57 protein-coding genes, 1 other RNA gene and 1 pseudogene (1 of these 59 running past the window's edge) are annotated in these 57671 nt (G+C 36.0%); 32 read left to right on the top strand and 27 right to left on the bottom strand.

The genetic code is table 11. From position 1 onward, the window contains the following. The 4 genes from srlD to srlR form a co-directional block, all read left to right on the top strand. Positions 1-91, top strand: partial view of a sorbitol-6-phosphate dehydrogenase gene (gene srlD / locus HNR69_RS02570; RefSeq protein WP_011608832.1) — the 3' end only. The gene continues 698 nt to the left of window position 1, outside the view; the window shows 91 of its 789 coding nt (coding positions 699-789); its start codon lies beyond the left edge, outside the window; it ends in the stop codon at positions 89-91. A 54-nt stretch (positions 92-145) separates the two neighbouring features. Then, positions 146-514: a transcriptional regulator GutM gene (gene gutM / locus HNR69_RS02565; protein ID WP_011608831.1), complete on the top strand. Its 369-nt coding sequence runs from the start codon at positions 146-148 to the stop codon at positions 512-514. A gap of 74 nt (positions 515-588) precedes the next feature. Continuing rightward, positions 589-1236: a hexitol phosphatase HxpB gene (hxpB, locus tag HNR69_RS02560; RefSeq protein WP_075293741.1), complete on the top strand. Its 648-nt coding sequence runs from the start codon at positions 589-591 to the stop codon at positions 1234-1236. Positions 1237-1278: 42 nt separating this feature from the next. Beyond that, positions 1279-2088, top strand: coding sequence for a glucitol operon DNA-binding transcriptional repressor SrlR (gene srlR / locus HNR69_RS02555; protein ID WP_075293740.1), 810 nt, complete (start codon positions 1279-1281; stop codon positions 2086-2088). A gap of 210 nt (positions 2089-2298) precedes the next feature. On the opposite strand, the gene purE is transcribed toward srlR, so the two are convergent. Further along, positions 2299-2796, bottom strand: a complete 498-nt coding sequence (gene purE, locus HNR69_RS02550; RefSeq protein WP_075293739.1) for a 5-(carboxyamino)imidazole ribonucleotide mutase — start codon at positions 2794-2796, stop codon at positions 2299-2301. Positions 2797-2996: 200 nt separating this feature from the next. Between purE and tyrA the strand changes: the two genes are divergently transcribed. Then, on the top strand, positions 2997-4121 hold the full coding sequence (gene tyrA / locus HNR69_RS02545) for a bifunctional chorismate mutase/prephenate dehydrogenase (protein ID WP_075293738.1): 1125 nt from the start codon (positions 2997-2999) through the stop codon (positions 4119-4121). 282 nt (positions 4122-4403) lie between these two features. Here tyrA and HNR69_RS02540 read toward each other — a convergent pair whose 3' ends face one another. Continuing rightward, positions 4404-4793 (bottom strand): helix-turn-helix domain-containing protein, encoded by a 390-nt coding sequence (locus HNR69_RS02540; RefSeq protein ID WP_075293737.1) that lies wholly within the window; start codon positions 4791-4793, stop codon positions 4404-4406. Positions 4794-4954: 161 nt separating this feature from the next. Here HNR69_RS02540 and HNR69_RS02535 point away from each other — a divergent pair, with 161 nt between their 5' ends. Further along, on the top strand, positions 4955-5446 hold the full coding sequence (locus tag HNR69_RS02535; protein WP_075293736.1) for a hypothetical protein: 492 nt from the start codon (positions 4955-4957) through the stop codon (positions 5444-5446). 83 nt (positions 5447-5529) lie between these two features. Here HNR69_RS02535 and fumC read toward each other — a convergent pair whose 3' ends face one another. Continuing rightward, positions 5530-6924, bottom strand: coding sequence for a class II fumarate hydratase (fumC, locus tag HNR69_RS02530; RefSeq protein WP_075293735.1), 1395 nt, complete (start codon positions 6922-6924; stop codon positions 5530-5532). 206 nt (positions 6925-7130) lie between these two features. On the opposite strand from fumC, the gene HNR69_RS02525 reads away from it, so the two are divergent. Beyond that, positions 7131-8072 carry a sigma 54-interacting transcriptional regulator gene (locus tag HNR69_RS02525; protein ID WP_075293734.1) on the top strand — a complete coding sequence of 314 codons (942 nt, stop codon included), beginning with the start codon at positions 7131-7133 and terminating at the stop codon, positions 8070-8072. A gap of 16 nt (positions 8073-8088) precedes the next feature. Here the strand turns inward: HNR69_RS02525 and hflX are convergent, their stop codons facing one another. From hflX to HNR69_RS02500, 5 genes are all read right to left on the bottom strand, one after another. Beyond that, on the bottom strand, positions 8089-9465 hold the full coding sequence (gene hflX, locus HNR69_RS02520) for a ribosome rescue GTPase HflX (protein WP_075293733.1): 1377 nt from the start codon (positions 9463-9465) through the stop codon (positions 8089-8091). Between the two features lie 2 nt (positions 9466-9467). Next, positions 9468-9758: an RNA chaperone Hfq gene (hfq, locus tag HNR69_RS02515; RefSeq protein ID WP_075293732.1), complete on the bottom strand. Its 291-nt coding sequence runs from the start codon at positions 9756-9758 to the stop codon at positions 9468-9470. A 206-nt stretch (positions 9759-9964) separates the two neighbouring features. Further along, positions 9965-11335: a glutathione-disulfide reductase gene (gene gorA, locus HNR69_RS02510; RefSeq protein WP_075293731.1), complete on the bottom strand. Its 1371-nt coding sequence runs from the start codon at positions 11333-11335 to the stop codon at positions 9965-9967. Between the two features lie 89 nt (positions 11336-11424). Continuing rightward, entirely contained in the window at positions 11425-12270 is an 846-nt protein-coding gene (locus HNR69_RS02505) for a 23S rRNA (adenine(2030)-N(6))-methyltransferase RlmJ (RefSeq protein ID WP_075293730.1), read from the bottom strand. Between the two features lie 59 nt (positions 12271-12329). After that, on the bottom strand, positions 12330-14870 hold the full coding sequence (locus tag HNR69_RS02500; RefSeq protein WP_075293729.1) for a penicillin-binding protein 1A: 2541 nt from the start codon (positions 14868-14870) through the stop codon (positions 12330-12332). Positions 14871-14994: 124 nt separating this feature from the next. Here HNR69_RS02500 and HNR69_RS02495 point away from each other — a divergent pair, with 124 nt between their 5' ends. The 7 genes from HNR69_RS02495 (at position 14995) to HNR69_RS02465 (ending at position 20660) form a co-directional block, all read left to right on the top strand. Then, a complete protein-coding gene (locus HNR69_RS02495) occupies positions 14995-15780 on the top strand; it encodes a hypothetical protein (protein ID WP_012340257.1) in 786 nt (261 codons plus the stop codon). A 3-nt stretch (positions 15781-15783) separates the two neighbouring features. Next, a complete protein-coding gene (locus tag HNR69_RS02490; protein ID WP_012340256.1) occupies positions 15784-16323 on the top strand; it encodes a PilN domain-containing protein in 540 nt (179 codons plus the stop codon). Positions 16324-16326: 3 nt separating this feature from the next. Next, positions 16327-16824, top strand: coding sequence for a hypothetical protein (locus HNR69_RS02485; protein WP_011609266.1), 498 nt, complete (start codon positions 16327-16329; stop codon positions 16822-16824). A 15-nt stretch (positions 16825-16839) separates the two neighbouring features. Next, positions 16840-17973, top strand: coding sequence for a type IV pilus secretin PilQ (gene pilQ, locus HNR69_RS02480; protein ID WP_012340255.1), 1134 nt, complete (start codon positions 16840-16842; stop codon positions 17971-17973). A gap of 181 nt (positions 17974-18154) precedes the next feature. Then, entirely contained in the window at positions 18155-18682 is a 528-nt protein-coding gene (gene aroK / locus HNR69_RS02475; RefSeq protein WP_012340254.1) for a shikimate kinase AroK, read from the top strand. Positions 18683-18701: 19 nt separating this feature from the next. Beyond that, complete coding sequence (gene aroB, locus HNR69_RS02470; protein WP_075293728.1) at positions 18702-19790, top strand: 3-dehydroquinate synthase; 1089 nt, start codon at positions 18702-18704, stop codon at positions 19788-19790. Positions 19791-19796: 6 nt separating this feature from the next. Next, on the top strand, positions 19797-20660 hold the full coding sequence (locus HNR69_RS02465; protein ID WP_075293727.1) for a Dam family site-specific DNA-(adenine-N6)-methyltransferase: 864 nt from the start codon (positions 19797-19799) through the stop codon (positions 20658-20660). Positions 20661-20707: 47 nt separating this feature from the next. Here HNR69_RS02465 and galU read toward each other — a convergent pair whose 3' ends face one another. From galU to uspA, 5 genes are all read right to left on the bottom strand, one after another. Then, positions 20708-21595 carry a UTP--glucose-1-phosphate uridylyltransferase GalU gene (gene galU / locus HNR69_RS02460; protein WP_075293726.1) on the bottom strand — a complete coding sequence of 296 codons (888 nt, stop codon included), beginning with the start codon at positions 21593-21595 and terminating at the stop codon, positions 20708-20710. 73 nt (positions 21596-21668) lie between these two features. Beyond that, a complete protein-coding gene (locus HNR69_RS02455; RefSeq protein ID WP_012340250.1) occupies positions 21669-23033 on the bottom strand; it encodes a phosphohexomutase domain-containing protein in 1365 nt (454 codons plus the stop codon). A gap of 33 nt (positions 23034-23066) precedes the next feature. After that, entirely contained in the window at positions 23067-23249 is a 183-nt protein-coding gene (gene csrA / locus HNR69_RS02450; protein ID WP_012340249.1) for a carbon storage regulator CsrA, read from the bottom strand. Between the two features lie 186 nt (positions 23250-23435). Next, the gene (gene alaS, locus HNR69_RS02445) at positions 23436-26060 is read right to left on the bottom strand and encodes an alanine--tRNA ligase (protein ID WP_075293725.1); all 2625 of its coding nucleotides are present in this window, start codon (positions 26058-26060) and stop codon (positions 23436-23438) included. Between the two features lie 191 nt (positions 26061-26251). After that, entirely contained in the window at positions 26252-26677 is a 426-nt protein-coding gene (gene uspA, locus HNR69_RS02440; protein ID WP_011609276.1) for a universal stress protein UspA, read from the bottom strand. A gap of 168 nt (positions 26678-26845) precedes the next feature. Here uspA and HNR69_RS02435 point away from each other — a divergent pair. Next, positions 26846-26962 (top strand): annotated as a pseudogene (locus tag HNR69_RS02435) (nucleoside triphosphate pyrophosphohydrolase); the annotation flags it as partial. 62 nt (positions 26963-27024) lie between these two features. Here the strand turns inward: HNR69_RS02435 and HNR69_RS02430 are convergent. The 4 genes from HNR69_RS02430 to HNR69_RS09490 all read right to left on the bottom strand — a co-directional run bounded on the left by HNR69_RS02430 (position 27025) and on the right by HNR69_RS09490 (position 29641). Further along, positions 27025-28254, bottom strand: a complete 1230-nt coding sequence (locus HNR69_RS02430) for an MFS transporter (RefSeq protein ID WP_075293723.1) — start codon at positions 28252-28254, stop codon at positions 27025-27027. Next, the gene (locus HNR69_RS02425) at positions 28244-28645 is read right to left on the bottom strand and encodes a carboxymuconolactone decarboxylase family protein (protein ID WP_075293722.1); all 402 of its coding nucleotides are present in this window, start codon (positions 28643-28645) and stop codon (positions 28244-28246) included. Before HNR69_RS02425 ends, HNR69_RS02430 begins: the two co-directional genes overlap by 11 nt. A 274-nt stretch (positions 28646-28919) precedes the next feature. Next, positions 28920-29159: a hypothetical protein gene (locus HNR69_RS09495; protein WP_198351451.1), complete on the bottom strand. Its 240-nt coding sequence runs from the start codon at positions 29157-29159 to the stop codon at positions 28920-28922. A gap of 182 nt (positions 29160-29341) precedes the next feature. Beyond that, on the bottom strand, positions 29342-29641 hold the full coding sequence (locus tag HNR69_RS09490) for a hypothetical protein (RefSeq protein WP_198351452.1): 300 nt from the start codon (positions 29639-29641) through the stop codon (positions 29342-29344). Positions 29642-30154: 513 nt separating this feature from the next. On the opposite strand from HNR69_RS09490, the gene mazG reads away from it, so the two are divergent. The 3 genes from mazG (at position 30155) to HNR69_RS02405 (ending at position 33907) form a co-directional block, all read left to right on the top strand. Beyond that, the gene (gene mazG / locus HNR69_RS02415) at positions 30155-30964 is read left to right on the top strand and encodes a nucleoside triphosphate pyrophosphohydrolase (protein WP_075293721.1); all 810 of its coding nucleotides are present in this window, start codon (positions 30155-30157) and stop codon (positions 30962-30964) included. Between the two features lie 4 nt (positions 30965-30968). Next, the gene (priA, locus tag HNR69_RS02410; protein WP_075293720.1) at positions 30969-33161 is read left to right on the top strand and encodes a primosomal protein N'; all 2193 of its coding nucleotides are present in this window, start codon (positions 30969-30971) and stop codon (positions 33159-33161) included. A gap of 71 nt (positions 33162-33232) precedes the next feature. Further along, positions 33233-33907, top strand: coding sequence for an SPOR domain-containing protein (locus HNR69_RS02405; protein ID WP_136122235.1), 675 nt, complete (start codon positions 33233-33235; stop codon positions 33905-33907). Between the two features lie 25 nt (positions 33908-33932). On the opposite strand, the gene mreD is transcribed toward HNR69_RS02405, so the two are convergent. From mreD to uvrA, 4 genes are all read right to left on the bottom strand, one after another. Then, positions 33933-34421, bottom strand: coding sequence for a rod shape-determining protein MreD (mreD, locus tag HNR69_RS02400; protein WP_011609280.1), 489 nt, complete (start codon positions 34419-34421; stop codon positions 33933-33935). Then, positions 34421-35476: a rod shape-determining protein MreC gene (mreC, locus tag HNR69_RS02395; RefSeq protein ID WP_132995417.1), complete on the bottom strand. Its 1056-nt coding sequence runs from the start codon at positions 35474-35476 to the stop codon at positions 34421-34423. The genes mreD and mreC overlap by 1 nt, the downstream gene beginning before the upstream one ends. An 81-nt stretch (positions 35477-35557) precedes the next feature. Beyond that, the gene (locus tag HNR69_RS02390; RefSeq protein ID WP_011609282.1) at positions 35558-36613 is read right to left on the bottom strand and encodes a rod shape-determining protein; all 1056 of its coding nucleotides are present in this window, start codon (positions 36611-36613) and stop codon (positions 35558-35560) included. Between the two features lie 171 nt (positions 36614-36784). Beyond that, positions 36785-39616, bottom strand: a complete 2832-nt coding sequence (uvrA, locus tag HNR69_RS02385; RefSeq protein WP_075293717.1) for an excinuclease ABC subunit UvrA — start codon at positions 39614-39616, stop codon at positions 36785-36787. 178 nt (positions 39617-39794) lie between these two features. On the opposite strand from uvrA, the gene HNR69_RS02380 reads away from it, so the two are divergent. Beyond that, positions 39795-40259, top strand: a complete 465-nt coding sequence (locus HNR69_RS02380) for a single-stranded DNA-binding protein (protein WP_011609284.1) — start codon at positions 39795-39797, stop codon at positions 40257-40259. Between the two features lie 86 nt (positions 40260-40345). Here HNR69_RS02380 and metF read toward each other — a convergent pair whose 3' ends face one another. The 5 genes from metF to hinT all read right to left on the bottom strand — a co-directional run bounded on the left by metF (position 40346) and on the right by hinT (position 43752). Next, positions 40346-41230 carry a methylenetetrahydrofolate reductase gene (gene metF, locus HNR69_RS02375; RefSeq protein WP_075293716.1) on the bottom strand — a complete coding sequence of 295 codons (885 nt, stop codon included), beginning with the start codon at positions 41228-41230 and terminating at the stop codon, positions 40346-40348. Between the two features lie 215 nt (positions 41231-41445). Continuing rightward, positions 41446-41994: a ClbS/DfsB family four-helix bundle protein gene (locus HNR69_RS02370; protein WP_425591135.1), complete on the bottom strand. Its 549-nt coding sequence runs from the start codon at positions 41992-41994 to the stop codon at positions 41446-41448. After that, positions 41984-43039, bottom strand: coding sequence for a beta-N-acetylhexosaminidase (nagZ, locus tag HNR69_RS02365; RefSeq protein ID WP_075293715.1), 1056 nt, complete (start codon positions 43037-43039; stop codon positions 41984-41986). Before nagZ ends, HNR69_RS02370 begins: the two co-directional genes overlap by 11 nt. Before the next feature lie 6 nt (positions 43040-43045). Further along, complete coding sequence (locus HNR69_RS02360; RefSeq protein ID WP_075293714.1) at positions 43046-43402, bottom strand: YcfL family putative periplasmic lipoprotein; 357 nt, start codon at positions 43400-43402, stop codon at positions 43046-43048. Then, on the bottom strand, positions 43402-43752 hold the full coding sequence (gene hinT, locus HNR69_RS02355) for a purine nucleoside phosphoramidase (protein WP_075293713.1): 351 nt from the start codon (positions 43750-43752) through the stop codon (positions 43402-43404). The genes HNR69_RS02360 and hinT overlap by 1 nt, the downstream gene beginning before the upstream one ends. A 244-nt stretch (positions 43753-43996) precedes the next feature. Here hinT and focA point away from each other — a divergent pair, with 244 nt between their 5' ends. The 11 genes from focA to HNR69_RS02300 all read left to right on the top strand — a co-directional run bounded on the left by focA (position 43997) and on the right by HNR69_RS02300 (position 55667). After that, positions 43997-44848: a formate transporter FocA gene (gene focA / locus HNR69_RS02350; RefSeq protein WP_075293712.1), complete on the top strand. Its 852-nt coding sequence runs from the start codon at positions 43997-43999 to the stop codon at positions 44846-44848. Between the two features lie 94 nt (positions 44849-44942). Next, positions 44943-47267 (top strand): formate C-acetyltransferase, encoded by a 2325-nt coding sequence (gene pflB, locus HNR69_RS02345; RefSeq protein WP_011609291.1) that lies wholly within the window; start codon positions 44943-44945, stop codon positions 47265-47267. Positions 47268-47401: 134 nt separating this feature from the next. Then, entirely contained in the window at positions 47402-47860 is a 459-nt protein-coding gene (locus HNR69_RS02340; protein ID WP_075293711.1) for an HvfX family Cu-binding RiPP maturation protein, read from the top strand. Positions 47861-47882: 22 nt separating this feature from the next. Next, positions 47883-48119, top strand: a complete 237-nt coding sequence (locus tag HNR69_RS02335; RefSeq protein ID WP_075293710.1) for an HvfA family oxazolone/thioamide-modified RiPP metallophore — start codon at positions 47883-47885, stop codon at positions 48117-48119. A gap of 45 nt (positions 48120-48164) precedes the next feature. Then, positions 48165-49085, top strand: a complete 921-nt coding sequence (locus HNR69_RS02330) for an HvfB family MNIO-type RiPP peptide maturase (protein ID WP_075293709.1) — start codon at positions 48165-48167, stop codon at positions 49083-49085. Next, positions 49070-49774, top strand: a complete 705-nt coding sequence (locus tag HNR69_RS02325) for an HvfC family RiPP maturation protein (protein WP_075293708.1) — start codon at positions 49070-49072, stop codon at positions 49772-49774. Before HNR69_RS02330 ends, HNR69_RS02325 begins: the two co-directional genes overlap by 16 nt. Before the next feature lie 65 nt (positions 49775-49839). Beyond that, positions 49840-50580, top strand: coding sequence for a pyruvate formate lyase 1-activating protein (gene pflA, locus HNR69_RS02320; protein WP_012340222.1), 741 nt, complete (start codon positions 49840-49842; stop codon positions 50578-50580). Positions 50581-50708: 128 nt separating this feature from the next. After that, positions 50709-51662 carry a thioredoxin-disulfide reductase gene (gene trxB / locus HNR69_RS02315; protein WP_075293707.1) on the top strand — a complete coding sequence of 318 codons (954 nt, stop codon included), beginning with the start codon at positions 50709-50711 and terminating at the stop codon, positions 51660-51662. Between the two features lie 65 nt (positions 51663-51727). After that, on the top strand, positions 51728-53491 hold the full coding sequence (gene cydD, locus HNR69_RS02310) for a heme ABC transporter permease/ATP-binding protein CydD (protein ID WP_075293706.1): 1764 nt from the start codon (positions 51728-51730) through the stop codon (positions 53489-53491). Beyond that, positions 53491-55221, top strand: coding sequence for a heme ABC transporter ATP-binding protein/permease CydC (gene cydC / locus HNR69_RS02305; protein ID WP_075293705.1), 1731 nt, complete (start codon positions 53491-53493; stop codon positions 55219-55221). Before cydD ends, cydC begins: the two co-directional genes overlap by 1 nt. A 104-nt stretch (positions 55222-55325) precedes the next feature. Continuing rightward, positions 55326-55667, top strand: coding sequence for a carboxymuconolactone decarboxylase family protein (locus HNR69_RS02300; protein ID WP_011609306.1), 342 nt, complete (start codon positions 55326-55328; stop codon positions 55665-55667). A 65-nt stretch (positions 55668-55732) separates the two neighbouring features. On the opposite strand, the gene ffs is transcribed toward HNR69_RS02300, so the two are convergent. Further along, positions 55733-55831, bottom strand: an RNA gene (ffs, locus tag HNR69_RS02295) — signal recognition particle sRNA small type. Between the two features lie 127 nt (positions 55832-55958). Here ffs and HNR69_RS02290 point away from each other — a divergent pair. Then, entirely contained in the window at positions 55959-56831 is an 873-nt protein-coding gene (locus HNR69_RS02290) for a ferritin-like domain-containing protein (RefSeq protein ID WP_075293704.1), read from the top strand. Between the two features lie 90 nt (positions 56832-56921). Continuing rightward, positions 56922-57488, top strand: a complete 567-nt coding sequence (pgsA, locus tag HNR69_RS02285) for a CDP-diacylglycerol--glycerol-3-phosphate 3-phosphatidyltransferase (RefSeq protein ID WP_012340218.1) — start codon at positions 56922-56924, stop codon at positions 57486-57488. The last annotated feature ends 183 nt before the right edge of the window (positions 57489-57671 follow it).

The raw sequence follows: 57671 nt of genomic DNA, 5'->3' as shown, positions 1-57671 counted from the left end.
ACTGAATGTTTTAAAATTCTATGCTAGCGAAGAAGCGGCTTATTGCACTGGACAGTCAATTAATATTACTGGCGGTCAAGTGATGTTCTAAATGAGTAAACAGTCAGATTATTCAGACTCTATGGCTTTTTATTAAGAGGTAAAAATGGATCCAATTACATTGCTGATTACATTCTCAATTATAATGTGGCTTTTGCAATCTATTCTAGGCTGGCTACAAATTAGAGCCTTTAACCAAGCTTTTCTAGAAATAAGCAAGAAAGGAAAAATCACTGTTGGGCGTAACAGCGGTCGTTTTAATCCAAAATCGGTGATTGTCTTGGCATTTAATGAAGAGAAAAAAGTTGTGGATAGTCTTCACATGAAAGGTTTTTCTGTTTTTGCCAGACCACAAAAGTTAGTTGACGTCATTGGCTTACCTCTTGATCAAATTATTCCGGAAAAAATTTTTCCAACTGATAAACGCTCACAATTTGCGTTAAAAGTAGCAATATCTTCCGGATATAGTTGTTAAGATCAAAAAACAATGTAAATTTTATTTCATTTTGAATATTTTTTCATTGAAAAATGCGATAATGGAGAAAAAGGATGCAAATCAATAGTGTTATCTTTGATATGGATGGGGTAATGATTGATTCAGAACCTCAATGGGCAAAGGCTCAAATTGCGGTATTGGCTGAATTTGGTATCGCAATTACCGAGAAAGAGTGTGAAAAATTCACTAGGGGTAAACGGATCGATGAATTGAGTGAAACTTGGATTAAAAAATTTAACTTATCCGTATCCAACCAAAAATTAAGTGAAGCAATTTTGGAAAATGGTTGCAGTGCAATTGCACAAACAGGTATAGCATTGAAAGGGCTGTATGAATTATTAGCGTTTTTAAAATCTAATCATATTAAACTGGCAGTTGCTACATCATCGCCTCCAGTTGTAATTAAGACCATTTTTGATCGCTTAAAATTGTGGGATTACTTCCCAATTCAATGTAGTGCAATGGATGAAGAATATGGCAAACCACATCCTGCCGTCTATTTGAGAGCAGTAAAAAAATTAGGGATTGAAAAACAAGAATGTATTGTTATTGAAGATAGTATTACTGGTTTAATTGCAGCCAAAGCAGCCAATTTAACTACATTTTTGGTGAATTCCAATTATGAAAATGAAAAATTTTCAATTGCCGATGAAAGAATGGCTTCACTTTTAGATGTCATGACAAAACTAAAACTATATTAGCATAGATTGGTTCGCTCCAATTTTTGCTAAATTGGAGGAACAATGAAACCTTTTGAAAGAAGACAGCTAATTTTAGCGTTTTTAGCAAAATATGGGCGAACGGAAGTAGATGTTTTGGCTACTCATTTTAAATTGACGGGTGCAACAATTCGTAAGGATTTAACCGCACTTGAAGAAGATAGAAAAGTCTTACGTACTTATGGAAGTGTCGTCTTAATTGATGAAGAACTTCTTGAACGAGAAGAAAAAATCAATAAAGAGGACAAAGAAGATAAACCGATTGCACAAAAAACAGCAATCAATATTCAACAAAAGCTACGTATTGGGCAAAAAGCAGCAACGCTTATTAGTGAAGGAAATTCGGTCATTTTTGATGCAGGGAGTACTGTGCTACAAATGATCCCATACTTAAAGCAGTTTGATAATCTTTCTTTAATGACAAATAGTTTAACAATCTTTAATGCTATTTTAGTACTGAATAAACCTTATAATTTATTAATTTCCGGCGGGACATTTCGTGAAAAATCAGCTTCTTTTCACGGTTATTTTGCTGAATCTGCTTTTATCGGTTCAACCTTTGATATACTTTTTATCGGTACTGATGGCTTTGATTTAGACGTTGGGCTAACTACTTTTAATGAGGTCTATAAAGTGAGTTCTCTGATGTGTGATGCAGCGAAAAAAATTGTGGTTTTAGCCGATTCCAGCAAATTTGGAAGAAAAAGCCCGAATATTGTGTGTGGTTTAGATAAAATCCATACAATTATTACGGATGAAGGTTTGTCTTTAGAAATGAGAGAAAAAATTAGAGAAAAAGGTATTGAACTATTAGTAGTGTCAAAAGACAACTAATTAAAATGGCTTGGGAAACCAAATGACTTATGCTAGGGATAGCAGGATGGATACCAGAAAGTCTTAAACAACAGTTTGAGAGGATATACATTTGCTTTGAATAAAAATTATAAAGCCTAATTTTTCTGACCAAGTCATAAAGCCGATAGGATGTTTTAACTATCGGCTTTTTATTCATTGCTCAACATTACCTAATGAAAAATTAAAGCCTTATTCTCTCGGATCGGAATTATTCAAAACACTGTCAGTTTGAGCTTGGCGAAATTGGTGCAATTTTTGTGCTAAGTGCGGATCGAAAGCAGCGAGAATTTGTGAGGCCAACAGAGCGGCATTTGCAGCTCCGGCAGATCCGATAGCCAAGGTTCCCACAGGAATGCCTTTGGGCATTTGCACAATAGAATATAAACTATCTACACCATTTAACATTGAGCTTTTTACTGGTACACCTAATACAGGCACGATAGTTTTTGCTGCAATCATACCGGGTAAATGTGCGGCACCACCAGCACCAGCAATAATCACTTTATAACCTTTTGCTTCTGCATTTTCTGCAAACTCAAAGAGTTTATCGGGAGTGCGATGTGCCGATACAACTTCAACATGGTAAGGTAAATCCAAGCTATCTAAAATGATAGCGGTTTCTTGCATAGTCGACCAGTCACTTTTTGATCCCATGACAATGGCTATTTGAGGTTTATTATCTTGCATAAGAATTCCTTTACTAAAAATAATGCTAAGAATAGCATAATATAAATTACACAAGCAAACGATTGCGGATTAATCAGAACGCAAAGTGCGGTATTTTTTTATAAAATTTAGTTGCGTATTTGATATTTATTTTGTAAGTTATTTTTTACAACCATTGTAATAATAAATGTACAAACTATATTAGTAAGATGAAAATAGCTATGGACGTTTTAAAAAATTTAAGAACAGAAATTGATTGCTTAGATCGTGAATTACTACACCTTTTTTCTCAACGCTTAGAATTAATCAGAAAAGTAGGCAAAGTGAAACATCAATATGGATTACCGATTTATGTACCTGAACGTGAAAATGAAATGGTACAGGCTCGTCGCAATGAAGCGGAAAAGTTAGGTGTTTCACCGGATTTAATTGAAGATGTTTTGCGTCGTTTGATGCGGGAATCTTATACTAGAGAAAATCAATACGGTTTTAAAACAGCAAATCCTGAAATAAAAAAAATCGTCATTGTTGGAGGAAAGGGAAAATTAGGGGCATTATTTGCTCGTTATTTGTCTTCTTCTGGTTATCAAATTGCTGTCTTAGAGAAACAGGATTGGCAAAGTGCGGATAAAATTTTACAAAATGCAAATGTAGTTATTGTTTGTGTCCCAATTGCACAAACTTTAAATGTGATTGACCGTCTGAAGCCTTATCTAACCGAAAATATGCTATTAACAGATTTAACCTCAGTCAAACGTCAACCGTTGGAAAAAATGTTACAAGTGCATCAAGGTGCAGTATTAGGATTACATCCAATGTTCGGTTCTGATATTACCAGTATGGCAAAGCAAGTTGTGGTACGTTGTGACGGTCGCTACCCCGAAAAATACCAATGGCTTTTGGAGCAAATTCAAATTTGGGGGGCAAAAATTTATCAAGTTGATGCAACCGAGCATGATAAAAGTATGACGTATGTACAAGCCTTACGTCATTTTTCAACCTTTGCAAATGGTTTGCATTTATCAAAACAACCTATTGAGTTGGCACAATTGCTTGCCCTATCTTCACCCATTTATCGTCTTGAATTAGCCATGATCGGACGTTTATTTGCTCAAGATGCAGAACTTTATGCAGATATTATTATGGACAAATCGGAGAATTTGGAAGTGATTAAGAGTCTAAAACAAAGCTATGAAGAAAGTCTAAATTTCTTTGAACATAATAACAAGCAGGGGTTTATAGACTGTTTTAATCAAGTGCGGGAATGGTTTGGTGAGTATTCAGAGCAATTTTTGAAAGAAAGTCGGCAATTATTACAACAGGCGAATGATTACAGAAGCATTTGATATCATTTCAAATTTTTCTCAAATTTTCATAAGATGATTGATAAAATAAGACACTTTTAAAGGGAAAGACAAACAGATAAAAGGTTAAATAATTAATGAAATGCTGGAAAATTTAAGCTATTTTATCAGCCAATGAATTTTTTCGGACAACCGCCGGCTCACTAAAAGAACACATAACGGAATATTATGATCCAGCAAAGTAATTAAAACATATATCATTTCGCCAACAGGTAATTTTTAAAGTGGTGTTCTTGCCAATCAACGACACATCAGAGAAATGCCTTATTTTGAAGTTTCCAACAGGGCAATAATCTTTTTAAGTGATTGAATTTCTTTTTCTTTTTGAATAAGCAACTCATTTTTATGTGCAAGCGTCAGTTTTAATTTTTCGATTTCAATTAACGATGATTCACTCATATTGCCATAATTTGTATAAATATAATCACTGTTCTCATTCATACAAAAAATTACACCTTTATCAATATCTATCAGATCCGCTAAGTTCATATTAAAAATACGAGCAATCTGAACCAATTTATCATAGTGCAACTTTGTTTCGCCCCGTTCAATTTTTGCATAACCACTTAGAGACATATTCATTTTATGAGCCATTTCTTCTTGAGACCATTGGCGGACTTCCCGCATCAGGCGAATTTTATTATGCATTGTCATGAAAACCTCACAAATTGGGTAATTTTAATCACAACTTAGGTAGTAATTTATCTTATTCGTTTCTAGTCAAAATACAGATTGTTACCTAAAATCTAACTTCGAACACTAATAGACAGATTAGTATAATTGTTACCATTTTACACATTTAAGAGGATTTATCCATGAAAAGATTAAGAAAATTATCAGTATTAGCATTTGTCGCTATGTTTGCTACCGGTTGTGCAACTATCGTGAGTAAACGCGATTATAATGTTTCAATTCAATCAAACCCTAGTAATGCCTACTTTGTGATAAAAAATAGAGCAGGAAAAGTTATTACATCCGGAAAAACACCTCAAAATGTTGTCTTACCAGCAGGAGCCGGATATTTCAAAGGCGAAAAATATGAAATTACTTTTACCCCTGAAGGTAAAAATGCCAAAAGCCAAACTTTTCTGTTAGAAGCAAAACTTGATGGTTGGTATATTGGAAACTTTGTATTTGGAGGCTTAATTGGGTTACTTATTGTTGATCCTATAACAGGTGCAATGTACAAATTACCTGATTATTTCCATGCTGATTTGGGACTGAATAACAAAACCGGATTACATATTATTTCAACAGATGTTTTAACTACGGAACAAAAATCAAAATTGGAACCAATTCAGTTATAAAAAATAATGTTAAGTTAAAGCTATTGTAGTAAAAAAATAAGGCGAGAACTCATCTCGCCTTAATTAAATGTTCAATAAGTGAACTATTTTAAGCTGCCAACCATATCTTCCGGACGTACCCATTCATCGAATTGTTCCGCACTCACCAACCCAAGATTGATGGCTTCTGCTTTCAATGTTGTACCATTTTTATGTGCAGTTTTCGCAATTTTAGCTGCATTTTCATAACCAATATGCGTATTAAGTGCGGTAACTAACATTAAAGATTGCTCCAGTTGTTGCTTAATACGTGGATAGTTTGGCTCAATACCCATTGCACAATGTTCATCAAATGACACACAAGCATCACCTAATAATTGTGCCGATTGTAAGAAATTGTATGCCATGACGGGTTTATACACATTTAATTGGAAATGACCTTGTGTACCTGCGAAAGAAATAGTGACATCATTACCTAGTACTTGTGCACAAACCATTGTCATTGCTTCACATTGCGTTGGGTTTACTTTACCCGGCATAATTGATGAACCCGGCTCATTTTCAGGAATGAGAATTTCCCCAATGCCTGAGCGTGGACCTGAAGCCAATAAACGAACATCATTGGCGATTTTGTAAAGAGAAACTGCTAACTGTTTTAAGGCACCATGAGTTTCAACAATCGCATCATGAGTTGCAAGAGCTTCAAATTTATTTTGTGCGGTAACAAAAGGCAACCCTGTAAATTTAGCAATATATTCCGCTACTTTTACATCATAGCCTTTAGGTGTATTCAGCCCTGTACCAACAGCTGTGCCACCTAAGGCAAGCTCACGCAAATGCGGTAAGGTGTTTTCCAGTGCCTTGATACCGAAAGCAAGTTGTGCCGCATACGCCGAAAACTCTTGGCCTAAAGTTAATGGTGTAGCATCCATTAAATGAGTACGACCAATTTTTACAACATCTTTAAATAATTCTGCTTTTTCTGCTAACGTTTTTTGCAAACGTCTGACACAAGGTAACGTATGTTCAACCACTTTTTTATAAGAGGCAATATGCATTGCGGTAGGATAAGTATCATTTGAAGATTGGGATTTATTGACATCATCATTCGGGTGAATAACGGATTTTTCTCCTAATTTACCGCCTTGAATGACATGTGCACGGTTTGCAACAACTTCATTGACATTCATATTCGATTGAGTGCCTGAACCAGTTTGCCAAATTACAAGAGGGAATTGGTCATCAAGTTTATTGGCAAGAATTTCATCGCAAGCCCGAGCGATTAAATCACGTTTTTCCGTATTTAACACACCTAAATCATGGTTTGCATAAGCGGCGGCTTTTTTTAAATAACCGAAAGCCTCAATAATTTCTTTTGGCATCGAAGCTTCAGGACCGATTTTGAAATTGTTACGAGAACGTTCTGTTTGTGCAGCCCAATATTTATCAGCAGGAACTTGAACTTCGCCCATAGTGTCTTTTTCGATACGAAATGCCATTTTATACCTCGCTATTAAAGTGAATTTAAAAATTTGAGGAGATTTTAACACTTTAGTAGTAGTGTTGGAACTGACTGAACCTGTAAATGTTCGGTTTTGTGATGTAGATCAAGAGTAAACATATTTATCTTTGGTGTTCATTTTTCTTTACATTTTTTATTCAACGTTTAGAATACGAAATCGATTGATTTTAAATGGGGTAAATTATGACAAAGCTGATTTCTTTTGATGATATTGTATGTAAAAGTGTAAAAATGCAGACGTTAATTGAAACAGCAAAAGCTTTTGCCGGATTGGACGCACCTTTACTCATTCAAGGAGAAACCGGAACAGGGAAAGACTTAATTGCAAAAGCCAGTCATAATGCCAGTCCTCGTAAGGATCACTTGTTTATTGCCATAAATTGTGCGGGGCTACCTGCTGAAGATGCAGAAAGTGAAATGTTCGGTCGTTTGGATAAGGGAATTGAAACAACAGGCTTTTTTGAATATGCCAATAGAGGGACGGTATTATTAGATGGTATTGCTGAACTTTCTTTAGAGCTACAAGCAAAACTGTTGCGTTTTTTAAACGATGGTACTTTTCGTCGTGTTGGCGAGGAAAAAGAACATTGTGCAAATGTAAGAGTAATTTGCACATCGCAAATTCCACTACAACACTATGTTGAACAAGGTAAAATGCGTGAAGATTTGTTTCATCGTCTAAATGTTTTAAGTTTGACTATTCCACCATTGCGTGAAAGAGTAGAAGATATTGAGCCTCTCACAGAAATATTTATTCGTCAAATTAGTGAAAAACTTTCTATTTCAGTACCGCACTTTAATGAGCGGTTTATTCAATATCTGAAAAATTATACTTGGGCTGGAAATGTGCGTGAATTATATAATGCCTTATATCGAGCTTGCTCATTAGCCAAAAATAATGAGTTGGCAATTGCTGATTTAAACTTATCAGAGCAAGAAATTTTGCCGGTTAATGTTGATCAATTTGCCGGTGAAACCTTAGAACAAATAATGAATAAGTTCGAGTCAATGGTGTTACAAAAATTTTATGAGCAATATCCAAGTAGCCGTAAGTTGGCAGCCCGTTTAGGGATGTCGCATACAGCCATTGCCAATAAATTAAAACAATACGGCATTGTCAAATAGACTTAAAAAGTGCGGTTTATTTGTCGCTGATTTCTGTTGATTCATAAAAACGTTTCAATAGCGGAAATTGCTTACTTAATTTAAGCCATTCAATTTTATCAATTTGAACATCAAGTAAGAATTCACCTTGTTCATTGATTTTCTCTTGCCGAACACAATTAAGCTGATAAAAACAATGCCGAATTTTACCGTATTGTGCAGCAAGATTGATCTCTAAATGTAGAATTTCGTGGCTTAATTTTTGTCGAATAGCCTCAACTAATAAATCCAAACCTTGATTTAATTGTGCAGAAAGATAAACAGCAATCGGTTGATTTTCTTCATCAAATTCAATATGAGGTTGAATATTCTCGACTTGATCAATTTTGTTATACACTAAAAGTGTTGTAACTTGGTTTGCTTTAATCTCACTTAAAACTTCATTAACCGTCAACATATTTTCTAATTTACGGCTATCTGCGACATCAATAACATGAAGCAATAAACTTGCTTCAGTAGTTTCTTGTAATGTTGATTTAAACGCAGAAACCAAGTCATGAGGCAACTCACGAATAAATCCAACAGTATCAGCAAGAACACAGTTCCCTACATCTTGAATTGGTAAACGTTTTAAAGTGGGATCTAGAGTTGCAAATAATTGATCTGCCACATAAACATTAGCTTGAGTTAGCACATTAAATAAAGTGGATTTTCCTGCATTCGTATAACCAACAAGGGAAATTGTCGGAATATCAGCTTTTCGGCGAGTTTGACGATTTTGATTTCTTTGTTTTGCTACTTTTTCTAAGCGATTTTGTAATTGAGTAATGCGAACTTTGATTAAACGGCGATCTGTTTCCAATTGTGTTTCACCCGGCCCACGCAATCCAACCGCACCTTTTTGTTGATCTAATCCTGTTTTTCGGCGGACTAAACGAGTTGCAAGGTGTCTGAGTTGTGCTAATTCAACTTGTAATTTTCCTTCATGCGACCTCGCTCTTTGAGCAAAAATATCTAAAATCAATCCTGTTCTATCGACAACACGACATTGACAGATACTTTCTAAATTACGAGTCTGTGCAGGTGTTAAGCTATGATTAACTAACACAATATCCGCATTGAGTTGTTCAACAACTTGAGCAATTTCCTCTGCCTTCCCTTGTCCAACAAAATATTTAGCTTGTGGCGTGGAGCGTGAGGTTGTGATTATTGAAAGAATATCAACATTTGCTGATTTAACCAAAAGTTGGAATTCCTGTAAATCCTCTAGATTTTTATTTTGAGAAAAGAAAACATGAACCACAATTGCTTTGTCAAATTGAGGCACATTTATGTTGGAAGAAAGTGCGGTAGGATCTTGGGCAAAATCAACCGCACTTGTGGTATATACTTTGAATTGCTTGTTTGTATTCAAAATTATTCAGTTTGATTTTCAGCTAATGCTTCCGCTTGCATTTCTTGAGTTTGAACAATATGGTGATGCTGAACACTATTATGATGAGAAACTGAACGAGCCGGAACGACTGTTGAAATTGCGTGTTTATACACCATTTGGTTAACTGTATTTTTCAATAAAATAACAAATTGGTCGAAAGATTCGATTTGACCCTGAAGTTTGATGCCATTAACTAAGTAGATTGATACAGGAATACGTTCACGACGTAATGCGTTTAAATAAGGATCTTGTAGTGATTGTCCTTTTGCCATTTTCTTTTCCTTCTTATACTAATTATAGGAGATAGATTGAAGATAAACCGAATTCTCCACTCGTTGATCAGTATAACAGTTATTTTTTTTATGTCTAATCATTTGAAAGGTCGAGAATATCTTTCTAAATCAAGATACGCTATTAAAAGGATTGACCTCTAAGGTAGAGAACAATCCTTTTTTCATTAATTAATACCGCACTTTTATCAACGCATAGTGACAAATTCTTCCGAGCCTGTCGGGTGAATAGCGACAGTATTATCAAAGTCCGCTTTAGTTGCCCCCATTTTAATCGCTACGGCAAAACCTTGAATCATCTCATCGACACCAAAACCTATAGCGTGTAAACCGACAATTTTTTCTTCTTTACCAACACAAACCAGCTTCATACGGCAAGGCTGACGGTGTGAAGTCACCGCACTATACATTGGTGTAAAAGAAGATGTATAAACTTTCACTGCTTCCGCACCGTATTGTTCAATAGCTTTAGGCTCAGTCAAACCAACAGTTCCTATCGTTGGATGACTAAATACTACCGTCGGAACAAGATGGTAATCTAAATGCTCATCCGGTTTATTATTAAATAAACGCTCAGATAAGCGACGACCTGCCGCAACCGCAACCGGCGTTAATTCAATTCCTCCCTCAATAATATCACCGACGGCATAAATACCTTCAACATTCGTATTTTGATATTTATCTACCTTGATAAATCCACGTTCGTTAGTTTCCACACCGGTTGAAGCCAAATTAATCACATCAGTGGCAGGTTCCCGACCGATTGCCCAAATTAAACAATCTACGTCCTGCGTTCTCCCATCTTCTAATTTAATTGTTAGAGAATTATCCGCATTTTTGATAATTTCTTGTGGAATAGCTTGCGTATGTAATTGAATACCATCTTGTTTCATTACTTCGACAAGAGTTTCAATAATCAGCGGATCAAAGCTACGAATTGGCGTTTGCCGACGAACAAATAAATGAGTTTCCGCACCTAAACTATTAACAACGCCCGCCAATTCAACGGCAATGTAACCCGCACCAACTACCGCAATGCGTTTTGGTAATTCGGTCAACGCAAAAAAACCATCAGAATCAATACCATATTCTGCTCCTGGAATTGTCGGGCGACTCGGACGTCCTCCGGTAGCAATTAAAATATGATCCGCTGTAACCAGCTCTTTTTCGCCGTTTGCATAACTCACTTCAATGGTTTTTGCATCAAAAAATTTAGCAAATCCACTTAATACATCAACATTATTCTTTGCAAGCACATTGTTGTACGAAGTATGAATACGATCGATATAAGCCTGACGACTTTCAACCAATTTGGCAAAATCAAAATGATTTAACGTAACATCAAAACCATAATCAGGTGCATATTTTGCAATAGCCTCAGCAACTTGTGCACCATAAAACATGACTTTTTTCGGCACACACCCGACATTCACACAAGTACCGCCCAAATATTTTGCTTCAATAATTGCACATTTTTTACCATAACTTGCAGCACGGTTAATTGAAGCAATACCGCCACTACCACCACCAATAGCAATATAATCATAATGTTTAGTCATTTTTCTCTCCTATATTTAAGTTTATGTATTCTGCTAAAAATTTGCCCAAAAAACCAACTGCCTGAATAAATTAATTTGATTGGTATTTTCTATTCCGGCGTAATCCATTTTACAGACCAATTACCGGTTCCTTCCGGTACTAAAGTGCGGGTCAAATAAGGCAAGATTTTTTTCATTTGATCTTCTAATGTCCATGGCGGATTAATCACAATCATGCCACTTGCAGTCATTCCTCGTTGTTCGGAGTCCGGACGTACCGCTAATTCAATCTGCAAAATTTTACGAATGCCGCTATTTTCCAAGCCCTTGATGATTCGTTTAGTTTGTTGTCGTAATACAACCGGATACCAAAGGGCGTAAATACCGGTTGCAAAACGTTTATATCCCTCTTCAATTGCTTTTACCACAAGATCATAATCTTCTTTTAGTTCATAAGGTGGATCAATTAAGATCAAACCTCGACGTTCTTTAGGCGGTAAAGTCGCTTTCAACTGCTGAAAACCATTATCCCGCTTTGTATTAATGTTATTGATTTCCTTAAATTCATTGCGTAACAAAGGATAATCTGCCGGATGTAACTCCGTTAACAATGCACGATCTTGTGAGCGTAAAAGTTGTGCGGCAATCAGGGGCGAACCTGCATAATAACGTAATTCTTTACCACCGTAATTCAGCTTTTTAATTAAAGAAATATAACGTTGAATTGCCTCGGGTAAATCCTCTTTTGCCCAAAGTCGAGCAATCCCCTCTCGATATTCCGCTGTTTTTTCCGCTTCATCACCGAATAAACGATAACGCCCGACACCAGAGTGTGTATCTAAATAATAAAATCCTTTTTCTTTTAATTTTAAATTTTCAATAATCAACATTAAAACAATATGTTTCAACACGTCAGCATGATTACCTGCGTGAAAACTGTGACGATAACTTAGCATAAACTTAGCCTTATAAAATAATGAAAGATAGACCGCACTTTTACAAAGTGCGGTTTGTTTTAGAAAATTTCTTCCGGTTCCGCACTTGGCAGATCCGTTTCAGAAGGAAGGTAGTAACCACGTCCTTGTTGAACGAATGTTCTTTTAGGTTCCGTACCTCTAATAAAATATTCTATTTTCCCTTCTCCCGTTTCTGCCAATAAACCGGATCTAACATCAATATTTTTTTCCACTATATTTGGCGGTAAGGCAAGTTTTCTTTCCGGAATATCGTTTAAACTGAATTTCATATAGGAAATCCATGCAGGCATAGCTGTTGCCGAGCCTGTTTCTCCTCTTCCTAAACTCCTTTTATTATCATCAAATCCGACATATACCACAGTGGCTAGATTTGCACCAAATCCCGCATACCATGCAACCTTAGAATTATTGGTTGTACCCGTTTTTCCGCCAATATCACGACGCTTGAAGTGTTCTGCCATTCGCCAACTGGTTCCTTTCCAATCAAGTCCTTCTTCACCAAAGACCGCACTGGTTAATGCACTACGAATAAGAAAAGCCAATTCACCACTGATCACACGAGGTGCATATTGTTCCGTCGAATGCTCCGTCTTCGCCTCAGCCATAAAGAGAACCGCACTTTCATCTAATTTTTTATTAACCGTATTTAATTCGGGTATATCAGTAATTTCACTGACTTCCTCCCCCCCTAAATCTAAGGCATTGGCATTATCCGATATAGATGTATTCTCTTTAAATCCGTCTAATTTCTCTGTTTCTCCATAAATTACCGGAATATCATGACAAGTGATACAAGCTATTTTAGGGTTCGCAATAAATACATCATTCCCCATATTATCTTGAATTTTTTCAATTAAATACGGATCAACTAAAAAACCGCCATTATCAAATACTGCGTAAGCCCTTGCCATCTCCAACGGAGTAAAAGAGGCTGCACCTAATGCCATCGCTTCACTGGCAAAAATATTCTCCGACTTAAAACCAAAACGTTGCAAAAACTCGGCACTGAAATCAACACCTGCCATTTGGATCGCACGAATAGCGATCATATTTTTTGATAATCCTAATCCTACACGTAATCGAGTTGGACCATCATATCGATTTGGTGAATTTTTAGGTGTCCAAGGTTCTTGCCCCGGTTTTTGAATAACAATTTCCGAATCCAATAAAACACTTGATAAAGTTAATCCTTTCTCCAAGGCAGCAGCGTAAATGAAAGGTTTAATGGATGAGCCAACTTGCACCAAGGATTGTGTAGCACGATTAAATTTACTTTGCTCAAAACTAAAACCGCCAACTAACGCTTCAATAGCACCATTATCACTATTAAGAGAAACTAATGCAGAATTAGCTTCCGGAATTTGCCCTAAAACCCATTCTTTATTCTGTTGTCTTACCCAAATTTGATCGCCCTCTTTAGGCATTTTTTTACCCGCCCAACGCATCGCATTGTTAGATAAAGTAATATTCTTACCATCCGCTAACAACAAGTTAGCGCCCGTTTTACTTATGGACAGAACAGCAGCAGGAATAAATGGATTGGAATTTGGTAAAGATTTTAGATGTGCTACAATCGCCTCTGTTTCCCAAGCCTTTTCATTTTTCTTCCATAAAGTGACCGCACCACGATAACCATGTCGTATGTCATAAGCAATAAGGTTCTCACGTAAAGCCTTCTGTGCTTGTGCCTGATCTTTGGATAAAATTGTTGTGAACACCTTATATCCTTTCGTATAAGCCTGTTCTTCGCCAAAGCGTCTTACCATTTCTTGACGGACCATTTCACTCACATAATCAGCTCGAAATTCTAACTGTGTTCCATGATAAGAGGCAACAATAGGTTCGCTTATCGCCGCATCATATTCAGCTTTAGAAATATAGTTCGTCTCAAGCATACGCCCCAATACAACATTACGTCTATCCTGTGCACGTTTTAATGAACTGATTGGATTCATTGTTGAAGGTGCTTTAGGCAATCCGGCAATGACAGCCATTTCAGATAAAGTTAACTGCGATAATTCTTTACCGAAATAGGTTTTTGCCGCTGCCGCAACGCCATAAGCACGGTAACCGAAATAAATTTTATTTAGGTAAAGCTCTAAAATTTCATCCTTAGTTAAAACATGCTCAATTTCAATGGCTAAAATTGCCTCTTTAATTTTACGGACAAGATTTTTTTCCGGTGTTAAGAAAAAATTGCGTGCTAATTGCTGAGTGATCGTGCTTGCTCCCTGAGAAGCATTTCCTTTGCTGATAGCTACACTAATAGCTCGAGCAATACCAATAGGATCTAATCCATGATGTTCATAAAAACGATTATCTTCCGTGGCCAATACAGCCTCAATTAATTTTTGTGGAATATCCTGCAATTTAACCGGAATACGCCGCTGCTCCCCTACTTCACCAATCAATTTTCCATCAGCAGTATAAATTTGCATGGGTTGCTGTAACTCAACTGTTTTTAAACCATCAACACCGGGCAAATCTTTCTTTATCTGAATGTAAAAAATACCGACTACAACACACCCTAAAATAATCAACGTTAGTAAGGTACTAAATATTAATTTTGCGATCCTCATCGTAAAATTCTCTCTTATTTAATGTATTTGAAAAAAATATATCGATAATCAATGAGGTAAGTATAAAGGATTTAGCTAATAAAGCTAAGTTTTAAAATATAAATTTTATTAAAGAGAATATGAAATGAGACCTAACAAAAAAACAGCAAATATTTTACAAATTGGTATTCATAGACAAGATGAACAATGGCAATTCCTCTGGTTTGATGAACAAAAACAACCGCACTTTTTAACTAAAAACGATAATCCCCCTCTTAAACTATCTGATTTGACACCACAATTCGCAAAGAATATCTGCACATGGATAGCCTGTTTACCCAATCAGCACGTCTGGGTAAAAACAATCATATTGACGCAAAAGTTAAATGAGCAAGAATGCCAACAACAATGTAACTTAATCATAGAAAATGAATTGCCGACAGATTTCGATGATATTTGGTACGACTACCAATATAAAGAATTAACACAAGGTGCAAAACTGGCTATCTACGTTGTTAGAAAACAAACAGCTCAAAATTATGTGCATCGTTTTTTCCCTATAAAAATTAATACATTAGATTGCTTAAGTAATAGCCTACTACGAGCATTCCATTATTTTCACCCCCAAAAAGAAAAGATGGAAACATTATATTTATATCAGGATCGTAACGGCTGTATAGCAATACAAGAAATCGGACAACAAACCATCGTTCTACAAAAAAATGACAAAAATATTACCGCACTTTATCAAGAATTCTGCCAACGTTTTAACTGCCAACCTCAACACGTTTGGTGCTATTGTGAAAAAAATGAACAACAAAATATCACTCATAAATGGAACATCATTAATACCGAATTGCCTTTTATTGCTTTAGGAAATGCTCTTTGGGGAAGACATGAACTCTATCAAATAACGGAATTAAAGGAATAATAAATGCGTAATATTGAAATTAATTTATTACCTTGGCGACAAGAAATTTATCGACAAAAAATAAAATCGTTTATTTATAAATCACTTGCCAGCCTCATTATCTGTCTTGCTGGTGTAACTTTTATACTTTATTTAACTCAAAAAATTGACACCGAAATAGATAAAAAAAGAGAGCAAATACAACAAATTGACAATAAACTTGCAAAAATAAAACAGAACATTTCTACATTACAAAGAAATTATGGCGGTAAATCAAAAAACTTAAAAAAATTACCGAATGAACAATTTTTATCAATATTAACAACAATTTCTAAACTTCCGTTACAAAGTGGGGAATTAAACGAGCTGTCCTTAGATTTTGAAAAATTAATTTTGCAAGGTGAAACGGAGAAAAATAATGAAGTTGAACAGCTACAAAAATTCTTGAAACAACAAAATTTGTTTTCAAATGTAAAACTGTTGACCTTTAAAGAAAAACAAATTGATCAGAGAAGATCAGTCATATTTGAATTTGAATTAAGTTTAACTCAACATAAGGAATAGATCATGAAGTTACAGCATTCTGATAATTTGTTAGTAAAATGGGTAAATTTATCTTCACTAAAACAAATTTTAATTTTTTTCTTAATAATTTTGATAAGCTCAATTTATCCCTCGCTCAATTATATTCAGCAACAAGAAATTGCACACAAACTTCAAGTTGAAATTGACGAAAAAAATGCTCGACTTGTTCACAGGCAACAAATATTAACCAGCTTAAAGGAACGCTATCAACAAAATAATATTGAGTTTAATAAACCTCTTGCACAAATTAATCAAAAATTACAATTGTTAAATAATGGAAAATTATTATTTGAACAATCTCATTGGCAAATGGGAAATCAACCTATTTTAACTTTTCACGTTAAAGGCTATTTTTCCGATTTATCTCAATTTTTAACCGCACTTTTACCTCAAGTTCCACTCAATTTAGTTTCGTTGCAAATTTCTCATAGTGAAAATGAAGATTTTTCCATTCAAGCCGATATTTCTTTACAACTTTAGTCATGGAGAATACCTATGTTAATTAAAAATTTCTTATATTTCTTTTTGTTCTTATTCACAGTAAGTGTGGAATTATCTGCTAGAGATCCCTTTGATAAAAGACAAAGAAGCATAAAAAAAGAGACAAATATACAATTAGATACAAAGGAAAATTTGTCAAAATCGACTAATGAGCCAAATTTAACGACGACTTCGATCAAATTACATTATGCTAAAGCGGCTGATGTAATGAAATCACTGACTACAGGTCAAGGTTCATGGCTTTCATCAAATGGAACTTTTAGTTTTGATGAACGAAGTAACTTGCTCTTAATTCAGGATAATCAGGAAACTCTCAATGCCTTAAAAAAATTAATCAAAGAAATGGATCAACCTATTGAACAAATTGCAATTGAAGCGAGAATTGTAACAATTAGCGATGAAAATTTAAAAGAATTGGGGGTTCGTTGGGGAATTTTTGAGCCTACAAATAACGCTCATCATCTTTCAGGCAATCTAGCAGCAAACGGATTTCAGCATTTAACGGAACAACTTAACGTCAATTTTGCTACTACCGCAACACCTGCAGGTTCTATTGCTTTACAAATTGCCAAAATTAATGATCGACTTTTAGACTTAGAACTTACCGCACTTGAACGAGAAAATAATGTAGAAATTATTGCAAGCCCTCGTTTACTTACAACGAATAAGCAAAGTGCAAGTATTAAACAAGGAACTGAAATTCCTTATGTTATTACCGGCAAGAAATCTGATGAACAGAAAGTAGAGTTTAGAGAAGCAGTTTTAGGATTAGAAGTAACGCCACACATTTCTAAAGACAATACTATTTTACTGGATCTCATTGTAAGCCAAAACTCCCCTGGAAGTCGTATTACTTATGGGCAAAATGAAATGGTATCTATTGATAAACAAGAAATTAATACTCAAGTTTTTGCACAAGATGGGGAAACGATTGTGTTGGGTGGCGTATTTCACGATACAATCACAAAAGGAGTAGATAAAGTACCGCTGTTAGGAGACATACCTATATTAAAAAGACTGTTCAGCCGTGAAAGTGAAAGACACCAAAAACGTGAATTAGTCATTTTTGTTACCCCAAGGATCATTCGTTCAGAACAACCTAATGAAATAATAAAACCATTAAAATAGTATTAAAATAAACCGCACTTAATGAAATCTTAAAATAAATCCCCTTTTAGGTTGAAAAAAGGGGGCATTTATTGAGATAATCTCCATTATTTTTGGGCGATCTTTTACGACCTCTTTATTTTAGGTCGTTTGTTTTTTATAAGATCAATTTTTTAATTTTATTTGTAAAGAAGAAGTACAAATGGCAGAAAAACGTAATATTTTTTTAGTGGGTCCTATGGGGGCTGGAAAAAGTACAATCGGTCGTCAATTAGCACAAATTTTAGGCATGGAATTTATTGATACTGATGCCGAAATTGAACAACGTGCAGGTGCAGATATTAGCTGGATTTTTGACGTTGAGGGGGAAGAAGGTTTTCGTAAACGCGAAGAACGTATCATCAATGAACTAACTCAAAAACAAGGCATTGTGCTTTCTACCGGTGGTGGTGCAATCGTATCAAAAGATAATCGTAATTATTTATCTGCTCGTGGCACCGTTATTTATTTAGAAACGACCGTTGAAAAACAATTCCAACGTACTCAACGTGATAAAAAACGTCCATTACTACAAAATGTTGAAGATCCTCGCCAAGTATTAGAAGATTTAGCCAAAGTCCGCAACCCTTTATATGAAGAAGTGGCTGATATTATTTTGCCGACAGACGAGCAAAGTGCCAAATTAATGGCGAATCAAATCATTGATTTAATTGATAATCTTAAAATCTAATTACATTTTGAGGTATAAAATGCTGTGTGTAAATGTAGAACTAAGGGAACGTAGTTATCCTATCCATATCGGAATGGGGTTATTATCCGAACCACAAGTTTATCCGCTAAAAAAAGGCGATAAGGTGATGATTGTAACTAACCCTACAGTTGCACAGTATTATTTATCCTCTATAACAGACACCTTAGAAAAAATTGGTTGCTCGGTAGAGAATGTGCAACTCCCAGAAGGTGAACAATACAAAACTTTAGAATCTCTAGACTTAATTTTTACCGCACTTTTAAAAGCTAATCATGGACGAGATACCTCTATTATTGCACTGGGTGGCGGTGTGATCGGTGATATTGCCGGATATGCAGCGGCAAGCTATCAACGTGGTGTCCGTTTTATTCAAATTCCAACCACTTTACTTGCTCAAGTAGATTCTTCCGTTGGGGGAAAAACGGCTGTCAATCACAAATTAGGAAAAAACATGATCGGTGCTTTTTATCAACCTTGTGCCGTTATTATTGATACGCTAACGCTAACTACTTTACCTAAAAGGGAAATTCACGCAGGTTTAGCTGAAGTCATTAAATATGGTGCTATTTTAGATGATGAATTTTTTACATGGCTAGAAAAACATATAACTAATTTAGTTGCTTTAGAACAACAATATTTACAGCAGTGCATTGCTCGCTGTTGTCAAATTAAAGCAGATGTGGTTACTCGTGATGAAACTGAAAAAGGAGAGCGTGCGTTATTAAATTTAGGTCATACTTTCGGGCATGCTATCGAAACTCACCTTGGATATGGAAATTGGTTACATGGAGAAGCAGTCGCAACCGGAATGATGATAGCTGCGGTCTTGTCTAATAAATTAGGTGATTTATCACTTAACGATGTAACGAGACTGGAGAAACTTTTAACTCAAACAGATTTACCTACAGCCTCACCTGATACAATGAAAGCTGAAGATTATCTACCACATATGATGCGTGATAAAAAGGTTCTTGCTGGAAAATTACGCCTAGTCTTACTAAAATCACTTGGTCAAGCCTACGTTGCAACAGATACGGACAAAGAATACGTGCTTGATGCAATTCGTACCTGTTCAAAAAAAAGTTAATCTTTCATGTCCAGCAAAGGAACTTCTTCTAATTTAGTGAAATATCGCCCATTTTTAAAATGGGCAGGCGGTAAGTTTCGCTTAACAGAGGAAATTAACAAACTTTTACCTAAAAATAAAACTTGCCTTATTGAGCCTTTCGTCGGTGCCGGTTCTGTATTCTTAAATACTCATTTTGAACACTATATTCTCGTAGATATTAACCCTGACTTGATCCATCTATTTAATATTGTAAAGCAAGATGTTGAACATTATATTGCGGCATGCAAACCAGTATTTTTCCATGATCAAGCTAATACCGCTAATTATTATTACCATCGCAGAGCTGAATTTAATTTATCGCAAAATATTTTTGAACGTGCGGTTTTGTTTTTATACTTAAATAGATATGGTTTCAACGGATTATGCAGATATAATGCTAAAAATGAATTTAATGTTCCATTCGGTAGTTATAAAACACATTATTTTCCGGAGTCTGAACTACGTTATTTTGCCCAAAAAGCACAAAGAGCGGTGTTTATTTGTGCTGATTTCCAACAAGCATTTTCAATGATCAATAATGATTCTGTTATTTATTGTGATCCGCCTTATGCACCATTGAAACAAAACTCAAACTTTACCAGCTATTCAGGTAATGAATTTTCTTTATCTCATCAACAAAATTTAGCTCAACTGGCAAAAGATACCGCACTAAACCACGGTGTACCGGTCTTAATCTCTAACCACGATACCAAATTTACCAGAGAGATCTACAAAGACGCAAAAATTAAACGCTTAAAAGTTCAGCGTTCTATTAGCAAATCATCTCACAAAAGAATTAAAGTAAATGAATTGATAGCAGTTTTTAATCACAAAAAATCGGTCCCTTAATAAAATTTTATATTAAAGAACCGACAAAGTTTAGCCATAACGAATTTCTACAAGTCCTGCACCAGTTGTTTCAAATAGGTTTTAAAATTCTCCCCTAATTGAGGGTGTTGTAAACCATATTCCACAAAGGCTTGCATATATCCTATTTTATCTCCACAATCAAAAGCCTTGCCGGTCATATGAAATGCTTCAACTACTTCTTTTTCAATTAGCATACCAATAGCATCAGTTAATTGGATTTCGTTACCGACACCAACTGGTGTTTTTTCCAATAGATCCCAAATTGTCGCTGAAAAAACATAACGCCCAACAACAGACAAATTGGAAGGTGCGTCCTCAAATGAGGGTTTCTCAATAATATTTGAGATTTTAACACTCTCACCAACATTTAAAGTAACACCGCCACAATCAACAATACCATAACTGCTAATATCTTTATCAGGTACAGGTGAAACCATTATCTGACTATTTCCCGTTTCTTTAAAACGCTTCAGCATTGCAGCAAGATTTTCTGTTTTTTGATTACTATCAAATTCAGCAAGTAATACATCAGGTAAAACAACGGCAAAAGCTTCCTTGCCAACAATTGCTCGCCCGCAAAGTACAGCATGCCCTAGTCCCTTAGCATTCCCTTGACGAACATGCATAATAGTAACGCCTGTCGGACAAATAGAACGAACTTCATCTAAAAGCTGGCGTTTAACACGCTGTTCCAACATAGTTTCTAACTCAAAAGATGTATCAAAATGATTTTCTATAGCATTTTTGGAAGAATGCGTTACCAGCACAATCTCTTTAATCCCTGCATTAACACATTCATTAACGACATACTGAATTAACGGTTTGTCAACCAACGTTAACATTTCCTTGGGAATTGCTTTAGTTGCCGGCAACATACGCGTTCCTAAGCCGGCAACAGGAATAATTACTTTCATTTTAATTTCCTTAATTAGAGCCATAAATAACCGCACTTTGCGGAAACAAAGTGCGGTCTTACTTAAGTTTAATTTATTGACGCAATAAAGCGAGAATTTCTTCTGTTTTTTCTGTCATCAATTGTTTATCGCCTCGTGTTTCTAAATTCAAACGAACAACCGGCTCCGTATTTGAACTGCGTAAATTAAAACGCCAATTTGGATACTCAATGCTGATACCATCAGTTTCATCTACACTGACTGCCTCTTTTTCATAAGCAACACGCACACGCTCTATTGCAGACTTCGCATCAACTAACTTACTGTTAATTTCACCCGGTGATGGATAGGTTTCAAGACTATTCCCCACTAACTCACCTAGTGATTTACCTGTGGTTGACACTAACTCCATAACAAGCAACCAAGGAATCATTCCGCTATCACAATAGAAAAAATCACGGAAATAATGGTGTGCACTCATTTCACCCCCATAGATAGCATCAACAGTACGCATTTTTTCTTTGATGAAAGAATGTCCGGATTTAGACATAACCGCTTCGCCGCCATTATCTTCAACTAACTTAATCGTATTCCAAATTAAGCGTGGATCATAAATTATCTTAGCCCCTTTATTTTTCTGTAAAAATGCTTGTGCCAATAATCCCACAATATAATAACCTTCAATAAAACCGCCCTCTTCATCAAATAGGAAACAGCGGTCAAAGTCGCCATCAAAAGCAATCCCCATATCAGCTTTATGCTCTAACACGGCATCAATCGTATCTTGACGGTTTTCATGCAAAATCGGATTAGGAATTCCATTCGGGAAAGTACCATCCGGATTATTGTGAACTTTCACAAATTCAACAGGCACATGCTTAGCTCGGAATTGTGCTTCAATAGCATCAATAACATGACCTGCTGCACCATTGCCTGAATTAATCACCAATTTCATTGGCTTTAAATTTTCCAAATTAATGTAAGATAAGAGATGCTCAATATAATGCCCTAATACTGAAAGTTGTTTATACTCCCCACGTTGGGAAACTGGAGCAAAATTATTTTCTTCCGCAAGACGTTGAATATCTGCAAGACCTGTATCTGCACTAATCGGACGCGAACCTTCACGTACAAGCTTCAATCCATTGTAATCCATAGGATTATGACTGGCTGTTACTTCAATACCACCATCAGCTTTTAAGAATGAAGTCGCAAAATAGACCTCTTCAGTGCCCGTCTCTCCCAAATCAATAACATTAACACCTGAGTCCAAAAGACCATTTGTTACAGCACTTTTTAATTCTTTACTTGTTAAACGAACATCACCACCGACAACAATCGTTTTGGGTTTTAAAAATTGTCCAAATGCACGACCAATACGATATACAATATCCACGTTCAATTCATCACCCAAACGACCTCGAATATCATATGCTTTAAAACAAGTTAGTTTACTCATAATTTCTCCATATCTTATCGTTCAAAAAGCCAATTACAACTGCTGTTCATCTTTAACATCTCTAATACGATGATAAATTTCTTCTCTATGAACAGAAACCTCTTTCGGTGCTTCAACACCGATTTTTACTTGATTGCCACGTATATTTAATATTGTGATAGAAATATCGTCGCCAATGAGTAAGCTCTCGCCAACTTTTCTGGTCAATATCAGCATATAACCCTCTCATTTCAGTTGAATTTATAAGATCTCTATCTTGCTTAAAATCCTTAAATAACAAAGCGTTATAATAATAAAGCATGATAATAATGAAGTGTTATCCGACTTACATTGTACGTTATTTATTCCCACAAAGAGATGAATAATATTCAAAAATGTGAGCCACAACACAAAATTTTTACTTTATAAATTTTTATGTAACCATTCGTTACAAACTGTTAACGCCTTGGAGATATTTTCCGGCTGTGATCCACCCGCCATTGCCATATCAGGACGTCCGCCACCTTTACCACCCACTTGCTGTGCCATTAAATTAACTAATTCACCTGCTTTAACTTTAGAGGTTAAATCCGTTGTCACGCCAACAACTAGATTAACCTTATCTTCGTTCTTCGTAACAAAAGCAATTACCGCTGATCCCAACTGATTTTTCAAATCATCGACAATAACACGTAAAGATTTTACATCCATATTTTCAAGCTGTTGAACAATAACAGAAACACCATTAATTTCTACCGCACTTTTAGCAATATCGGAACCCGCCTTCATCGCAGATTTTTCTTTTAGTGCTTGCAACTCTTTTTCTGTTTTCTTCGCTTTATCTTGTAATTGCTGAATTTTTTCGACTAATGAATTTGCATCAGACTTCAAAAGATCCGCACTTTGCATTAAGATCTGTTGCTGTTGTTGCAACCAATTAATTGCAACCTCTCCAGTTACTGCCTCAACACGTCGAACTCCGGCCGCAATAGCAGATTCGGAAACAATCTTAAATAGACCAATTTCACCCGTACGTTTTACATGAATACCGCCACAAAGCTCAATAGAAAACTCGCCCATTTTCACAACACGCACTACATCACCATATTTTTCACCAAATAATGCCATAGCCCCCTTAGCTTTCGCTTCATCAATAGGCATAACTTCGGTTACTACCAAATGATTAGCTCGAATATGCTGATTTACGAGGCATTCAATTTCAAACAATTGTTCTTGGCTAATCGCTTCAGGTTGAGCAAAGTCAAAACGTAATATTGTATCTGATACAAGAGAGCCTTTTTGTGCAACATGAGTACCTAATACTTGACGTAAAGCCGCATGTAATAAATGCGTAGCACTATGATTTAATGAAGTTTTTGTACGATGTTCCGTATCAACAACAGCATTGATTGTTTGACCAACGTTTAATGTGCCTTGAATTAACGTACCGATATGACCAAAAACTTGCCCATATTTTTGCGTATCTTTCACGTCAAACCGCATATTTGTCGCAATCAGGCAACCTCTATCACCTATTTGTCCGCCGGACTCAGCATAAAACGGTGTATCATCTAAAATAACAACCGCACTTTGCCCTGCACTAATACTCTCAACGGATTTACCTTCATAGAAAAGTGCGGTAACTTTTGCCTGAGTTTCAGCCTCAGTATAACCTTCAAAAGTAGTTGTCCCTTCTACACGAATAACATTATTGTAATCTACACCAAATCGGCTTGCCGCCTGTGCACGCAAGCGTTGCACTTCCATTTCACGCTCGAAGCCTTCCTCATCAATACGAATATTACGCTCACGGCAAACATCGGCAGTTAAATCTAATGGAAAACCGTAAGTATCATATAATTTAAATGCTACTTCACCGGATAACACACCATCTTTTACGTTAATTAAAGCCTCATCTAACAAGGCTAAACCACGTTCTAAAGTACGAGCAAATTGCTCTTCCTCTAATTGTAGCAGTTTCTCTACATTGGCTTGCTTCGCTTTTACATCTTTACCGGCTGTAGCCATAACATCGATCAAAACCGGTACGAGCTTATAAAAGAAAGTGTCTTTAGCACCTAATAAATGTCCGTGACGAACCGCACGACGGATAATGCGACGTAAAACATATCCACGTCCTTCATTAGAAGGAATAACGCCATCTGCAATTAAATAGGCACAAGAACGAATATGATCAGCTATAACACGCAACGATTTGTTAGTTAAATCTTTTTCCCCTGTCAGTTCTGCAACCTTAGCAATTAATTTTTGGAAAATATCAATATCATAGTTTGAATTTACATGCTGTATTACCGCACTAATGCGTTCTAACCCCATCCCCGTATCAACGGAAGGTTTTGGTAATTTTTCCATCGTACCGTCAGCCAATCGATTGAATTGCATAAATACAATATTCCAAACCTCAATATAACGATCGCCATCTTCTTCCTCACTACCTGGTAAACCACCCCACACATGCTCACCATGATCGTAAAAAATTTCAGTGCAAGGACCGCAAGGTCCTGTATCACCCATCGCCCAAAAGTTATCAGAAGCATAAGGGGCACCTTTATTATCACCAATGCGAATAATATGATTTTCCGGCACACCAACTCCTTTATACCAAATACCATAGGCCTCATCATCAGTTTCATAAACAGTAACATATAGTTTTTCTTTTGGTAATCCGAGCCATTCCGGTGAAGTTAAAAATTCCCAAGCAAATTTAATAGCATCTTGTTTGAAATAATCTCCAAAACTAAAATTACCAAGCATTTCGAAAAAAGTATGATGACGAGCGGTATAGCCGACATTTTCTAAGTCATTATGTTTACCGCCTGCACGTACACAACGCTGTGCTGTAGTTGCTCTCGTATAAGAACGGGTATCCAATCCAAGAAAAACATCCTTAAATTGATTCATTCCCGCATTAGTAAAAAGTAACGTTGGATCATTTTCCGGTACAAGAGAGCTGCTATCTACAATTTGATGTCCCTTGCTATGGAAAAAATCCAAAAAAGCCTGTCTAATTTCTGCTGTTGTTTTCATTAAAAAACCTTGTTATATCTTGTAAATCCAGTAAAAAACCTGCTTATTGTTGCATATTTTTGACATTTATAAAAAACTTTTTTAGCTGATTATTCATATTCTCTCAAGAAGTAATAACGCATTATGCAAAACAATATTTCAATGCTAATAAAAAAGGGCAACTCACGCTGCCCATCACAAATTCTTTATATTTATTCTTCTCTAAGCGGTACAACTAACATATCAACTTTAATTGAATTCATCACTTGGCGAGTGGAAGACATTAACTTACTCCAAAAATCTTGATGATGACCTGTTACTAATAAATCAACCTGATATTGCTCAACAGCATCAGATAAGACTTGTCCTAAATCACCACTACCACTCAATTTCTCAGAAACAGGATAGGTAGATTGTTCTGATAACTCAATCAAGGCTTGATGTGTTTCAGTTGAAATTCTATCTTGGATTGAAGACATATTAACATCAATTAAACCCGTATAAAGATCTGAAAAATTCACATCAACATGGATAACCGATAATTTAGCACCATATTGTTTTGCTATTTTTGCTGCCTTTTCGAGTAAAAATCCACTTTCATCTGAAAGATCTACAGCCACTAATACGTGTTTATACATAATTGCCTCCTTAGCTTAATGAATTTAACTAACTGTTGGAACTATACTAGCATTGATAAAAATAAAAAAATTTGCACCAGATCACGTTTTAAAAAATTTTTCATTTTTTTGTTCATTCAAGGCTATGATATCCTTATTTCAAATACTATTTATTTCATGAGATTATTTATGAGCTACCACATTCAAGATTTTATTCGTATCATTGCCCAATTACGAGATCCTAATAATGGTTGTCCTTGGGATTTTTTAAAGCAAAATTATCGTTCGATGATCACTTGTTTGTCTTGATACTCTACCTCCGCCCCTGCTAAGGCAGTGCCACAATCCAAATACCACAACACCCACACCTATGGATAGATTTTGGGATACAAAACCTGATAATAACCATCCAGCTTATCATCAGTAAGCTGATGAATGTGAACAATATCAGTATTTTTAAAAATCATTAAAGACAAAACCAACATAATCAAACAAATAATTCCATAAAAATAAACTAAAGCTCCATTATTTAATACCCAAGTCGTTAACAATACGCCAATAGGAATAAATACAATACAGCACGCTAAAAAAACAAATTCAAAACTGGTACGAATATTTTTGGGAGTTGCCGTACAGCGAATATGTGTACTGTTAATATTAAACATCACAACGCCAACCCCAATCGTCATTAAAGAAAAACAAAAAATATAAAAATTATCTGTCACAGAAAACAAAATACCTATCATCACTAAAAAAATACTTAATACCAAACTATGATGACTGCCAAGTTTTTTATTAAACAATTTTAGAAAATAAACACTACCTATTATCATACCGATACCAAAGAAAGCCTCACTAATACCGATATAAAATGCCGATAAATTAAATTTGTTGGATATATTGTAAGGAATAATATATGAAATAATAGGAGTGATAATAAAATTAGCTAATAATGATATACAAACCATCAATTTTTCAATAGGGTTTTTCAATAGTATTTTAAGGGTGTTTTTAGATTTTTTTCCCAAGTTTTCTTGTAATTTTATATTTTTTATAAAATAAAATAAGAAACCACTTAATAAAGATAATAGGATACAAAAAACAATAATCTTCTGTGTATTAAAATAGTGAATAATAAATCCGGAAATAGCAGGGGAAATAATGGTATTAATAGAATTCACAAAACCACGCAATTTAAATCCATTTGATTTATCTTCACCATCATACAAATCATTGGTAAGACTCGTCCCCAATGGATTCAAGAGAATGGTAAAAACAGAACTAACGATAAAAACTATGCCAAAAATAAAATAATTATAAACAAAAAACAATGTCAAAAAAAACAAAAAACAAATAAAGCAAAAAGGCAACAATAACTTTTTACTATAAATAATAAATGTAGACTGGTTGCACACCCAAGAAAATAAAAGCAATGCCAACACCTGACACGCCCAAGAAATACCAATAAAAACGCCTAAATGCTGAGGTTGATGAAAGGTAGTAAGCATAAGCCAAGCAAACAAAAATCCAATAGTTCTTATGCCAGTATTAAGCATAACTTCTGCTAATTGATAACGATAAAAATCATTATGCTTCATCATCTTTCCCTTGTAAATATTTCTTATACACTTCATCAAGCACAACAGCCGCATTCATCGCTCTCGTAAATCCACTAAATATTGCATTTTGTATCAATATTTCTTGGATTTCTTCTTTTGTGATACCAAGCTTATAAGCAGCAAACCCTTGAAACGACAATTGCCTTTCTGAGCCCCCAATGGCAATAAGTGCCGATAGCGTTGCTATATGTCTTTCTTTAATACTCAAAACACCTCTTTGATAAACATTACCGTAAATTGAATCAATAAGCATTTCGACCAAATCTGGTGCTATTGGATATAAATCATCATTTAGTCTTCTTACCGCATTATCATTAAATCTTTGCATCAATTCAATGTTTTTTTTAGATAGCTTATCTGTCAATTTCACTAGACATACTCCTTAATTCTTTATAATAGTTTTCGATGATAACGTTTCCTAAATCTGTTAATTTTCCATTTTTAGAAATAACATCATAACAAACCAAAAATTGTTCTTGATTTTTGTTAAAATAAGAAATCAAATGATTATAAGGATATTGAGTATTTTTTCTCTCAATAATTTGATTAAAAAATCTTGATCTTGCTATCCGATACAAAACAAAAGCTGCATGATATATACCATTCATTGTTCTTAGTCCGGTTCTAAGAGGTGATGGATAACGCTAATCATCTGAATTTAGCACAACTTCATCATGTATCATTACAGACAATAATATCTGATGAGCGGATTCATGTATAATCTTATCCAAGATAAACAAATCATCTTTATCTAAAAAAATATCTTCATTAAAGAAAATACAACCAAGTTTGTCAAAATCACTACCAGAATAAATCATTTCTTGACTATCTTTAAAATTCACACCAAATACATATATATCATCGACTATATTCTCAATTTCCATATAGGTTTCCAAATCAATATCTCTGATAAATTTCATAAGATTATTAATTTTTAACCTATATTCATTAATTAAACTATCCTTGATAGGTGCACAAGAAAACTCATAGGCATCATCATTAATTTTATTAAACTGATTTAGATATAAGTTACCTATATTTCCTACACCAGAAAAATTATTTTTTCTCAGCTATAAAATAAGATAAAATTATTAAAATAAATAAATACATCTTTTATTTCATCAATATCATTTTTAGAAATTGACTTAACAAGATGATTAACAAAGTGAAATAAAATACCTCTCAATATCGAATTGGATTTTATAAAATCTATGCCTTTTATTATATTTTCTTTGAAGTTTACATCCAAGATTTCATCACACACATCCAATAAATAATAAAAAGAATCTACAATCTTTTGGTTATTTGCACTATGCAACGCAATCGCCAAAGACTGGTTTGGATTATAAATATCATTAAAGTTCATTCATTATCCTTAAAATCTAATTAATAAAAAAAGACACTAGATTGCAACCTAGTGTCTTCTCAACTGGAGTTATTTCTTGTCTTAAACACCAATTGTCATAATTGTTTTGCAGTTCGATTGGTTTTTAAGTCCAACAACTTTACTTGGGTCTAATTTCTTTAACATAATACCTTCCCTTATGTGAATAAAATAAAAAATAAAAGTCAGCTCCATAAACCAAATACCTCGTTAATCTATGGCTTTTTTCTTGCAAACTAAAAACATCAAGATGTCAAAATGTTTTTTTAGAAATGAGCATAATTTTTTAATATTTGATTCAAAAAAATGCTTGTCAGTCTTGGTGCACTCATCACATAATAGATGCACTCATCGACCCAATATATTTATCAAATGATAGTTCATCGTCATTTCCTGGGACAGTGTGGCTAAAAATTTAAAAAAATTTTCATTTTTCTGTTCATTCAAGGCTATGATATCCTTATTTCAAATACTATTTATTTCATGAGATTATTTATGAGCTACCACATTCAAGATTTTATTCGTATCATTGCCCAATTACGAGATCCTAATAATGGTTGTCCTTGGGATTTAAAGCAAAATTATCGTTCGATGATCACTTGTTTAATTGAAGAAACTTATGAGGTCATTGAAGCAATAGAGCAAAATAACATGTCTGCTCTGAAAGAAGAATTAGGTGATTTGCTCTTACAAGTTGTATTTTTTAGCCAACTTGCTACGGAAGATCAATATTTTACTTTTGATGACGTAGTACATACCGTTACAGAAAAAATCTTGCGTCGCCACCCACACGTATTCGGAGAACAAAAAGCCAATAATGCAGACGAGGCATTAGAAAATTGGAACAAAGCAAAAGCAAGTGAATATATTCAAAAAGGACATCAATCAATCTTAGATAATATTCCCCATGCTTTTCCAGCATTGAAGCGTGCCGAAAAATTACAAAAACGCTGTGCCAAAATAGGTTTTGACTGGAATAATGTCAATCCTGTGATAGCTAAAGTACAAGAGGAATTAGAAGAAGTTAAACAGGAATATCAAACAAATCCTATCAACCAAACAAAAATTGAAGAAGAAATCGGCGATCTTCTTTTTGCGGTAGTAAATTTAAGTCGTCATCTAAAATGTAATCCTGAAGAAAGCTTGCGTAAAGCCAATAAAAAATTTGAACGCCGTTTTCGTGCTGTCGAGCAAAAATTGCGTGAAGCACACAAAACCTTCGAAAATACCTCTTTAACTGAAATGGATATTTTTTGGGATGAAGTTAAACGAGATGAAATCACACAAACTACGCAAGGAAAATAACATAATGAAACTTGCACGAGTTGCTCTTGCCGTTCCTCTGTTTAGTTTTTTTGATTATCTTATTCCAAATGCCCTTTCAACCGCTGTCGGCTGTCGAGTATTAGTCCCTTTCGGACGACAAAAATTAATTGGTATTGTCACTGAGTTACCTGAAAAAACGGAGATAGATATTTCACAACTCAAACCCATTATCTCCGTTCTTGATCATCATTCTGTTTTTACCCCTGAATTATGGCATCTACTACATTGGGGAGCGGACTATTATCAATTTCCCTTAGGAGAAGTATTAATAAGCAGCTTGCCAAGCAAATTACGCCGTGGTGAAAGTGCGGTAGAAAAATCAACATTTTTCTTTCAACTAACGGAACAGGGGCAACAAGCATTAGACAACAACAAATTAAAAAGAGCAAAAAAACAGCTTGAGGCTCTACATTATCTACAAAACAATATCACAGAAAAAAATAACAATCCTTTTCATAACCAAGTTTGGAGCACCTTAAAAAGTAAGGGATATATATCTGAACAAGAAATACATAAAACAAGTATCTCTTGGCAACAAAAATTAAATCATCAATCTATTGTAAAAACTAACGATCGCCTTCCCCTTAACCAAGAGCAAGCTCTTGCACTCAGCCAATTAACCTTTCAATCCGGATTTATCTGTTGGTTATTAGAAGGCGTAACCGGTTCAGGAAAAACAGAAATCTATCTTCAATTTATTGAGGAAATTTTACAACAAGAGAAACAAATTTTAGTACTGGTATCGGAAATTGGTCTCACGCCACAAACAGTACAACGCTTTCAAGCGAGATTTAATATTGAAATTGATGTGTTACATTCAAATTTAAATGATAACCAACGTTTGAAAGTATGGCAACGTTCTAAAAATGGCGAAAGTGCGGTCATCATCGGCACGAGATCAGCACTATTTACTCCCTTTAAACAACTGGGGCTAATTATCGTTGATGAAGAACATGATCTTTCATTTAAACAACAAGATAACTGGCGTTATCATGCTCGTGATCTTGCAGTAGTTTACGCTAAACAATTGGATATTCCTATCGTGTTAGGATCTGCAACGCCAAGTTTGGAAAGCATCAATAATGTACGACAAGGCAAATATCGTCACATCACACTCAAAAAAAGAGCAAGAAATACTACCGCACTTCGTCATTCGGTTATCGACCTAAAGCGACAAATAGTACATAACGGTTTATCTGAAACCTTGTTGACAATGATGAAAAATCACTTAAAAAAGGGAAATCAGGTTTTATTGTTCTTAAACCGCCGTGGTTTCGCACCTGTTCTACTTTGTCATGAATGTGGCTGGATTGTAGAATGCCAACATTGTGAAAAGCCTTATACTTATCATCAACATCAGCGAGTTCTACGTTGCCACCATTGCGGAACACAAAAGCCTATTCCAATGCAATGTGTAAATTGCGGCTCGACACATTTAGTGACGACAGGTTTAGGAACAGAACAATTGGAAGGAAGTTTAAACCAACGTTTTCCAAACTATAAGATTACCCGTATTGACAGAGATAGTACCGCTCGCAAAGGAAAATTGGAACAATATCTACGGGATATTCAATTAGGCAAAAGCCAAATTTTAATTGGTACACAAATGCTAGCCAAGGGGCATCATTTCCCCAATGTAACTTTAGTGGCACTGTTAAACGTGGATAGTGCACTTTTTTCTACTGATTTTCGGGCAGAAGAACGTTTAGCCCAACTTTATGTTCAAGTTGCAGGACGAGCCGGACGAGAAGAAAAACAAGGAGAGGTCGTCTTGCAAACCCACTATCCGGAACATCCTTTATTGGTTAGTTTATTAAGTCAAGGTTATCCTTACTTTGCCCAACAAGCCCTCACTTTGCGTAACCAAATGGGGTTACCGCCTTTCAGTGCTCAAGCACTGTTTAAAGCCCAAAGTCGCCACTCACAAAAAGCTGAGGAAGTGTTACACCAAATTGCCGCCTATTTTCATAATACCTCAAGCAAAAACTTGCAAATCTTGGGGCCTATCCAAGCACCTTTTAGCAAAAAAGCGGGGCAATATCGCTGGCACCTTTTATTACAACATAAATCCAAAGCAGAATTACAACAAATTTTACACTCTTTTCAGCAAGAAAATTTTTTAAGATTACAACAAGTGCGGTTAGTTTTAGATATAGATCCGCTGGATTTGAGCTAGTACTAGATTAGTTATAGTTTTTTGAGTAGAATTGCCATTTTTATTACTTACTCGTTATTCAGGATTTTATTGTGGCAAAAGATTACGGAACAGGTGTGAAGTCTAAAAAGAAAAAACAGACAAAAGGAAAGCATAAAATCTTCTTAATTACCTTGATTCTTTTGATCATTATTGGCTTTGTGGCTGGGTTGTATTTTTTGAAAACCAAAACGAAGAATACAACTATACAGGTACCCGTAAAATCTGAAAAATCCAAAAGCGTCCTCCCTACCCCACCGGAAGAAGTATGGAGTTACATTAAAGCCCTAGAAACAAGAACAGTTCCTGTTGATAATAATCAATCGTTAAATAACGATATTCGTTTAAGCGAAGAGCAAAAGAAAATTTTGCTGGAAATGGAAAAAGAGCAAAAAGCGGCTGAACAGGCAAGAATTAAAGAAGATAAAGGACGTGAGAAAATAGATATTGTGTCCGCAAAGCCGGTACAAACAGCACAGTCTATACAAAACAACCCTACTGTAAATTCGCCAGAAAAGAAATTTGGCTTGCAATGTGGAGCTTTTAAAAATCGTGCTCAAGCAGAAAACATGCAAGCACGTTTATCTATTGCCGGTTTCGATGCTAAAATTAAACGTAGTGAAAACTGGAACAGAGTTGTCATTGGTCCCATTGGAGATCATAACACAACAAAAACAACTTTAGAAAAAGTCAACTCCATTGGAAATTGTGTGATTATTGGCATGTGATTACTTAATCCTCGCAAGAACAAAACTATCTTAAATCTAATTTTCGTCTAATTATACGCAATAATAAAAATAACCAAGGCCATAATATCCCACTTGTGATAGCTCCAAAAATCGCTTGCCAATTAAAATGTACACCATTTAAAAAGAATTCGATCAAAAAAATTGAAAAACGAATAGCGATAACAAATAAAATAGTGAGAATACCTTGGAACCATAAAGATAAATTTCTTAAAACCAAATGATTAATTGCAATCAAATATGCAAAGACAGATAAAACCAAAGCATGCACACCTAATATCGAGCCCAAAATTAGATCCCAAATAATACCTAATATAAATGCGGTACCAATACTGATTTTATTCGGAATCGCTAAAATCCAATAAAGCAAAACCAACACTAGCCAAGAGGGTTTGAAACTCTGAAAAGTTACTGGCCAAGGCATAAGTTCAAGAGCAAAAGTAAAAATAAACAAACCGCTAATCACTAAAATTTGTAACAAAAATTTTACTTTCATTAATTTTCATCCCCCTGCTCTTTTTGTAGAAACTCTTGCTCAGGTAAATTTTCCGGTAAGGTTTCTAATATATCTACTGAATACTCATCTGCATTATTATTGGATGGAAAAAATTCCTCCTGTACCGGAGTCTTTTTCACCTTATATGTAGAAGAATTATGCTGCATTTCTAGACGTTGTTGCACTGCTTTACGAACATCTTCAGGTGTCAGAGATTGTGCTTTACGCATATCTTCATGCGTTGGCCAAAGTAGTAAAATATAGCGTAAACGTTCTATAGAAGCCAAAGGTTTAGCTGTAATAGTGGCAAAGTAATTTTTACTATCACGAGAAATATTTTCCACAATTGCGACAGGATAACCTTCTAAAAAACGCCCCCCAAGTCCAGACGTAACAAGTAAATCACCTTTTACAATATCGACCGATCTCGGCACATTCTCTAAAGTCAATTCATCACTTCGCCCTGTTCCACTGGCAATTACACGTACATCATTGCGTAAAACTTGAACAGGTAAAGAATGCATGACATCAGTTAATAATAATACTCGACTAGTATTTTCCCCCACTGAAATAATCTGACCAACCACACCTTTTTCATCAATAACAGGCTGTCCAACATAAGCACCGTCTTTCGCACCTTGATTGATAATAACTTGTTGGCGATAAACATCCGTTTCAGCGGTTAAAATTTCACCAATTTTTTTATATTCATCTGTTCTTAATGGCGAATTTAACAATAAACGTAAACGCTGATTTTCAACTTTTAAGTGATCCAACAAGAGCAAATCAGCATTTTTTTCTCGTAATTGTTCACGTAATACTTTATTTTCGATTTGCAATTTATTTGTATCGATCAAATTTTCCGATACACCATCCAGTATAACACGTGGCGTATTGGCTAAATAATATAAACTTCCTACCGCAGTTTCCATAAAACCACGAAGATTAATCATTGCACTAGTTTTGCCATCAAACAGAATTAAAGTGATAGAAACTACCACGGCTAAAATAAGCCGAATACCTAAAGGAGGTGATTTACTGAAAATAGGTTTCATAAAGATTGATTTATCACAACAGATTAAATAGTTAAGACAAAAAGTGCGGTAAAATCTACCGCACTTTTCATGTTGTTAAAACTAAATTTCATCACTGAAAATATCGCCGCCGTGCATATCAATCATATCTAAAGCCTCACCACCACCTCTAGCGACACAAGTTAATGGATCATCTGCAACAATTACCGGAACACCGGTTTCTTTTGAAAGCAATACATCAATATTACGCAATAAAGCTCCACCACCCGTCAATACAATACCACGCTCAAAAATATCTGCCGCATGTTCCGGTTGGCATTCCTCTAACGCTGTACGTACAGCGGTCACAATGCCATTTAAAGGTTGTTGTAATGCTTCTAAAACATCTTTTGAAGTTAAGCTAAATGTGCGTGGGGCTCCCTCTGCTAAATTATGCCCATGAACCTCCATTTCTTTCACTTCATCATCATTTTGAATATAAGCAATACCTATTTCCTGTTTAATACGTTCTGCTGTTGGTTCTCCAATAATTGAACCAAAAGTGCGGCGAACATAAGCGATAATAGCTTCATCAAAGCGATCACCACCAATACGCACAGAAGAAGAATAAACAATACCATTTAAAGAAATCACTGCAACTTCTGTTGTACCACCACCAATATCAATAACCATCGATCCTGTTGCCGTTGAAACGGGTAATTTCGCACCAATAGCTGCTGCCATTGGCTCCTCAATTAAGTAAACCTCTCTCGCTCCCGCACCAATTGCTGACTCACGAATAGCTCTACGTTCGACTTGTGTTGCTCCAGCAGGAACACAAACCAACACTCGAGGACTCGGTCGCATAAAATTGCCACTGTGAACTTGTTTGATAAAGTATTGCAACATTTTTTCTGTGACAAAAAAATCAGCAATGACACCATCTTTCATTGGACGAATAGCTTCAATACTTTTTGGCGTACGACCCAACATTAATTTAGCCTCTTTTCCGACCGCCGCAATACTTTTAAGTGAACCTGCTCTATCCTTGCGAATTGCAACAACTGAAGGCTCATCCAAAACAATACCTTGACCTTTTACATAAATTAACGTATTTGCCGTACCAAGATCGATTGAGAGATCATTGGAAAATAAACCACGAATTTTTTTGAATAACATAAGAAGTCCGCTAATAAATTGTATAAAAACGCTCTACCGAGCTTAACGAAAAAATTGTGCTAAATTTAGCAAAAAAACACCCTTTGTAACAGAACTTTTTTATAAAAAGCAAAGAAAAAACCGCACTTTATTAAAATCGAATCCATGAAGTACGGTTTCTAATTTATGATGTTATTTTTTAGCCAACATAGTTTTTAAAAATCTCGCCGTATGAGATCCTTCAACTAGGCAAACCTCTTCCGGCGTGCCGGTAGCAATAATTTGTCCTCCGCCATTTCCCCCTTCCGGTCCTAAATCAACGATCCAGTCAGCGGTTTTTATTACATCGAGATTATGTTCAATTACCACTATGGTATTTCCCTTATCACGTAAACAATGTAAGACGGTCAGGAGTTGTTTAATATCGGCAAAATGTAATCCTGTAGTCGGTTCATCTAAAATGTATAACGTCTTCCCTGTATCTCGTTTAGAAAGCTCTGTTGCTAATTTAACTCTTTGTGCTTCTCCTCCAGACAAGGTTGTTGAAGATTGACCTAAGCGAATATAAGATAAACCAACGTCAATCAACGTTTGTAATTTACGAGCTACCATTGGAATAGCATCAAAAAACACTCGTGCTTCTTCTACTGTCATATCAAGCACTTGATGGATAGTTTTGCCTTTGTAACGAATTTCCAAGGTTTCTCGATTATAACGCTTGCCTTTACATTGATCACAAGGCACATAAACATCAGGTAAAAAGTGCATTTCAACCTTGATAACACCATCACCTTGACAGGCTTCACAACGTCCGCCACGCACATTAAAACTGAATCTCCCCGGATTATAACCTCTCGCTCGAGCCTCCGGCACGCCGGAAAATAATTCACGAATTGGCGTAAATAGTCCTGTATAAGTCGCTGGATTAGAACGAGGCGTTCTACCTATCGGACTTTGATCTATATCGATCACTTTGTCAAAAAACTCAAGTCCCTCAATTGATTGATAAGGTGCAAACTGGGAATTTTCCGCACGATTTAACGCATTTTGAGCCAATGGAAATAAAGTATCATTGATTAAGGTAGATTTTCCCGAACCGGATACACCTGTTACACAGGTAAATAAACCAACGGGAATATCCAAATTCACCTGTTTCAGGTTATTACCGCTTGCTCCTTTTAATCTAAGCATTTTTTGCTTATCAACTGCGGTTCGTTTCAGCGGAATTTCAATTTTTTCCTTACCTGACAAGAATTTACCTGTTAAAGAATTTGGATTAGCCATAATTTCTTGTGCATTACCTTGTGCAACAACATTTCCTCCATGCACACCGGCTCCGGGACCAATATCAATAATATGATCAGCTGCCATGATAGCATCTTCATCATGTTCAACCACAATCACTGTGTTGCCTAGATTACGCAAATGCAACAAAGTATTTAATAAACGCTCATTATCTCGTTGGTGTAAACCGATTGAGGGTTCATCAAGTACATACATTACTCCAACTAGTCCTGCACCAATTTGACTTGCCAAACGAATACGCTGTGCTTCTCCACCGGATAAAGTTTCCGCTGAACGAGATAAAGATAAATAACTCAGCCCCACATTCACTAAAAATTGTAACCGCTCTTTAATCTCTTTCAGAATTTTGTCTGCAATTTGCCCACGTTGTCCCGTCAATGTCAGGTTATCAATAAAATTGAGTGCTTCTCCGATACTTTTCTCCGATACATCAGGTAAATTAGCTTCACCGATATAAACATGGCGAGCTTCCGAACGTAATCTCGAACCACAACAATCTACACAAGGTCGACTACTAATATTTTTGGACAATTCCTCTCGTACAGACATAGATTCGGTTTCTTTATAACGGCGAGCCATATTATTGAGAATCCCCTCAAAACTATGACGGCGAAGAACAACATCACCACGATCGTTCATATATTGAAATTCAATTTCCTCGTTACCTGAACCGTTTAAGATAATTTGCTGAATTTTTTTCGGTAACTTTTCAAAAGGTAGTTCAATATCAAAATCATAGTGCTTAGCTAAAGACATCAACATTTGGTAATAATAAAAATTACGCCGATCCCACCCTTTTATCGCTCCACCGGCTAAAGAAATCGATGCGTTTTGTACAACACGTTTTTCATCAAAATATTGTTGCACGCCTAAACCGTCACAAGTAGAACAAGCACCGGCAGGATTATTAAAAGAAAACAACCTCGGCTCTAATTCAGGGATAGAATAACCACAATGAGGGCAAGCAAAATTAGCGGAAAAAATCAATTCTTCCACTTGCGAATTCTCCATATCCGCAACGATTGCTGTCCCACCGGACAACTCTAACGCTGTTTCAAAAGATTCAGCCAAACGAGTAGCCAAATCAGACCGCACTTTAAAGCGATCAACCACCACTTCAATTGTATGTTTTTTCTGTAATTCTAATTTAGGCGGATCCGATAAATCGCAAATTTCACCATCAATCCTTGCCCGAATATAGCCTTGTGCGGCAATATTTTCTAAAATTTTGATATGCTCGCCTTTACGATTTTTGACCACCGGTGCAAGTAACATCATCTTACTTTCTTCCGGCAAACTCAGTACTTTATCAACCATTTGGCTAATAGTTTGCACGCTTAATGTAACATGATGTTCTGGGCATCTCGGCTCACCTACTCGAGCAAACAATAAACGCAAATAATCATGAATTTCAGTAATCGTTCCCACTGTTGAGCGAGGATTATGAGAAGTGGATTTTTGTTCAATAGAAATAGCCGGAGATAATCCTTCAATATGATCAACATCGGGTTTTTCCATTAAAGATAAAAATTGGCGAGCGTAGGCAGACAATGACTCTACATAACGGCGTTGCCCCTCTGCATATAACGTATCAAAAGCCAAAGAAGACTTTCCTGAACCAGACAGCCCCGTAATTACAACAAGTTTGTTACGAGGAATTGTTAAACTTATATTTTTTAGATTGTGAGTTCTTGCCCCACGAATATCAATTTTTTCCATAATACACCAACAATAAATTGACAATAATAGCAAGCCAATCAAGTAAATTTTGCGATCATTATCTCACATTCCTAAACAACTGTGCAAATATCCAGTTTAGTTCATTTTAAGCATAGCTTTTTTTTTTAATTTAAGGCAAAATAACCGCACTTTTTAACTGAAGCAAATTAGAGGACTTATGGCTGGAGTAAATAAAGTAATCATTGTTGGAAATCTTGGTAACGCTCCTGAAATTCGCACCATGCCAAACGGTGATGCTGTTGCGAATATCAGTGTTGCAACAAGTGAAAGTTGGATTGATAAAAATACCAATGAACGCCGTGAAATTACAGAATGGCATCGCATCGTGTTTTATCGTCGTCAAGCAGAAGTGGCTGGAGAATATTTACGCAAAGGCTCAAAAGTTTATGTAGAAGGACGTTTAAGAACACGCAAATGGCAAGATCAAAATGGTCAAGATCGTTATACCACTGAAATTCAGGGCGATGTATTGCAAATGCTGGATAGTCGTTCAGATCGTGGACAAATGGGAGGATACGAACCTCAACAGCAACCAACCTACCAATCACATTCTCAACCTAAACCGAGCATTGCATCTCCATCACCTGTTGATGCTCCACTTGATGATGACATTCCATTTTAAATTGTGCATTTCTTAATAAAATCCGTAAAAATAAAAGGACCAAATTTTAACAATTTAGTCCTTTTTTAGGCTCAAAGTGCGGTTTTTTATAAACTTGGGCGAACGCCTAAAGTATGGCAAATAGCATAACTTAACTCACTGCGATTGAGTGTATAGAAATGGAAATCTTTTACCCCCTCACAAGATAAAACCTTCACCATATCCATCGCAATACTTGCCGCAACTAAATTTCTTGTAGTTTGGTCATCATCTAACCCCTCATACATTTTCGCCATCCAACTTGGAATTTTGACATTTGTTATCGCAGCCATTTTTTGTAATTGTTTAAAATTCGTTACCGGTAAAATGCCTGGCACAATTTCTGCATCAATCCCTATTGAAGCACAACGATCACGAAAACGTAAGTAACTATCAACATCAAAAAAGAATTGAGTGATGACATGATTTGCTCCTGCATCTATTTTTCGCTTTAAATTAATTAAATCCGCTTGAGCAGATTTTGCTTCGGGATGCACTTCAGGATAAGCAGCCACTGAAATATCAAAGTCAGCTACCGAACGTAATAACTCAACTAAATCGGAGGCATAAAAAGGTTTCTTAATATAACCTTTAGGTTCGTCACCCCGTAAAGCAACAATTCGACGAATACCCCCATCCCAATAATCCTTAGCAATAGCCTTTAATTCTTCCGGAGTAGCATCAATACCGGTTAAATGCGGTGCCGCATCTAAACCGGTTTCTTGTTTAATACGCTTAACAACAGTATGAGTACGATCCCGCTCACCGGAATTTGCTCCATAGGTTACTGATACAAATTTCGGCTTAAGGACTTTTAAACGATGAATAGAGTCCCACAAAAGAGTTTCCATTTTTTCATTTTTAGGTGGAAAAAACTCAAAAGAAACATTAATTTTCCCATTAATATCAACCATATGCTGATTTAATGTATCTAATTCTTTGGTATAACTCATATTCATTTACTCCATAATAAATTTATCTTTAAATCGGTTAAAATCATCATAAAGAGAAAGAAAATATGTGTCAATTTCAGAAAAATTATACTTTTCATGAATTAAATTCATATTAATTTAATTAAATAAAATTTAAATTTGCAAAGGAAAAAACGATAGTTTTCTCTATTGCCTTTGGTAACTGTTTTTATGAAATTTTTTTGTAAAAAGGTAATTTATAATACTGTCTTCTTCCATTTTCTGACTTTTGTTCTAAAAGTCCCAAAAGGTGCAACCGTATTGACATGAATAAACTTATACACTTCCCAAGTCGCTGTTTTAGTCGCTTCATCAGCCCACTTTCTCATATGCGGTTCAAATAATTCTTCCTCACTCAACGAATCAATCATTGCATAGATAGAATTAATATTTTCATTTAATTTTGCTTTTAACTCTTGCAAGGATAAATGAGCATAAGTATCCGTGAACCACTGATATAATTGACCAAGTTGATTCCACTTAAATTCATCCGATGGTGTTTTTACTTGAAGCCCCTTTCTTTCATCTTTTTCCCATTTAAGAACCAAACTTGTCCATCCCACTTGATAAGCAAGATTTTCAGCTGGAGTTCTATCAACTTTATCAACTCTCTTATCTTTTAAGGTTTCTGGAATATTATCAAATTCTAAAATATACTTCTTAAATGCTTTATTTATTTCAGTTTTGAGTTCTTCTTTATTTTTGTATACTCTCAAAAAACCACCTCCATAATTTCTAATTGTCATAGCCCTTATAGGCTAACCAATCTTGCTGAAGTGCGGTAAGTTTTTTGTGATTTTCCAACCAATCACGTTGAGCGCGTAAGGTTTGCCAATCAATCCGTTGTTTTTTGAATAATTTATTCAATCTAGTTTGGCGTATTATTCGTTTATTTTGACTTTCCTGTGGTTTAAAACGATCTAAAACTTGCACCACTGCTTCAGGCTCGTTACATAACAACAATAAATCACAACCCGCCTGAAGAGATTGCGTACAACGAGCAACAAAATCCCCCATAAAACCGGCACCTTTCATACCCAAATCATCAGAAAAAATCGCTCCTTGGAATCCCAATTGTTGACGTAAAACCTCCTTTAGCCAATAAGACGATCCACTTGCCGGTTGATTATCACATTGAGTGTAGATAACATGTGCCGGCATCACTGCATCTAACAACCCTTGTTTAATCAAAGACTGAAACGGTCGAATATCTTGTGCAAAAATTAATTCTTTTGCTCGATCATCATAAGGTGTTTCCAAATGAGAATCGGCTAACACATGTCCATGACCGGGAAAATGCTTACCCGTTGCCGACATTCCGATTTGTCTCATACCTTGAATAAATTTCTCAGCAAGTTCAATCAGTTTCTTTTCCTCATAATGAAAACTGCGGTCGCCAATTGCCTTACATTGATGCCCAAGATCCAAAACAGGTGCAAAGCTAAGATCGATATCAAGTGCGGTCATTTCCGCCGCCATTTGCCAACCAGCTCGCCAAGCCATTTCCTGTTGCTCTTGAGGGTCAGAAAGTAAACAGGCAAAGGACTGCATTGCCGGTAATTGCGTAAAACCCTGACGAAAACGCTGTACTCGCCCACCCTCTTGATCAACAGTAATTAATAAAGGCTTTTTAACCTTTTGACGCACCGATCTAATGAGATGTCGGATTTGCTCAATATCATAAAAATTGCGGCTAAATAAAATTAATCCTGCGACTAGAGGATGTTCAAGTAATTCGATTTCTTCTTGACGTAACTCTTGACCCGATAAATCTATTAATAATATCGACATTTTGTTCTATAAACTCAAGTAAAGGCGGTAATTCACACTTTCTGTTGTCGGCTTTTGTAATACTAACTGACGTGTTTGACCTGGCGATAAAATCAGCATAGTGGCATTTTTCATATTAGCCACATCACCTTGTGTTACACCATTTTTATCGTACCAAAAAAAATAATATACGAGCGTCACTTGCTTTTGTGAAACGTTTGTCAGCGATGCTGATGAATGGCTGACTTGTACGTCAATATCAGAAGCAAGCTCGGTACTAATATTTATAATTGGTTGTTGAGAATGCACTAAATTTACTTTTTCCAAAGAACCACAAGCAATTAATCCCAAACTCAAAATAAAAGCGATAAGTAAATTTTTCATTATTTTGCCAACATTTTCCCTAAAGGTTCACCGCCAACCAAGTGCATATGCAAATGATAGACCTCTTGTCCTCCATGTTTATTGCAATTGACGATTAAACGATAACCGTCTTGTGCTATTCCCTCTTTTTCAGCAAGTTTCGCCGCTACGGTAAATAAACGTCCCAACGTTACTTCATCTTCTGATGTTACATCATTAACTGTCGGAATAATTTTATTTGGGATAATTAAAATATGGGTAGGTGCTTGTGGGGATATATCACGAAATGCAGTAACCAATTCATCCTGATAAACAATATTTGCCGGAATTTCTTTACGAATAATTTTGCTAAAAATAGTTTCTTCTACCATTTTTGTTCTCCCATGATATAAAAATAATAGGTGCATTTTGTATCAGAAATCCCTTTAAATAGCAATTTAGATTGCCAAATGTTAATAAGTTGTTGCATTTAAAAAATATAAAACAATTAAATGTTAAACACTTGTTAAAAATATTTTCATTTAACAAATTTTATAAAAAATAAAAAATTTTTTAGTTTAAAGTTTCCGGTTAATGACTTAAAATAACGCCAGTTTAATTTCAATAGGGTTTGTAATGAAAACCGAAAATACAACCATAATAGTATCACCTAGCGAAATGGCACAAATAGGTGAGAATGTAGGTGTTTATAAAGCAACTAAAAATCAATTCTACTCATTCTTATCTGCAATTTCTGCGGGTGCATTTATTGCCCTTGCTTTCGTTTTTTACACTACTACTCAGACAGGTTCGGGTAATGCCCCTTGGGGACTTACCAAACTTGTTGGAGGTTTGGTTTTCTCTCTTGGTATTATTATGGCGGTAGTATGCGGTTCAGAGCTTTTCACATCATCAACTATGTCTCTTATTGCACGTGTGAATAAACGAATTACCACAACTCAAATGCTAAAAAATTGGCTTGTTGTTTATTTGGGTAATTTCGTCGGTTCATTAATTATCGTGTTACTAATTTGGTTTGCCGGTCAAACTATGGCGGCAAATGGACAATGGGGTTTAACCATTCTAAAAACAGCACAACATAAAATTCACCACACATGGCTTGAAGCATTTTGCTTAGGTATTCTATGTAACATTATGGTATGTATTGCTGTTTGGATGAGTTATGCCGGAAAAACATTAACAGATAAAGCATTCATCATGATTTTGCCTATAGGTCTATTTGTTGCCTCAGGCTTTGAGCATAGTGTTGCAAATATGTTTATGATCCCAATGGGAATAATTACCTCACATGCCAGCTCAACAGATTTTTGGCAAGCAATTAATCTTAATCCTCTGCAATTTGCCGATTTGGATATTTACCATTTTATCTTTAAGAATTTAATTCCTGTCACCTTAGGGAATATTATCGGTGGCGGTGTTTGTATTGCATTAATGCAATGGTTTACCAATAAACCTCATAGACACTAATAAATCATTAGGGTGTAAGAGCGGTCTGTTTTTCGATTGTTTTTACAAAGTTCAACAGTTTTATTTTTATTTACTCAAAAGGAAGTTATTAGCGATGGCTCAATTAACAGAAACTCAACAAAAAGCTTGGGAAGGTTTTGTCGGTGGAGATTGGCAAACTGAAGTCAATGTTCGTGATTTTATCCAAAAAAACTATACTCCGTATGAGGGGGATGAAGCATTCTTAGCGGAAGCAACAGAAGCAACATCAATCCTGTGGGCTGATGTAATGGAAAAAATCAAAGTGGAGAACAAAACTCACGAACCTTATGATATTGATACAGATATTCCATCCACTATCACTTCTCATAAAGCGGGCTATATCAATAAAGATTTAGAAAAAATTGTCGGTTTACAAACAGACGCTCCCTTAAAACGTGCAATTATGCCGTTTGGTGGGATCAACATGGTTAGAGGCTCATGTAAAGTTTACCGTCGTGAACTCAATCCAGAAGTTGAAAAAATCTTTACTGAATATCGCAAAACTCACAATCAAGGCGTATTCGATGTTTATACACCAGATATTTTACGTTGTCGTAAATCAGGTGTAATCACAGGTTTACCTGATGCTTACGGTCGTGGTCGTATCATCGGTGACTATCGCCGTATGGCACTTTATGGTGCAGATTTCTTAATGAAAGATAAATTCAAACAATTTACTTCATTACAAGAGAAATTAGAGAGCGGCGAAGATATTCAAGCAACGATTCAATTACGTGAGGAAATCGCTGAACAGCACCGTGCTTTAGGCAAAATGAAAGAAATGGCAGCATCTTACGGCTATGATATTTCCGCTCCAGCAAAAAATGCTCAAGAGGCGGTTCAATGGACTTACTTCGCTTACCTTGCTGCCGTTAAATCACAAAACGGTGCGGCAATGTCTTTTGGTCGTGTATCCACATTCTTAGATATTTTCATTGAACGTGATCTCAAAGCAGGCAAAATTACAGAACAAGAAGCTCAAGAATTAATTGACCACTTGGTCATGAAACTTCGTATGGTTCGCTTCTTACGCACGCCTGAATACGATCAATTATTCTCTGGTGATCCAATGTGGGCAACTGAAACTTTAGCCGGTATGGGGTTAGATGGTCGTACTTTAGTCACCAAAACAAGTTTCCGTATCTTGCATACACTTTACACGATGGGACCTTCACCAGAACCGAACTTAACTATTCTTTGGTCTGAAAGTTTACCTGATGGTTTCAAACGCTATGCTGCGAAAGTATCAATTGATACTTCATCTGTACAGTACGAAAATGACGACCTAATGCGTCCGGATTTCCAAAATGATGACTATGCAATCGCCTGCTGCGTAAGCCCAATGATCGTGGGTAAAATGATGCAATTCTTCGGGGCTCGTGCGAACTTAGCAAAAACATTACTGTATGCAATCAACGGCGGTATTGATGAAAAATCCGGTGACCAAGTTGGTCCTAAAACCGATCCTATTACAACTGAATATTTAGATTATGAAGACGTCATGACCCGTTTAGACAGCTTTATGGATTGGTTAGCAAAACAATACGTCACTGCATTGAACATTATTCATTTTATGCACGATAAATATGCTTATGAAGCAGCGTTAATGGCATTGCATGATCGTGATGTATTCAGAACAATGGCTTGCGGTATTGCCGGTCTTTCTGTTGCCGCCGACTCACTTTCTGCAATTAAATACGCTAAAGTAAAACCTATTCGTGGTGATATTGAAGTGAAAAATAAAGCTGGCGACGTGATCGGTATTTCAAAAAATGTTGCGATTGACTTTGAAATTGAAGGTGAATATCCACAATTTGGTAACAACGATTCACGAGTAGATGATATTGCGGTTGACTTGGTTGAACGTTTCATGAAGAAAATTCAAAAACTCAAAACTTACCGCAATGCAACACCAACTCAATCTGTTTTAACGATTACTTCAAATGTGGTATATGGCAAGAAAACAGGTAACACACCTGATGGTCGTCGTTCAGGTGCACCATTTGGACCGGGAGCAAACCCAATGCACGGACGTGATCAAAAAGGTGCGGTAGCATCATTAACTTCTGTTGCTAAACTTCCATTTGCTTATGCTAAAGACGGTATTTCTTATACGTTCTCTATCGTACCTAATGCGTTAGGTAAAGATATTGATGCACAAAAACGCAATTTGGCAGGTTTAATGGATGGATATTTCCATCATGAAACAACTATTGAAGGCGGTCAACACTTAAACGTGAATGTACTAAATCGAGAAATGTTATTAGATGCGGTAGAAAATCCAGACAAATACCCGCAATTAACCATTCGTGTATCAGGTTACGCAGTACGTTTCAACTCTTTAACCAAAGAGCAACAACAAGATGTAATTACACGTACATTCACAACGTCAATGTAAGTTTTAAATCAGAATATTTAAAAGGTCAGAGTAAAATCTGACCTTTTTATTTTTCTAAATTTTTGAAATTTTTTTGTAAGGTTTTATTTTCTCATTCGTCTAACTTCTAGAAAGCAATTTTTTAGGAGTAGAAAATGTCTCATTGTCATATTTTTAAACAATCCACTCAGGGATTATCCTTACTCGTATTACGTTTTTTTGTCGCCTATGAGTTTTTCGAAGCAGGACTAGAAAAATGGAACGGTGAAAATTGGTTTTATGCGATAAAAGATAATTTTCCGTTTCCTTTCTCAATTTTACCACTGGACTTAAATTGGGCTATTGCAACCGGTGCAGAATTATTGTTTCCGATTTTGTTGGTTTTAGGTATTGCAACTCGCTTTAGTGCTTTAGGGTTGATGATTTTAACCGCTGTAGCTTGGGCAACAGTACATAGCGGATTAGGTTATAACGTATGCAACAATGGTTATAAATTACCGCTCATTTACATAATTACGTTACTTCCTCTGCTCCTACAAGGTGCGGGTGTAGTTTCACTTGATTTTCTGTTACGGAAAAAATACTCAGCTCAAAAACGGCTGAATTTACTTTAATCATTTATATAGGAGAAAAACCATGAAAAAAACAACTTTAGTAGCACTAGCTAGTGCATTAACTATGGCTGTGTCAGCACATGCAGACATGAAGAACACTACAAACGACTGTATGGAAATGAATGGAAAATGCGTTTCAACAAAATCTGCTGAAGGCAAATGTGGTGAAGGAAAGTGCGGTGCAGCTACACCTAAAAAAAACATGCCGAAATCTGCCGAAGGCAAATGTGGCGAAGGAAAGTGCGGTGCATCTAAATAAATTTTTGAGGGTGCATCGCACCCTTTTTATTTACACGGAGGATATATGCGACAAGGTGCCGGTTTAGGCTACAGACGTGATCTAGCGGAAGGATTTCTACAATTACGCAATAATGATCGAATTCAATTTATGGAAATAGCACCGGAAAACTGGTTAAAAATGGGAGGATTTGCGCGTTATCAATTCGATAAAGTGGCAGAAAAAATCCCTATGCTAATCCATGGGTTATCTCTTTCTCTTGGTGGACAAGCCCCTTTAGATAAAGAATTGTTATCAGGCATTAAAGCCATGATAAAACAATATAATACGCCTTTCTTTTCCGATCATCTGAGCTTTTGCGAATGCGATGGTCATTTATATGATTTATTGCCAATGCCGTTTACTGATGAAGCAGTAAAACACACTGCAGCAAGAATTCGTGAAGTACAAGATTTTTTAGAAATTCAAATTTCAGTAGAAAACACCTCTTATTATTTGCATTCTGAAACAAGCACGATGAATGAAGTAGAATTTCTCAATGCTATTGCACAAGAGGCAAATTGCGGTATTCATTTAGATGTTAATAATATCTATGTAAATGCGGTCAACCATGGATTACTTGATCCTCATGTCTTTATTGATAATGTGGATTTAAAACGTGTCAATTACATTCATATTGCCGGACATGATGATGAACATGCCGCTACTGAAGTGCAAATACAAACATCAGAGTCTTTCAATACAATCAAAGGAGATTTTCGCCATCTTCCTCAATTACTTGTTGATACACATGGTGAAAATGTAAAAGGTACTGTTTGGGATTTACTTGAATATACTTATGCTCGTTTACCTCATATGCCACCAACACTACTTGAACGTGATTTCAATTTCCCCCCTTTTGAAAAACTTTGTAAAGAAGTCGATATTATCCATCAATTACAACAAAAATATGTCAAAAAAAGAGGATTGTCATGGCTAAAAATCTAGCACAAACGCAACAAGAATTTGTTCAAGCTATTCGTGAAAAAGACTCTAGCAATCACGATCCTAGACGTTTAAATATTTATGTGCGGTTATTACGCAACAATACTTTTGGCTTTATCGAAAAATGCTTTACCGAAACTCCGGCTCATTTAAACCGACAAGATTGGGATAATGCAAAAGAAGAATTTGTCAAAAACGGAAAAGCACATTCCCCTTACTTCCAAGATATTGCAGGTGAGTTTTTACAATTTTGCCAACACAAAAATATTTTCGATGAAAATATTCTCTCCCTAATGCAATTTGAATTTGATCAACTTCAAGCGGAAGTATCAATGTTTCAGCTACCGACTGAATTCGATATAACAGAACAAACTCCAATGAAATGCTCAGAAGTTTGCTTTATAAGAGAATATCCGGTGGATTTTCTTTCAACTCAATTTAGCAAAATACTAAATCAACCTTCAAAAACAATTATTTGGCGTAATGCTCAATTTGAAGTGTATTACCAAAAGTTAACGGACTTAGATCACTTTTTATTAATGCTGTTACAAGAAAAAGCCTATTCACTACAAAAGCTAAAAGAATCTTTAAAAAACCTTGCAGTTGACGAAAACATACTACAATTTCTGCAACAAACTTGGTACAAATGGATCGATTTAGGGGTCATTATTCCCGAGCAATCCAAAGAATAAGTTACAAATTAATAGTGCATGATATAATTACCGCCATTTTTTTATCTTAGCTGGAAAGAGGAATTATGTCTGTACTTGCACGTTATCACTCTTACGAATCTTGTGGAACTGTTGATGGGCCGGGAATTCGTTTCATTTTATTTTTACAAGGCTGCCTAATGCGTTGTAAATATTGCCATAATCGAGATACATGGGATCTACATGATGGCAAAGAAATCAGTGTAGAAGATTTAATGAAAGAAGTGGTCACGTATCGTCATTTTATGAATGCAACGGGCGGTGGCGTAACCGCATCCGGTGGAGAAGCTGTCTTACAAGCTGAATTTGTTCGAGATTGGTTTAAAGCCTGTAAAGCAGAAGGAATAAGTACTTGCTTGGATACAAATGGCTTTGTACGTCATTATGATCATGTCATTGATGAATTATTAGATGTTACCGATCTTGTTTTACTTGATTTAAAACAGCTCAATGATAAAGTGCACCAAAATCTTATCGGTGTACCGAACAAGCGTACACTAGAATTTGCCAAATACTTACAAAAACGCAATCAAAAAACTTGGATTCGCTATGTAGTTGTTCCCGGTTATACTGATGCTGATGAAGATATACACTTATTAGGTCAATTTATTCAAAATATGAGCAATATCGAACAGGTCGAACTTCTACCCTATCATCAGCTAGGTGCACATAAATGGAAAACGATGGGCGAACAATATGAACTGGAAGATGTAGTCCCTCCAACTAAAGATTCTCTAGAACATATCAAATCTATCATTGAAAGTTATGGACACACAGTCAAATATTAATGTTAAAAATAGTGCCTCCAGCAACATAATAGCCACTATGGATTTCTATTTAATGATAGATTTAATTATTGAAATCTCTATAATAAGCGAACCCACAATCTTGCAAGATTTTACTAACAAGGATTTTTATGTCAGATTTTAAACATAGCCAACTGCTCATTTTAGGATCCGGTCCTGCCGGCTATACTGCCGCAATTTATGCTGCCAGAGCAAACTTAAAACCCGTATTGGTTACCGGATTACAACAAGGTGGACAATTAACCACGACGACTGAAATAGAAAACTGGCCGGGAGACTTTGGTGATACAACAGGTCCGGAATTAATGCAACGAATGTTGCAACATGCTGAAAAATTTGATACCGAAATCGTCTTCGATCATATTAATAATGTCGATTTATCTGAACGTCCATTCAAACTATTTGGTGATGCAGGGGCTTACAGTTGCGATGCACTCATTATCGCAACAGGTGCATCGGCTCGTTATTTAGGCTTACCTTCAGAAGAAACTTACAAAGGACGAGGTGTTTCCGCTTGTGCAACTTGCGACGGCTTCTTTTATCGCAATAAACCTGTGGCTGTGGTTGGTGGCGGTAATACGGCTGTTGAAGAAGCCTTATATCTTGCAAATATTGCCTCTGAGGTTCATTTAATTCATCGCCGTGATACGTTTCGGGCAGAAAAAATCTTAATCGATCGCCTCAATAAAAAAGTGGAAGAAGGAAAAATTATCCTGCATACGAACCGCACTTTAGCGGAGGTTTTAGGTGATAATATGGGCGTAACCGGAATCCGTTTAAAAAACACACAAACAGAAAATGTTGAAGATCTTAAATTAGAAGGGGTATTTATTGCGATCGGTCATGCTCCTAACACTGAATTGTTTACCAATCAACTTGAATTAAACAACGGTTATATTGTCGTAAAATCCGGTTTGGACGGTAATGCAACGGCAACATCTGTCCAAGGAGTTTTTGCAGCCGGAGATGTAATGGATCACAACTATCGTCAAGCAATTACATCTGCCGGAACTGGATGTATGGCAGCTTTAGATGCAGAACGTTTTTTGGATACACAAAAATAATTAACTCAGTCATATTGGGGCAACTAATTTGCCCCACAAATATATCATAACCTCTAGCAGTAACAATGGAAAAATCACGTCAAAAGTATGTTTTCAAATGGCTACGCAAACAACAAAAGCCAATCAAAAAGTTGCTTTCGCTTAATATTATTCTTGCAACTATTTCATCCGTTGTTTTAGTTGCACAAACTTATATTTTAAGCTACCTGCTTCATCAACTCATTATTTTAAATACGGATCGAAGTGAATTAATACCGCACTTTCTAGCACTTATTCTTGGTTTTATGCTACGTGGTTTAATATTATGGGCAAGGGAAAAAGTGGGCTTTAAATGCGGTCAACAATTACGTCATCATATTCGTCAACAAATTTTCGCCAAAATTCATCAAGCTGGCCCGGCAATGATCAACCAAAAATCTGCGGGAAGTTGGGCAACCTTGATGCTGGAACAAGTAGAAAATCTGCACAATTTTTATGCTCGCTTTCTACCTCAACAAGCACTTTCAGCCATTACACCAATCATTATCTTAATCGCTGTCTTTCCACTCAATTGGGCGGCAGGATTAATCTTGGCACTTACTGCTCCGCTTATTCCTATTTTTATGATTTTAGCCGGATTAGCCGCCGCAGATAGTAGTCAAAAAAATATGTCCGCCTTAGCAAAACTTAGCGGTCAATTTTTAGATCGTTTACGTGGATTAGAAACATTACGCCTTTTTAATAAAACAAAAGAGCAAACTGAATATATTGAAGAAAGCACTGAAGATTTTCGTGAAACAACTATGACTGTGCTAAAAATGGCATTTTTATCTTCCGCAGTATTAGAATTTTTTACTTCTATCTCTATTGCATTAATGGCAGTTTATTTTGGTTTTAGTTATTTAGGACAAATTAACTTCGGTTCTTACGACACTGAACTTACTTTATTTATTGGCTTTTTCTGCTTAATTCTTGCTCCTGAGTTTTACCAACCTTTACGAGATCTGGGTGCTTATTACCATGATCGTGCAGCAGGTATTGGTGCAGCTGATGAAATCGTTAAATTTTTGGAGCAAGAAGTTACTTCTCAACAATATGAACAAACACATAGTATCGAGCCTAAAAGTGCGGTCGAAATTATAGCGAAAAATCTCATCGCACTTTCACCACAAGGCCATCCTTTAACCGCTCCGTTAAATTTTTGCTTGACTGCTCAAAGCAATACTGCGTTAGTTGGGCAAAGCGGTGCAGGTAAAACAACATTAATCAACGTGTTACTCGGTTTCTTAAATTATCAGGGAAGTTTAAAAATTAATGGTATTGAATTGCATGATTTATCTTTAAACGAATGGCGAAAAAATATCGCTTGGGTAGGGCAAAATCCTTTATTATTACAAGGCACGATTCGAGAAAATTTACTTTTTGGTGATATTCAAGCAACAGACGAACAAATTATGCAAGCATTAGAACAAGCACAAGCCACGTCTTTTTGTGCGAAATTAGGACTTGATTTTCTGATTAGAGAAGGCGGTATTGGTTTATCCGTTGGACAAGCACAACGTCTTGTTATTGCTCGCTCATTATTGCGTCAAAGCAATTTATTATTACTTGATGAACCTACTGCAAGTCTTGATGCAAAATCGGAAAATGCCGTGCTACAAGTGTTACAAAAAATTAGCCGTAACCAAACTACTTTAATGATTACGCATCGCATTGAAGATCTAAAACAATGCGACCAAATTTTAGTGATGCAACAAGGGCAAATTGTGCAACAAGGCCGTTTTGAACAATTAAAAGAACAAGGTTTCTTCGCCGAACTTTTGGCTCAACAAAAACAGGAAATTCAATAATGCGAGCTTTACTTCCTTTTCTTCGCTTATTTTATCACGCTAAATTTACTCTCATTTTAGGGGGAATATTAATGATTGCGGGATTAGCCTCAAGCATCGGTTTATTAACCCTATCCGGCTGGTTTCTCGCCGCCACGGCGTTAGCCGGTATTGGCACATTATTTAATTTTTTCTACCCGTCGGCAAGTGTCAGAGGTTTAGCAATCGGTCGAACTGTAACACGTTATTTTGAAAAAATAGTGACGCATGATGCCACTTTCCGTGTATTGGCAAAATTACGTGTTCAAGTATTCAGTAAACTTATTCCTTTAAGCCCCGCAGTACTTAATCGCTATCGCAACAGTGACTTACTTAATCGTTTAGTGGCTGATGTAGATACTTTAGATACATTGTATTTACGCCTTATTGCCCCTTTTATCAGTGCAATGATTGTTATTGCTTTTATTACATTATGCTTAAGTTTATTTAATGTTTCTATCGGCGTATTTATTGGTATAAGCCTGCTGTTGCTACTTTTAATTATTCCCATCGTTTTTTATCGGCTGGGACGTAAATTCGGTGCTAAATTAACTCAATCTCGTTCAGTTTATCGCACTTATTTTATCGAATTTATTCAGTCGCAAGCGGAACTGTTACTCTTTAATGCAGCCTTTAGCTCAAAAGAGAAACTAAAAGCAATCGAATTAGAATGGCAATCTTACCAACAACAAGAAACAAATTTAGTCGGATTATCTACCGCACTTGTCGTATTTATTAACGGATTACTGGTAGTAATAACCCTTTGGTTTGCGGCGAAAGCACAATTTTCCATTGCAGATTATCACAATGCTTTTATTGCGTTATTTGCGTTTGCCGCTCTTGCCTCATTTGAGCTTCTCATGCCTATTAGTGCCGCATTCTTACATATTGGACAAGTCATTTCATCTGCAGAACGCATTAATGAACTTCTTGCACAACGACCTTTAGTGCAATTCAACGGTACTCACATATTGCAAAACAATGAATATCCGCTTATTCAACTGAAAAATGTCAGTTTTTCTTATCCGGATCGCAATGATCAGGCATTGCAACAAATTAATTTAACCGTTGAAGCTGGAAAAAAAGTGGCTGTTCTCGGGAAAACGGGGAGTGGCAAATCAAGTTTACTGCAATTATTGGTTCGAAACTATGATTGCAACCAAGGGGAAATTTTACTCTCTAATGCACCGATTCAAGTTTATACCGAAGAAACGCTACGCCAAAATATCTGTTTACTCACTCAACGAGTACATATTTTTAGTGATACTTTACGCAATAATTTACAAATAGCAGGTAGCCAACAAATCAGCGATGAAAAAATGTGTCATATACTACAAAAGGTAGGTCTGGAAAAATTAGTTCAGCAGGATCAAGGACTGGATTTATGGTTAGGCGACGGCGGGCGACCTTTATCAGGCGGTGAACAGCGTCGCTTAGGACTGGCAAGAGTTTTACTGAATAATGCCCCCATTATTCTACTTGATGAACCGACAGAAGGACTGGATCGAGATACTGAACGCCATGTTCTAACGCTATTATTTGAACATTGTCAAAATAAAACGTTCATTATGGTTACTCATCGTCTAACAGCACTTGAACAATTCGATTTACTTTGTATCATGGATAACAGCCATCTAGTTGAACAAGGACACTACCATCAACTGATTCAACAAGAAAAAGGATTTTTTAAACAACTTATTGAACGAATTTAAATCTAAAAAATATGTTCAAATTACACCGCACTTTTAGTCAATCAAGTTATAAAAGTGCGGTTAATTATCAACATTAACTTGATTAACAACAAGAGGAAATTCTTATGACAACATTCACAGATTGGAAAGAGCATACCGCTCATGTTAAAAAATCTTTTGGCGAATTGGGCAAGTCTCATCCAAAAATGTTACAAGCCTATATTAACTTAGATCAGGCAGCTGCGGCTGAAGCACTTGATGAAAAAACCCGTGAACTCATCGCAATTGCTGTCGCTATTACGACACGTTGTGAAAGTTGTATTAGTGTTCATGCTGAAAAAGCAGCTAAAGCAGGGGCAACAGAAAGTGAAATTGCCGGAGCATTGGCTACTGCGATTGCACTGAACGCTGGTGCGGCTTATACTTATGCCTTGCGTGCATTAGAGGCAGTAAAAGAACAAAGCTAAATTGAATAAAGGCAACTGAAAAGTTGCTTTTTTTATACATATTGAAATGTAGTAGATGGGCGGAAACCTTTCCGGCAGGATCTCGGCACACAGAAATTCCGACTTTGGCTGCTTTCTTCCGAACCTGACCGAGTAAATCGGACACTATTGCGAGGAACCGAAAAGATTTCCATAGAATTAACCGAACGGCTAATGGGGTGCATTATCCTATAAGCAAATTCCGATTGCAAATCTTTCTCTGATAACTATACTTTGAGCGATTAAAAATTATTCTATGAAATAAGGAAAAATATGACCGCACTTTCAACTCAAGACTTTTGGCATAAAATAACAACCGCACTGGCAGAAACGGATCCTTATGAAAAATGTCGTTTAGTGAATCAGTTATATGATGAAATTTTGCCTACGATAAATCTAGATCAAACGGACGATTTTCCTCTTGTTACACCTGAACAAGAAATTGTCGGTATTCCACACAAACCCTTCCTTGTCGCTCCCCAAAATGTGCCGAAACGTTCTTTTGCCACAAACGAAGGTTATGCGGCAACATTACATGCCATTGCACATATTGAATTTAACGCCATAAATCTTGGTTTAGATGCCGCTTGGAGATTTGGACGTAATGCACAAGAAGAACTTAAGCAAGGTATGCTATTTATACAAGATTGGCTCAAAGTTGCACGTGAAGAAAGCACTCACTTTACTCTCGTGAATGAGCATTTAAACACATTAGGATATCAATACGGTGATTTTGAAGCACATGCCGGCTTATGGGAAATGGCTCAAGCGACGGCTCATGACATTTGGGAGCGTATGGCATTGGTACCTAGAGTTTTGGAAGCCAGAGGATTAGATGCAAACCCAATACTACAAGAAAAAATTGCACAGCGTAAAGACGTCGAGGCAGTGGCAATTTTAGATATTATTTTGCGTGACGAAATTGGTCATGTTTCTATTGGGAATCATTGGTATCACGCACTTTCCGCTAAACGTCAATTAGATGCAATGAAATGTTTCAGCGAATTATTACGTAAATATCGCATCGTGATTTTTAAAGGAGTTATTAATACTGATGCTCGTATCCAAGCCGGTTTTACTCAATATGAACTCGATTGGATTTATGAAATTGAACAAACGTTAAAATCCCATATCAAAAACAACTAATTATTTCACTTTGTTAGTTTCATCAGGCTTTTAAAAATAAGGGATATACTTTAGAATACAGCGTATCCCTACTCTACTCAAAACAGCATTATGAAATTCAATATTCCTACAATCTTAACTTTATTTCGAGTCGGATTAATCCCGTTCTTTATCGTAACATTTTATTTGCCTTTTCATTGGGCACCTTTTCTCACAACTATTATTTTTTTCATTGCCTCAATAACAGACTGGCTGGACGGTTACCTTGCTCGCCGATGGAATCAAAGTACGCCTTTTGGTGCGTTTTTAGATCCTGTCGCCGATAAAGTCATGGTCATTGCGGCACTTACGCTCGTTGTTGAATATCAACATGTTTTTTGGGTAACGATACCTGCAATTATTATGATCTTTCGTGAAATTGTGATTTCAGCATTACGAGAATGGATGGCAGAAATCGGTAGCCGTGGCATCGTTGCGGTTTCTTGGCTGGGGAAAATTAAAACAGCCTCACAAATGCTTGCACTTGGCGGTCTTTTATGGCACTACAATACATTAATGGAAATTACAGCAATTGTCTTTTTGTATATCGCCGCCATGTTGACAGTTTGGTCAATGTTTCAATATTTAGCCGCCGCCAAAAAATATCTTTTAGCTGATAACAAACAAAAAAGTGAATAAAAAAATAAAAAATCGTTTTTCCCATAACAATTTTGAGATAGAATAACCCGAATTTTTACTTGACAAATAAAATAGAACGAAAAAAATGACAGCCTACAGCCTACAGCCTACAGCCTACAGCCTACAGCCTACAGCCTACAGCCTACAGCCTACAGCCTACAGCCTACAGCCTACAGCCTACAG

This window comes from Histophilus somni (assembly GCF_014202395.1).
Taxonomy (GTDB): Bacteria; Pseudomonadota; Gammaproteobacteria; order Enterobacterales; family Pasteurellaceae; genus Histophilus; species Histophilus somni.
The sequence above is the reverse complement of the archived record's forward strand: the minus strand, read 5'-3'. Positions and strand labels throughout refer to the sequence as shown.

What these genes read in the sequence shown, in the direction of transcription:
- gutM (WP_011608831.1), top strand. Translation starts at nt 146, where the DNA reads ATGGATCCAATTACATTGCTGATTACATTCTCAATTATAATGTGGCTT.
- hxpB (WP_075293741.1), top strand. Translation starts at nt 589, where the DNA reads ATGCAAATCAATAGTGTTATCTTTGATATGGATGGGGTAATGATTGAT.
- srlR (WP_075293740.1), top strand. Translation starts at nt 1,279, where the DNA reads ATGAAACCTTTTGAAAGAAGACAGCTAATTTTAGCGTTTTTAGCAAAA.
- purE (WP_075293739.1), bottom strand. Translation starts at nt 2,796, where the DNA reads ATGCAAGATAATAAACCTCAAATAGCCATTGTCATGGGATCAAAAAGT.
- tyrA (WP_075293738.1), top strand. Translation starts at nt 2,997, where the DNA reads ATGGACGTTTTAAAAAATTTAAGAACAGAAATTGATTGCTTAGATCGT.
- HNR69_RS02540 (WP_075293737.1), bottom strand. Translation starts at nt 4,793, where the DNA reads ATGACAATGCATAATAAAATTCGCCTGATGCGGGAAGTCCGCCAATGG.
- HNR69_RS02535 (WP_075293736.1), top strand. Translation starts at nt 4,955, where the DNA reads ATGAAAAGATTAAGAAAATTATCAGTATTAGCATTTGTCGCTATGTTT.
- fumC (WP_075293735.1), bottom strand. Translation starts at nt 6,924, where the DNA reads ATGGCATTTCGTATCGAAAAAGACACTATGGGCGAAGTTCAAGTTCCT.
- HNR69_RS02525 (WP_075293734.1), top strand. Translation starts at nt 7,131, where the DNA reads ATGACAAAGCTGATTTCTTTTGATGATATTGTATGTAAAAGTGTAAAA.
- hfq (WP_075293732.1), bottom strand. Translation starts at nt 9,758, where the DNA reads ATGGCAAAAGGACAATCACTACAAGATCCTTATTTAAACGCATTACGT.
- gorA (WP_075293731.1), bottom strand. Translation starts at nt 11,335, where the DNA reads ATGACTAAACATTATGATTATATTGCTATTGGTGGTGGTAGTGGCGGT.
- HNR69_RS02505 (WP_075293730.1), bottom strand. Translation starts at nt 12,270, where the DNA reads ATGCTAAGTTATCGTCACAGTTTTCACGCAGGTAATCATGCTGACGTG.
- HNR69_RS02500 (WP_075293729.1), bottom strand. Translation starts at nt 14,870, where the DNA reads ATGAGGATCGCAAAATTAATATTTAGTACCTTACTAACGTTGATTATT.
- HNR69_RS02495 (WP_012340257.1), top strand. Translation starts at nt 14,995, where the DNA reads ATGAGACCTAACAAAAAAACAGCAAATATTTTACAAATTGGTATTCAT.
- HNR69_RS02490 (WP_012340256.1), top strand. Translation starts at nt 15,784, where the DNA reads ATGCGTAATATTGAAATTAATTTATTACCTTGGCGACAAGAAATTTAT.
- HNR69_RS02485 (WP_011609266.1), top strand. Translation starts at nt 16,327, where the DNA reads ATGAAGTTACAGCATTCTGATAATTTGTTAGTAAAATGGGTAAATTTA.
- pilQ (WP_012340255.1), top strand. Translation starts at nt 16,840, where the DNA reads ATGTTAATTAAAAATTTCTTATATTTCTTTTTGTTCTTATTCACAGTA.
- aroK (WP_012340254.1), top strand. Translation starts at nt 18,155, where the DNA reads ATGGCAGAAAAACGTAATATTTTTTTAGTGGGTCCTATGGGGGCTGGA.
- aroB (WP_075293728.1), top strand. Translation starts at nt 18,702, where the DNA reads ATGCTGTGTGTAAATGTAGAACTAAGGGAACGTAGTTATCCTATCCAT.
- HNR69_RS02465 (WP_075293727.1), top strand. Translation starts at nt 19,797, where the DNA reads ATGTCCAGCAAAGGAACTTCTTCTAATTTAGTGAAATATCGCCCATTT.
- galU (WP_075293726.1), bottom strand. Translation starts at nt 21,595, where the DNA reads ATGAAAGTAATTATTCCTGTTGCCGGCTTAGGAACGCGTATGTTGCCG.
- HNR69_RS02455 (WP_012340250.1), bottom strand. Translation starts at nt 23,033, where the DNA reads ATGAGTAAACTAACTTGTTTTAAAGCATATGATATTCGAGGTCGTTTG.
- csrA (WP_012340249.1), bottom strand. Translation starts at nt 23,249, where the DNA reads ATGCTGATATTGACCAGAAAAGTTGGCGAGAGCTTACTCATTGGCGAC.
- alaS (WP_075293725.1), bottom strand. Translation starts at nt 26,060, where the DNA reads ATGAAAACAACAGCAGAAATTAGACAGGCTTTTTTGGATTTTTTCCAT.
- uspA (WP_011609276.1), bottom strand. Translation starts at nt 26,677, where the DNA reads ATGTATAAACACGTATTAGTGGCTGTAGATCTTTCAGATGAAAGTGGA.
- HNR69_RS02430 (WP_075293723.1), bottom strand. Translation starts at nt 28,254, where the DNA reads ATGAAGCATAATGATTTTTATCGTTATCAATTAGCAGAAGTTATGCTT.
- HNR69_RS09495 (WP_198351451.1), bottom strand. Translation starts at nt 29,159, where the DNA reads ATGGAAATTGAGAATATAGTCGATGATATATATGTATTTGGTGTGAAT.
- HNR69_RS09490 (WP_198351452.1), bottom strand. Translation starts at nt 29,641, where the DNA reads ATGAACTTTAATGATATTTATAATCCAAACCAGTCTTTGGCGATTGCG.
- mazG (WP_075293721.1), top strand. Translation starts at nt 30,155, where the DNA reads ATGAGCTACCACATTCAAGATTTTATTCGTATCATTGCCCAATTACGA.
- priA (WP_075293720.1), top strand. Translation starts at nt 30,969, where the DNA reads ATGAAACTTGCACGAGTTGCTCTTGCCGTTCCTCTGTTTAGTTTTTTT.
- mreD (WP_011609280.1), bottom strand. Translation starts at nt 34,421, where the DNA reads ATGAAAGTAAAATTTTTGTTACAAATTTTAGTGATTAGCGGTTTGTTT.
- mreC (WP_132995417.1), bottom strand. Translation starts at nt 35,476, where the DNA reads ATGAAACCTATTTTCAGTAAATCACCTCCTTTAGGTATTCGGCTTATT.
- HNR69_RS02390 (WP_011609282.1), bottom strand. Translation starts at nt 36,613, where the DNA reads ATGTTATTCAAAAAAATTCGTGGTTTATTTTCCAATGATCTCTCAATC.
- uvrA (WP_075293717.1), bottom strand. Translation starts at nt 39,616, where the DNA reads ATGGAAAAAATTGATATTCGTGGGGCAAGAACTCACAATCTAAAAAAT.
- HNR69_RS02380 (WP_011609284.1), top strand. Translation starts at nt 39,795, where the DNA reads ATGGCTGGAGTAAATAAAGTAATCATTGTTGGAAATCTTGGTAACGCT.
- metF (WP_075293716.1), bottom strand. Translation starts at nt 41,230, where the DNA reads ATGAGTTATACCAAAGAATTAGATACATTAAATCAGCATATGGTTGAT.
- HNR69_RS02370 (WP_425591135.1), bottom strand. Translation starts at nt 41,994, where the DNA reads ATGACAATTAGAAATTATGGAGGTGGTTTTTTGAGAGTATACAAAAAT.
- nagZ (WP_075293715.1), bottom strand. Translation starts at nt 43,039, where the DNA reads ATGTCGATATTATTAATAGATTTATCGGGTCAAGAGTTACGTCAAGAA.
- HNR69_RS02360 (WP_075293714.1), bottom strand. Translation starts at nt 43,402, where the DNA reads ATGAAAAATTTACTTATCGCTTTTATTTTGAGTTTGGGATTAATTGCT.
- hinT (WP_075293713.1), bottom strand. Translation starts at nt 43,752, where the DNA reads ATGGTAGAAGAAACTATTTTTAGCAAAATTATTCGTAAAGAAATTCCG.
- focA (WP_075293712.1), top strand. Translation starts at nt 43,997, where the DNA reads ATGAAAACCGAAAATACAACCATAATAGTATCACCTAGCGAAATGGCA.
- pflB (WP_011609291.1), top strand. Translation starts at nt 44,943, where the DNA reads ATGGCTCAATTAACAGAAACTCAACAAAAAGCTTGGGAAGGTTTTGTC.
- HNR69_RS02340 (WP_075293711.1), top strand. Translation starts at nt 47,402, where the DNA reads ATGTCTCATTGTCATATTTTTAAACAATCCACTCAGGGATTATCCTTA.
- HNR69_RS02335 (WP_075293710.1), top strand. Translation starts at nt 47,883, where the DNA reads ATGAAAAAAACAACTTTAGTAGCACTAGCTAGTGCATTAACTATGGCT.
- HNR69_RS02330 (WP_075293709.1), top strand. Translation starts at nt 48,165, where the DNA reads ATGCGACAAGGTGCCGGTTTAGGCTACAGACGTGATCTAGCGGAAGGA.
- HNR69_RS02325 (WP_075293708.1), top strand. Translation starts at nt 49,070, where the DNA reads ATGGCTAAAAATCTAGCACAAACGCAACAAGAATTTGTTCAAGCTATT.
- pflA (WP_012340222.1), top strand. Translation starts at nt 49,840, where the DNA reads ATGTCTGTACTTGCACGTTATCACTCTTACGAATCTTGTGGAACTGTT.
- trxB (WP_075293707.1), top strand. Translation starts at nt 50,709, where the DNA reads ATGTCAGATTTTAAACATAGCCAACTGCTCATTTTAGGATCCGGTCCT.
- cydD (WP_075293706.1), top strand. Translation starts at nt 51,728, where the DNA reads ATGGAAAAATCACGTCAAAAGTATGTTTTCAAATGGCTACGCAAACAA.
- cydC (WP_075293705.1), top strand. Translation starts at nt 53,491, where the DNA reads ATGCGAGCTTTACTTCCTTTTCTTCGCTTATTTTATCACGCTAAATTT.
- HNR69_RS02300 (WP_011609306.1), top strand. Translation starts at nt 55,326, where the DNA reads ATGACAACATTCACAGATTGGAAAGAGCATACCGCTCATGTTAAAAAA.
- HNR69_RS02290 (WP_075293704.1), top strand. Translation starts at nt 55,959, where the DNA reads ATGACCGCACTTTCAACTCAAGACTTTTGGCATAAAATAACAACCGCA.
- pgsA (WP_012340218.1), top strand. Translation starts at nt 56,922, where the DNA reads ATGAAATTCAATATTCCTACAATCTTAACTTTATTTCGAGTCGGATTA.